This is a genomic window from Acetomicrobium thermoterrenum DSM 13490 (genome assembly GCF_900107215.1).
Classification (GTDB): domain Bacteria; phylum Synergistota; class Synergistia; order Synergistales; family Acetomicrobiaceae; genus Acetomicrobium; species Acetomicrobium thermoterrenum.
Genome location: NZ_FNPD01000010.1, coordinates 1 through 57,671 on the forward strand (window position 1 = coordinate 1; position 57,671 = coordinate 57,671).

58 protein-coding genes, 3 tRNA genes and 1 pseudogene (1 of these 62 running past the window's edge) are annotated in these 57,671 nt (G+C 48.2%); 54 read left to right on the forward strand and 8 right to left on the reverse strand.

Features of this window, described 5'->3' with window-relative positions; genetic code table 11:
* From BLU12_RS08100 to BLU12_RS08195, 21 genes and pseudogenes are all read left to right on the forward strand, one after another.
* A partial coding sequence (locus BLU12_RS08100; protein WP_143270391.1) for a transposase occupies positions 1-291 on the forward strand: 291 nt, incomplete at its 5' end.
* A gap of 90 nt (positions 292-381) precedes the next feature.
* Positions 382-457, forward strand: a tRNA-Lys gene (locus tag BLU12_RS08105).
* A 28-nt stretch (positions 458-485) separates the two neighbouring features.
* Positions 486-561 (forward strand) — tRNA-Glu (locus tag BLU12_RS08110).
* A 14-nt stretch (positions 562-575) separates the two neighbouring features.
* Positions 576-651, forward strand: a tRNA-Thr gene (locus BLU12_RS08115).
* A 44-nt stretch (positions 652-695) separates the two neighbouring features.
* The gene (locus BLU12_RS09985; RefSeq protein ID WP_159428520.1) at positions 696-836 is read left to right on the forward strand and encodes a hypothetical protein; all 141 of its coding nucleotides are present in this window, start codon (positions 696-698) and stop codon (positions 834-836) included.
* Positions 837-848: 12 nt separating this feature from the next.
* Positions 849-1,187, forward strand: a pseudogene (fliW, locus tag BLU12_RS10225) (flagellar assembly protein FliW); the annotation flags it as partial.
* A gap of 126 nt (positions 1,188-1,313) precedes the next feature.
* Complete coding sequence (locus BLU12_RS08125) at positions 1,314-1,961, forward strand: histidine phosphatase family protein (protein WP_091461921.1); 648 nt, start codon at positions 1,314-1,316, stop codon at positions 1,959-1,961.
* Positions 1,962-1,983: 22 nt separating this feature from the next.
* The gene (locus BLU12_RS08130) at positions 1,984-2,553 is read left to right on the forward strand and encodes a sigma-70 family RNA polymerase sigma factor (RefSeq protein ID WP_091461924.1); all 570 of its coding nucleotides are present in this window, start codon (positions 1,984-1,986) and stop codon (positions 2,551-2,553) included.
* A 32-nt stretch (positions 2,554-2,585) separates the two neighbouring features.
* Positions 2,586-3,236 (forward strand): hypothetical protein, encoded by a 651-nt coding sequence (locus BLU12_RS08135; RefSeq protein WP_091461926.1) that lies wholly within the window; start codon positions 2,586-2,588, stop codon positions 3,234-3,236.
* 16 nt (positions 3,237-3,252) lie between these two features.
* Positions 3,253-5,127: a BamA/OMP85 family outer membrane protein gene (locus BLU12_RS08140; protein ID WP_091461929.1), complete on the forward strand. Its 1,875-nt coding sequence runs from the start codon at positions 3,253-3,255 to the stop codon at positions 5,125-5,127.
* A gap of 93 nt (positions 5,128-5,220) precedes the next feature.
* Positions 5,221-6,384: a hypothetical protein gene (locus BLU12_RS08145; RefSeq protein WP_234945570.1), complete on the forward strand. Its 1,164-nt coding sequence runs from the start codon at positions 5,221-5,223 to the stop codon at positions 6,382-6,384.
* A 22-nt stretch (positions 6,385-6,406) separates the two neighbouring features.
* The gene (gene lpxD, locus BLU12_RS08150; RefSeq protein WP_091461934.1) at positions 6,407-7,474 is read left to right on the forward strand and encodes a UDP-3-O-(3-hydroxymyristoyl)glucosamine N-acyltransferase; all 1,068 of its coding nucleotides are present in this window, start codon (positions 6,407-6,409) and stop codon (positions 7,472-7,474) included.
* Positions 7,434-8,285, forward strand: a complete 852-nt coding sequence (lpxC, locus tag BLU12_RS08155; protein WP_091461936.1) for a UDP-3-O-acyl-N-acetylglucosamine deacetylase — start codon at positions 7,434-7,436, stop codon at positions 8,283-8,285. The genes lpxD and lpxC overlap by 41 nt, the downstream gene beginning before the upstream one ends.
* Positions 8,282-8,749: a 3-hydroxyacyl-ACP dehydratase FabZ gene (fabZ, locus tag BLU12_RS08160; protein WP_091461937.1), complete on the forward strand. Its 468-nt coding sequence runs from the start codon at positions 8,282-8,284 to the stop codon at positions 8,747-8,749. The genes lpxC and fabZ overlap by 4 nt, the downstream gene beginning before the upstream one ends.
* 2 nt (positions 8,750-8,751) lie before the next feature.
* Positions 8,752-9,570, forward strand: a complete 819-nt coding sequence (lpxA, locus tag BLU12_RS08165; RefSeq protein WP_091461940.1) for an acyl-ACP--UDP-N-acetylglucosamine O-acyltransferase — start codon at positions 8,752-8,754, stop codon at positions 9,568-9,570.
* Positions 9,563-10,027 carry a KdsC family phosphatase gene (locus BLU12_RS08170; RefSeq protein WP_091461941.1) on the forward strand — a complete coding sequence of 155 codons (465 nt, stop codon included), beginning with the start codon at positions 9,563-9,565 and terminating at the stop codon, positions 10,025-10,027. Before lpxA ends, BLU12_RS08170 begins: the two co-directional genes overlap by 8 nt.
* 9 nt (positions 10,028-10,036) lie before the next feature.
* Positions 10,037-11,146 carry an LPS export ABC transporter permease LptG gene (lptG, locus tag BLU12_RS08175; protein ID WP_091461944.1) on the forward strand — a complete coding sequence of 370 codons (1,110 nt, stop codon included), beginning with the start codon at positions 10,037-10,039 and terminating at the stop codon, positions 11,144-11,146.
* Positions 11,147-11,151: 5 nt separating this feature from the next.
* Positions 11,152-11,958, forward strand: a complete 807-nt coding sequence (locus BLU12_RS08180) for an LpxI family protein (RefSeq protein WP_200778744.1) — start codon at positions 11,152-11,154, stop codon at positions 11,956-11,958.
* Entirely contained in the window at positions 11,955-13,058 is a 1,104-nt protein-coding gene (locus BLU12_RS08185; protein ID WP_091461948.1) for a lipid-A-disaccharide synthase, read from the forward strand. Before BLU12_RS08180 ends, BLU12_RS08185 begins: the two co-directional genes overlap by 4 nt.
* Entirely contained in the window at positions 13,055-14,161 is a 1,107-nt protein-coding gene (locus tag BLU12_RS08190; protein ID WP_091461951.1) for a glycosyltransferase family protein, read from the forward strand. The genes BLU12_RS08185 and BLU12_RS08190 overlap by 4 nt, the downstream gene beginning before the upstream one ends.
* Positions 14,149-15,921 (forward strand): ABC transporter ATP-binding protein, encoded by a 1,773-nt coding sequence (locus BLU12_RS08195; protein WP_091461952.1) that lies wholly within the window; start codon positions 14,149-14,151, stop codon positions 15,919-15,921. Before BLU12_RS08190 ends, BLU12_RS08195 begins: the two co-directional genes overlap by 13 nt.
* A gap of 7 nt (positions 15,922-15,928) precedes the next feature.
* Here BLU12_RS08195 and BLU12_RS08200 read toward each other — a convergent pair whose 3' ends face one another.
* The gene (locus BLU12_RS08200; RefSeq protein WP_091461954.1) at positions 15,929-17,527 is read right to left on the reverse strand and encodes a Na/Pi cotransporter family protein; all 1,599 of its coding nucleotides are present in this window, start codon (positions 17,525-17,527) and stop codon (positions 15,929-15,931) included.
* 168 nt (positions 17,528-17,695) lie between these two features.
* On the opposite strand from BLU12_RS08200, the gene lpxK reads away from it, so the two are divergent.
* The 7 genes from lpxK to BLU12_RS08235 are packed head-to-tail and all read left to right on the forward strand — an operon-like array spanning position 17,696 to position 26,223.
* Complete coding sequence (lpxK, locus tag BLU12_RS08205; RefSeq protein ID WP_234945571.1) at positions 17,696-19,972, forward strand: tetraacyldisaccharide 4'-kinase; 2,277 nt, start codon at positions 17,696-17,698, stop codon at positions 19,970-19,972.
* Positions 19,965-20,717, forward strand: a complete 753-nt coding sequence (kdsB, locus tag BLU12_RS08210; RefSeq protein ID WP_091461956.1) for a 3-deoxy-manno-octulosonate cytidylyltransferase — start codon at positions 19,965-19,967, stop codon at positions 20,715-20,717. The genes lpxK and kdsB overlap by 8 nt, the downstream gene beginning before the upstream one ends.
* Positions 20,702-21,550, forward strand: a complete 849-nt coding sequence (kdsA, locus tag BLU12_RS08215) for a 3-deoxy-8-phosphooctulonate synthase (protein WP_200778741.1) — start codon at positions 20,702-20,704, stop codon at positions 21,548-21,550. Before kdsB ends, kdsA begins: the two co-directional genes overlap by 16 nt.
* 5 nt (positions 21,551-21,555) lie before the next feature.
* A complete protein-coding gene (locus BLU12_RS08220; RefSeq protein WP_091461958.1) occupies positions 21,556-22,575 on the forward strand; it encodes a KpsF/GutQ family sugar-phosphate isomerase in 1,020 nt (339 codons plus the stop codon).
* Between the two features lie 21 nt (positions 22,576-22,596).
* Positions 22,597-23,832 (forward strand): 3-deoxy-D-manno-octulosonic acid transferase, encoded by a 1,236-nt coding sequence (locus BLU12_RS08225; protein WP_234945572.1) that lies wholly within the window; start codon positions 22,597-22,599, stop codon positions 23,830-23,832.
* A 22-nt stretch (positions 23,833-23,854) separates the two neighbouring features.
* Entirely contained in the window at positions 23,855-25,018 is a 1,164-nt protein-coding gene (locus tag BLU12_RS08230) for an iron-containing alcohol dehydrogenase family protein (protein ID WP_234945573.1), read from the forward strand.
* Entirely contained in the window at positions 25,018-26,223 is a 1,206-nt protein-coding gene (locus BLU12_RS08235) for a DegT/DnrJ/EryC1/StrS family aminotransferase (protein ID WP_091461960.1), read from the forward strand. The genes BLU12_RS08230 and BLU12_RS08235 overlap by 1 nt, the downstream gene beginning before the upstream one ends.
* Before the next feature lie 59 nt (positions 26,224-26,282).
* Here the strand turns inward: BLU12_RS08235 and rimI are convergent, their stop codons facing one another.
* Complete coding sequence (gene rimI, locus BLU12_RS08240) at positions 26,283-26,768, reverse strand: ribosomal protein S18-alanine N-acetyltransferase (protein ID WP_091461961.1); 486 nt, start codon at positions 26,766-26,768, stop codon at positions 26,283-26,285.
* Positions 26,769-26,972: 204 nt separating this feature from the next.
* On the opposite strand from rimI, the gene BLU12_RS08245 reads away from it, so the two are divergent.
* The 4 genes from BLU12_RS08245 to BLU12_RS08260 all read left to right on the forward strand — a co-directional run bounded on the left by BLU12_RS08245 (position 26,973) and on the right by BLU12_RS08260 (position 30,518).
* Positions 26,973-27,506 carry a hypothetical protein gene (locus BLU12_RS08245; protein WP_234945574.1) on the forward strand — a complete coding sequence of 178 codons (534 nt, stop codon included), beginning with the start codon at positions 26,973-26,975 and terminating at the stop codon, positions 27,504-27,506.
* 6 nt (positions 27,507-27,512) lie between these two features.
* Positions 27,513-29,153, forward strand: coding sequence for a carbon starvation CstA family protein (locus tag BLU12_RS08250; protein WP_091461963.1), 1,641 nt, complete (start codon positions 27,513-27,515; stop codon positions 29,151-29,153).
* 96 nt (positions 29,154-29,249) lie between these two features.
* A complete protein-coding gene (locus BLU12_RS08255; RefSeq protein ID WP_009201624.1) occupies positions 29,250-29,525 on the forward strand; it encodes a hypothetical protein in 276 nt (91 codons plus the stop codon).
* A gap of 72 nt (positions 29,526-29,597) precedes the next feature.
* Positions 29,598-30,518, forward strand: a complete 921-nt coding sequence (locus BLU12_RS08260) for an ArsA family ATPase (protein ID WP_091462052.1) — start codon at positions 29,598-29,600, stop codon at positions 30,516-30,518.
* Between the two features lie 74 nt (positions 30,519-30,592).
* On the opposite strand, the gene BLU12_RS08265 is transcribed toward BLU12_RS08260, so the two are convergent.
* The 6 genes from BLU12_RS08265 to BLU12_RS08290 form a co-directional block, all read right to left on the reverse strand.
* Positions 30,593-30,754 carry a hydrogenase expression protein HypA/HybF gene (locus BLU12_RS08265; RefSeq protein ID WP_040348203.1) on the reverse strand — a complete coding sequence of 54 codons (162 nt, stop codon included), beginning with the start codon at positions 30,752-30,754 and terminating at the stop codon, positions 30,593-30,595.
* A gap of 58 nt (positions 30,755-30,812) precedes the next feature.
* Positions 30,813-31,529, reverse strand: coding sequence for a DUF554 domain-containing protein (locus BLU12_RS08270; protein WP_009201621.1), 717 nt, complete (start codon positions 31,527-31,529; stop codon positions 30,813-30,815).
* A 208-nt stretch (positions 31,530-31,737) separates the two neighbouring features.
* Positions 31,738-32,439, reverse strand: a complete 702-nt coding sequence (locus tag BLU12_RS08275; RefSeq protein ID WP_091461965.1) for a hypothetical protein — start codon at positions 32,437-32,439, stop codon at positions 31,738-31,740.
* 20 nt (positions 32,440-32,459) lie between these two features.
* Entirely contained in the window at positions 32,460-32,945 is a 486-nt protein-coding gene (gene folK, locus BLU12_RS08280) for a 2-amino-4-hydroxy-6-hydroxymethyldihydropteridine diphosphokinase (protein ID WP_234945575.1), read from the reverse strand.
* Positions 32,946-32,950: 5 nt separating this feature from the next.
* Entirely contained in the window at positions 32,951-33,799 is an 849-nt protein-coding gene (gene folP / locus BLU12_RS08285; protein WP_234945576.1) for a dihydropteroate synthase, read from the reverse strand.
* A 38-nt stretch (positions 33,800-33,837) separates the two neighbouring features.
* Positions 33,838-34,491 (reverse strand): histidine phosphatase family protein, encoded by a 654-nt coding sequence (locus tag BLU12_RS08290; protein ID WP_091461969.1) that lies wholly within the window; start codon positions 34,489-34,491, stop codon positions 33,838-33,840.
* Positions 34,492-34,724: 233 nt separating this feature from the next.
* On the opposite strand from BLU12_RS08290, the gene hrcA reads away from it, so the two are divergent.
* The 22 genes from hrcA to secA form a co-directional block, all read left to right on the forward strand.
* The gene (gene hrcA, locus BLU12_RS08295) at positions 34,725-35,732 is read left to right on the forward strand and encodes a heat-inducible transcriptional repressor HrcA (RefSeq protein ID WP_234945577.1); all 1,008 of its coding nucleotides are present in this window, start codon (positions 34,725-34,727) and stop codon (positions 35,730-35,732) included.
* Positions 35,733-35,757: 25 nt separating this feature from the next.
* Complete coding sequence (locus BLU12_RS08300; protein WP_091461973.1) at positions 35,758-36,399, forward strand: nucleotide exchange factor GrpE; 642 nt, start codon at positions 35,758-35,760, stop codon at positions 36,397-36,399.
* Positions 36,392-38,227, forward strand: a complete 1,836-nt coding sequence (gene dnaK / locus BLU12_RS08305) for a molecular chaperone DnaK (protein WP_091461975.1) — start codon at positions 36,392-36,394, stop codon at positions 38,225-38,227. Before BLU12_RS08300 ends, dnaK begins: the two co-directional genes overlap by 8 nt.
* A gap of 13 nt (positions 38,228-38,240) precedes the next feature.
* The gene (gene dnaJ / locus BLU12_RS08310) at positions 38,241-39,374 is read left to right on the forward strand and encodes a molecular chaperone DnaJ (protein ID WP_091461979.1); all 1,134 of its coding nucleotides are present in this window, start codon (positions 38,241-38,243) and stop codon (positions 39,372-39,374) included.
* A 106-nt stretch (positions 39,375-39,480) separates the two neighbouring features.
* Entirely contained in the window at positions 39,481-40,347 is an 867-nt protein-coding gene (locus BLU12_RS08315) for a 50S ribosomal protein L11 methyltransferase (protein ID WP_234945578.1), read from the forward strand.
* Positions 40,319-41,047 carry an RsmE family RNA methyltransferase gene (locus BLU12_RS08320; RefSeq protein WP_234945579.1) on the forward strand — a complete coding sequence of 243 codons (729 nt, stop codon included), beginning with the start codon at positions 40,319-40,321 and terminating at the stop codon, positions 41,045-41,047. Before BLU12_RS08315 ends, BLU12_RS08320 begins: the two co-directional genes overlap by 29 nt.
* A complete protein-coding gene (gene mtaB, locus BLU12_RS08325; RefSeq protein ID WP_091461983.1) occupies positions 41,040-42,431 on the forward strand; it encodes a tRNA (N(6)-L-threonylcarbamoyladenosine(37)-C(2))-methylthiotransferase MtaB in 1,392 nt (463 codons plus the stop codon). Before BLU12_RS08320 ends, mtaB begins: the two co-directional genes overlap by 8 nt.
* On the forward strand, positions 42,424-43,476 hold the full coding sequence (locus BLU12_RS08330) for a bis-aminopropyl spermidine synthase family protein (protein ID WP_091461985.1): 1,053 nt from the start codon (positions 42,424-42,426) through the stop codon (positions 43,474-43,476). Before mtaB ends, BLU12_RS08330 begins: the two co-directional genes overlap by 8 nt.
* 193 nt (positions 43,477-43,669) lie before the next feature.
* Positions 43,670-44,011, forward strand: a complete 342-nt coding sequence (locus BLU12_RS08335) for a histidine triad nucleotide-binding protein (protein WP_091461988.1) — start codon at positions 43,670-43,672, stop codon at positions 44,009-44,011.
* A 31-nt stretch (positions 44,012-44,042) separates the two neighbouring features.
* Positions 44,043-44,216, forward strand: coding sequence for a 30S ribosomal protein S21 (gene rpsU, locus BLU12_RS08340; protein WP_091461990.1), 174 nt, complete (start codon positions 44,043-44,045; stop codon positions 44,214-44,216).
* A 234-nt stretch (positions 44,217-44,450) separates the two neighbouring features.
* On the forward strand, positions 44,451-44,930 hold the full coding sequence (gene nrdR / locus BLU12_RS08345; protein ID WP_091461992.1) for a transcriptional regulator NrdR: 480 nt from the start codon (positions 44,451-44,453) through the stop codon (positions 44,928-44,930).
* A complete protein-coding gene (gene nrdD / locus BLU12_RS08350; RefSeq protein WP_091461996.1) occupies positions 44,927-47,050 on the forward strand; it encodes an anaerobic ribonucleoside-triphosphate reductase in 2,124 nt (707 codons plus the stop codon). The genes nrdR and nrdD overlap by 4 nt, the downstream gene beginning before the upstream one ends.
* A complete protein-coding gene (locus BLU12_RS08355) occupies positions 47,038-47,715 on the forward strand; it encodes an anaerobic ribonucleoside-triphosphate reductase activating protein (RefSeq protein WP_091461998.1) in 678 nt (225 codons plus the stop codon). Before nrdD ends, BLU12_RS08355 begins: the two co-directional genes overlap by 13 nt.
* A gap of 32 nt (positions 47,716-47,747) precedes the next feature.
* Positions 47,748-48,938 carry a glycine C-acetyltransferase gene (locus tag BLU12_RS08360; RefSeq protein ID WP_091462000.1) on the forward strand — a complete coding sequence of 397 codons (1,191 nt, stop codon included), beginning with the start codon at positions 47,748-47,750 and terminating at the stop codon, positions 48,936-48,938.
* A gap of 186 nt (positions 48,939-49,124) precedes the next feature.
* Positions 49,125-50,267: an ABC transporter substrate-binding protein gene (locus BLU12_RS08365; protein ID WP_091462002.1), complete on the forward strand. Its 1,143-nt coding sequence runs from the start codon at positions 49,125-49,127 to the stop codon at positions 50,265-50,267.
* A 98-nt stretch (positions 50,268-50,365) separates the two neighbouring features.
* Complete coding sequence (locus BLU12_RS08370; protein WP_009201599.1) at positions 50,366-51,259, forward strand: branched-chain amino acid ABC transporter permease; 894 nt, start codon at positions 50,366-50,368, stop codon at positions 51,257-51,259.
* Positions 51,256-52,302 carry a branched-chain amino acid ABC transporter permease gene (locus tag BLU12_RS08375; RefSeq protein ID WP_200778742.1) on the forward strand — a complete coding sequence of 349 codons (1,047 nt, stop codon included), beginning with the start codon at positions 51,256-51,258 and terminating at the stop codon, positions 52,300-52,302. The genes BLU12_RS08370 and BLU12_RS08375 overlap by 4 nt, the downstream gene beginning before the upstream one ends.
* Positions 52,295-53,083, forward strand: a complete 789-nt coding sequence (locus BLU12_RS08380; RefSeq protein WP_091462005.1) for an ABC transporter ATP-binding protein — start codon at positions 52,295-52,297, stop codon at positions 53,081-53,083. The genes BLU12_RS08375 and BLU12_RS08380 overlap by 8 nt, the downstream gene beginning before the upstream one ends.
* Positions 53,070-53,774 (forward strand): ABC transporter ATP-binding protein, encoded by a 705-nt coding sequence (locus BLU12_RS08385; protein ID WP_091462006.1) that lies wholly within the window; start codon positions 53,070-53,072, stop codon positions 53,772-53,774. Before BLU12_RS08380 ends, BLU12_RS08385 begins: the two co-directional genes overlap by 14 nt.
* A gap of 43 nt (positions 53,775-53,817) precedes the next feature.
* Positions 53,818-54,339, forward strand: a complete 522-nt coding sequence (gene pgsA, locus BLU12_RS08390; protein ID WP_040348572.1) for a CDP-diacylglycerol--glycerol-3-phosphate 3-phosphatidyltransferase — start codon at positions 53,818-53,820, stop codon at positions 54,337-54,339.
* Positions 54,340-54,366: 27 nt separating this feature from the next.
* Positions 54,367-55,578, forward strand: a complete 1,212-nt coding sequence (locus BLU12_RS08395; RefSeq protein ID WP_091462009.1) for a M20 family metallo-hydrolase — start codon at positions 54,367-54,369, stop codon at positions 55,576-55,578.
* 157 nt (positions 55,579-55,735) lie between these two features.
* Positions 55,736-57,671: the 5' portion of a preprotein translocase subunit SecA gene (gene secA, locus BLU12_RS08400; RefSeq protein ID WP_091462010.1), read on the forward strand. It continues 734 nt past the right edge of the window; the window shows 1,936 of its 2,670 coding nt (coding positions 1-1,936); it begins with the start codon at positions 55,736-55,738; the stop codon falls past the right edge of the window.

The window sequence follows — 57,671 nt, forward strand, 5'->3', positions numbered from 1 at the left end:
GTATATAGAGCGAAGGAGAAGAACGAGGCAGCCAAGCTTTTAGACCTGATCATCATGAACCTGAAGGCTTCTGACGATGCCGAGTTGTACAGGTGGGGCAATACCCTAAAACGGTGGCGACAGCCTATATTAAACTACTTCGACAACAAAACTACCAATGCCTATACCGAAGGATGTAATACGAAGGTGAAGATGCTAAAACGAATCTCCTTTGGTCTTAGAAACGTAGAGGTCTACACAAAAAAGATAATGTTGGGATTCTTACCACCGGAGTGTTTCCACACTATTTGAAATAGAGCCCGAAAAATGTTGACTATTTCTTCGACCTGTGATAATTTCCTATTGCTCGCTCGGAGCAGTCTGAGGTAATTTGAATGAGGGGGGCCGTTAGCTCAGGTGGCAGAGCACCGGACTTTTAATCCGGGTGTCGCAGGTTCGAATCCTGCACGGCTCACCATTACAAAATTTAAGCAGTTCATTGAAGCGGTCCCATCGTCTAGAGGCCTAGGACACCGCCCTTTCAAGGCGGCGGCACGGGTTCGAATCCCGTTGGGACCGCCATTGTATAGTTGTAGGCCGGTGTAGCTCAACAGGCAGAGCAGCGCACTCGTAATGCGCAGGTTGGCGGTTCAAGTCCGCCCGCCGGCTCCAGTTTTTATGTTATGTTCAATATGCCAAAATCGGAGGCATTTCTTATGACAAAGCTTCAAACCCCGAGGTTCGGGCCCCTCGAGTCTCAAGAGGGAGATGTTATCTTTTTTCCAAAAGGCATTCCCGGCTTCGAAGATCACAGGAAGTGGATATTGGTAGGGGATGATGAAAACCCTATAAAATAGCTTCAAAGCCTAGACGATGAAGACGTTGCCCTTCCCGTTTTACACCCAAGTCTGGTCAGTTCCGATTACGACCCCCAACTATTAGAAGCTGACGTGAGAGAATTGAAAGCGACTGCGAAGGATTTACACCTCTTCGTAGTGGTGTCCGTACCGGAGGATGCCCCTTGGGATGCCACGGTGAATCTGGGGGCTCCGATTCGTTTGGGCATCAGGGCGCCAAAGGATGTCTTGATTTTGCGCAAGGAGCTTGCCGAGGAGGTAGCCCTTTCAAATAAACTTTCGGCTAAAACTAAAGATCTGGGCGTTTTGGGATCTTTGATGAAAAAGTCCCACCCGAATAATGATAGTTGAAGCCTTTTTTGTAAAAGAAGTATAAAAACAGGCCTCCCGATATCGGGAGGCCTGTTTTCTTGGATGAATTTACGAAGACTTTTGACGTAAAAATCCTTATAATAACAAGCAATGAGGTGATGCATCGTGAGGCGTCTCATATTTTTGCGCCATGGCAAGACAGAGTGGAACGGGCAATTTCGATATCAGGGCAAAACCGATGTTCCTCTTAACGACGAAGGTCGCATGCAGGCCGACCGGACGGCGTTGAGATTGAATTCCCTAAAGGTTGACGTCATATATGCAAGCGTGCTTTCCCGTGCAAGAGAGACTGCCGAAAGAGTATCAAGGCATTTAGGCGCTCCTTTGGGCGGTTTGCTGGAAGAACTGGTGGAAATGGATTTTGGTAATTGGGAAGGGATGCAGGTAACAGAAGTAGAAAATGCCTACAAAGAAGTTTACGCTCAGTGGAGAAAGTTCCCCGAAAAGGTCAAAATCCCCGGCGGGGAAAGCTTCGTTGAAGTTGTAGAGCGCGTTAATCGGGGAATGAAGAAAATTTTGGACGATGGAGGCGAAAACGTCTTGGTCGTTGCCCACGGAGGTTCCATAAGGGCTGCCCTAACAGGATTTTTTGCGATGGATGCCTCTGCGGCCTGGAGGACAAGGATCGACAACTGCAGTTTGACCTCCCTTGAGCTCTGGAGGGATCGGGTAATGTTGAGCTTTACAAATGACACACTTCACCTTCTCGTCGAAGACCCCGATTTCGTTCGCAATCTTCCCGTTTTGATTTAACCTTCAAGAGGGGGATTTTACGATGGATGGTTACGAGCCAATTTATCCCGAAGGTGAAGCAACTTCCGAAGAAAAATTGTGGCAAAGGATAAAATTCGGTGACGAAAAAGCTAGGGAAGAAGTGATAATTTCTTATAGACCTATGGTTTTTTGGCTTGCCAAGAAGTTTTACGTACCTTCCGATTCCTATCAGGACTTGATACAGGAGGGAATGGTGGCACTAATCGAGGCAGTCGATAGATACGATGTCAAAAGAGGTGCTAAATTCATCACCTACGCCTATTATCGCATTAAGGGGCGTATGGTGAATTTTCTCGAAAGATCGGAAGCAAGAGCACCCGAGCCCGTCGATATCGACGACCATCTCTACGAAAGCAACATGGCCAGTTACGACGATGAGGGTTGGTTGATCGATCTTGAGGCGGCTATTCGATCTTTGAGCGAAAGAGAAGCTGAGATAGTAAAAGCCATAGACTTAAACGGGTTATCCGTAAAGGAAGTTGCCCGGAAAAAGGGTGTCGATATAAGCTACATCTACAAGTTGAGGAGAAGGGCCATAGCGAAGCTAAAAAAGGTTTTGGGAGCAACTTAAGCGGTTTTTATTTTTATTTGGGGGGACTTACCGTGGAGAGACGTCTTTTGAGGATAAGGCGTTGGATCGACAGAAGCATAGAGGCCTGCAGGCGAGGCAGGCCAAGGGATGTGTTAGTCGAACTTGAATGTGCCGAGGCGGAGATGCGAATCGCCAGGGAAGAAATTCTGACCCTCATCTCAGGTTCAAAGAGCCATCGCATCTTTTTGCCGTTGAAACAGGCCTTCGTGTCTGTACTAGTGGCAGCTGTCTTTTTAGTGGCGCTGGCTTTGCCGACCTCTATGGAGGTGATCGGAAGCAGCGGCGAAAGAGCGCAGGCTTCAAGGCCGAGAGATGTCGAATCCCTTCGTTTGAGTCTGATAACCGATGAAGAGGAAAGGCTTATCATGGCTTTGCGAAAAAGTTTAAGCGATACAAACCTGGGGCGCTTCTACGATCCGGGAGAAGCTTCCGTGGCTGAGGCGAAGTCCGGGGAAAGGGAAACCTTAAAGGGCAAAAAGGATGACCTTGGCAGAAAAGATTTTGCGAAAAACGTAAAAAATGAGTCAAAGGACTTACCCGAAGAGAAAAAGAGTGGTGTATCATTTGAGGAAGCCATGTTGGAGGATTTCTTGAGGTTGGTTCGCCTTGGAGAGAAAGCCCTCAAGGGTCAAGAGGAGGCTGCCGTAGAGTTTTCAAATTGAAGGAGTGATCTCGGGGATGAAATTTTTCATTAGAATTGTGATATTCAGCTTAGTTTTCATGCTTGTAAATTCACCCCTTGCTTTTGCCCAGACGATGCCCAACGTTGTGGCCGTAGAGGTAGAGGGCAATCGGCAGGTGGACACCAACTACATACTGTCAATAGTCGGCACAAAAGCAGGCCAACCGGCAGAGCGGGAACAGATCGATAAGGATGTAGAGGCCATATATAATTTGGGCTTTTTCTCCTATGTCGACGTCAGAGTCGAGCCTGTAGCGGATGGCATCAAGGTAGTTTACGTGGTACAGGAAAACCCTGTCGTAAAGGAAATAAGGTTTGAAGGAAACGAAGTATATAGCGAGGATGAACTTAAAGAGCTTGTCTTTACGAAGCCGGGCAACATCTTCAACTCCGTCTTCTTCAGGCACGACCTCGAGAGGATCAGAAACAAATACCAGGAAGACGGCTATGCGATGATGCGAGTGCGGGATGTGCAAATTGAAGAAGGCATCATTACGGTAAAGATACTTGAACCCAAGGTCGGAGAAATTGCCGTGCAGGGAAACGAAAAAACTAAGACTTACGTTATAGAGCGGGAGATAAAGCTAAAACCGGGAGATCATTTCAACGCCAATGTGCTGAGACACTCCCTCAACAAGCTTCAGAGGATGGGATACTTCGAGACGGTGAACGTCGGTTTCGAGCCCACTCAGGACCCCGCCTTCGTAAACATCATAGTCTCAGTGGAGGAGCAGAGAACCGGAAGGATTGGCCTTACCATAGGTCACGGCTCAAGCAGCGGATGGAGCGGTGGCTTGTCTTACGAGGACACCAACTGGAAGGGGTTGGGCCATATCGCGTCTGTCGGATTTGAGACGGGTAAACGGGACCAATATTGGATCAGCTATGAAGAGCCCTTTATGGATGTCGATTATTACTCTTGGAGAGTAAACCTCTATAGGTGGGAGTGGGACGACATAGAAAACTACATAGGTGGGGAATCGGTCTTCGAGTACGAAGAAACCAGGACCGGCATATCCGTGGGAGCGGGCAAGAAGTTCAAACGCGACCCCAGGTTTAGCTGGTATGCAACGCTTGATTGGCACGATTCGGATATATCCTACGATGATATACGCTGGTACAGTGATTTCGAGAGCGCGGCGAGGGAAGTTAGCCAGAGTGATACCACCGGGAAATATACAGACAAGAGTGTGGAAGAAATTCAAAGGATATACTTCGACGAACACATGCAATCGGGGAAGACCTTCTCCATCACGGGCAGGCTGCAACGTTCTACTTTGGACGAGTATTTGAGCTATCCAAAGGGAGATGTCGTCAGCTTAAACGTAGAACAAGCGCTGGATTTCCTGGGCAGCGACTGGGACTTCACCAAATACTGGCTCGAAGCCAGATATTACACGCCAGTAACCAGAATAGGGGAGGTCTTCGATATCGACCTTGGGACGGAAGACACGCCCGTGATTTTCGCCGCCCGCGTGAGGGCAGGCTTTTCAAGCGGCGAAATTCCATTCATGGATCAGTATTTTTTGGGTGGAGACAGGGACCTTCGTGGTTATGAAGAGGACGAGTTTTACGGTACTGAGATGTTTTTGGCCAACTTCGAGTTGAGGATACCCTTAGAGCAGGCTTTTGGGCTAGTCTTTTTCTACGACGCCGGAAACGCCTGGGGGGATAGCGATCCTTTGATAGATTATCTTTATAAGACCGTAGGCCATGGCGAAAGCCGATCTTCCAGCTTCGATATTTCGGATCTGCATGATTCTTACGGCATAGGAGTTCGCGTGAGAACACCCCTCGGCAACTTGCGCATAGATCTGGCCGAAGGAGAATACGAAACCTATACGCACTTCGGGTTCGGCGAGCTCTTTTAAAGATAGGTCATGAGGCAGCTTAGGGGGGCGACAAAAGGGATCTTTTTTCTCCTTCTTTGGGCGAGCTTTTTCTGCGGGACCGCTCATGGGGATGTGAAAGTCTCTTTGATGGGTCCTCCCGATTGGCTTGTTGCGGCAATGAGAGAAAGCGTCATTGCCGTCATGAATGAGATGCCCGACTACGAAGTGAGCCGACAGGAAAGACTTCTTCGCATGGTATCGGAGAGGATCTTCGAGGGATATGAAATAAAGCGTGTGAACATAACGGGAGAAAGAGAGGTATTTATGGACTTTGTGTCAAAGGCAAAGCCCAAATGGAAGGTTGCCATCTCCGCTCCCAGACTAAGACAACCCTGTGACGGCTGGTTTTTAAAGGATATTTCTGGGGTTGATGAAGAAGTTCTAAATATGCTGAAAGACGTTCCCGTAGAGGCTTTAAAGTGGGCTGACGAGGTGTTTTTGAGGGAAGTTAATGGGATCGTCTCCTCCCGCCTTCCCGGTTGGGAGCCCCACGTTTTGGTGAGCCGAGAGGGCGATTTTCACGTTGTTAACATATCCTTCACGGCGACTCAGGATCTGATATTGACCTTCGATGCTCACATTTTTTCCAGGTCCCTGCCCTCCTTTTGGCAGTATGACATGCGCGAGAAGATGGCCGAAGGCCTGTCCCCCTTCGTCGGGATTCCAGTTAGCTGGGCTGCCAAGCACGAGAGGGATATAGAGCTTATTGTCGAGGAAAAATTGAAAGATATGTCATTTGCCGATACAGCAAAGATAGAAGTAGACACCAAATTTATGTCCTCGAGGATTGCAAGGGTCGAAACGAACGTAGAAAGCAAAAGATATGCATTCTACGTTTGGGGGGCAGCTTACGGCGGAACGGAGGACAAATCCACTGAACTGGGATTGCACTTCGGACGTAAGGCACAACCTTTTCCATCCTGGGATGTGGAACTTTACGGAGAGGCCATCCTTTCTTTAGATGACGGAGACAGCGAAGAGAGGTTGGGGTTGAGGTGGTCTCCCTACAGAGATATTTGGGTGGGCACCGAGAGAGAGCTTGAGGAAGATAAGACTTGGTATAGACTGTGGATAGAGGGCGGCATCAAGGCCTTTTACGCTTGGTGGCGCTATTCCGAGGACAGCGAAAACAATGCTGCATTGGGCTACCGCTTTACTGAACATCTTTCCTTGGAGATCTACCTGGACGAGCGAGACGATGACGAGGTCAGCGTGCGAGCGGTAGGCAATTTTTGAGGTTTTTGAAAGGAAGAGAGCTATGAAGAATTTCGATAGGGCCTGGAGTCTTTCCAAAGTTGCGACTTATTTGGAGGGCAGGTTGGCGGGAGATCCGGAAGAAGTCGTTTTGGGGATTGCTTCCCCCGAGGAGGCCGCCCCAAATTATCTATGCGTCGTGTGGGAAAAGAAGTGGCTTCAGAAGCTGGGGGAGAGGGTTTTTGTGATAGCTCCCGTGAATTGGCTGAGTCCAGGTCAAAGGGGAGTGGAAATCGAAGATCCGAAGAAGGCTTTGATTAAGTTGCTCTCCCTTTTCGAAAGGCCGCGTTCCTCGCAAGGGGGCGTTCACCCCTCAGCCGTCGTACATGAAAGAGCTTCAGTGGATCCTTCCGCATATGTAGGTCCTTTGTGTGTTGTGGATGAGGGGGCCGTGATATCTGCTAACGCCATCCTTGAGGCACACGTTTATGTAGGAAAAAACGTCTTTATTGGCGAAGGAACTGTAATTGAACCAAATGCGAGTATATACCACGATGTAACCTTGAAAAAAAGGTGTCTCATCCATACAGGCGCTTCCCTTGGTTGCGAAGGGTTCGGATTTTACAACGACAAGGAAGGTCTTATAAAGATCCCTCAAGTGGGAGGTTTATTGGTGGAAGACGACGTCGAGATCGGTGCCCTGACGAGCATAGACAGGGGAACAATTGGGGATACCCATATAGGTCCAGGCACCAAGATAGGAGACTGCGTCCATATAGGTCATAACGCAAAAATAGGCTCAAACTGCATAATAGTAGCCATGACCGGAATCGCCGGAAGCGCGGTAATAGAAGATAACGTGATTATGGCCGCCCAAAGCGGTGTCAAGGATCACGTAAAGGTAGGGAGAGGAACGATAGTGGCGGCCAAATCGGGGGTGACCAAGGACATTCCTCCGGGAATGATGGTCTCCGGTTTTCCGGCGAGAGACCACAGGGAAGAATTAAAGATTCAGGCGTTAATGCAGAAGTTGCCCGAAATATACGAAAGGCTCGTGCATCTGGAACGAAAATTAGGAGTGAAAGATCGCGATGGCAAAAAGAACGACCCTTCGAAGAACAATAGAAGTTAAGGGCAAAGGGCTTCACAGCGGAAGGGAGAGCGCTATTGCCTTGATTCCTTCCTATCGGGAAAGTGGTATAATGATCTGCGCTTCGAAGGGGAAAAATCTTTATCCCATCGGAGATTGTGAGCTTTTCTCGCCCGGCAGGTCTACCTGTCTGGTTTTGCCCGATGGCGAGATAATTTATACCGTGGAACATCTTCTGGCATCCCTTTATGGTATGGGTGTAGATGATGCAGTTGTAGTTGTAGAGGGAGGAGAAGTCCCCATATTTGACGGCAGCGCCTTGCCATGGGCGGAGCGCATAAAAGATGTCGGTCTGGCGGAAAAGGATGACGGCGAAGAAAGGCCCATAAATTTGTCATCTCCCCTGCTTGTGGAAGACGACGAGACTGGGGCGTGGGTTGCCTGCTTTCCCTCCGATGTTCTAAAAGTGAGCTATATAATATCCTTTGATAACGACTTCATAGGGACGCAGGTCTTTTCTTCAGTCGTAACGGAGGAGACTTTCCTTAAAGATTTTGCTCCTGCCAGGACTTTCGTAAGGCTTGAAGATGTGGATGAGCTAAAAAAGCAGGGTTTGGCCTTAGGCGGTAGCCTGGACAATGCATTGGTGTTCGATGATAAGGGATTGGTAAACGATACTTTCTTGCGCTTTGAAAACGAATGCGTCAGGCACAAGGCGGTGGATCTGCTGGGGGATCTGTCTTTAGTGGGCAAGTTCCTTTGTGCTCACGTCGTTGGGTTTAAGGCTGGCCACAGGCTGCATTTGCGGATGGTGGAACGTTTAAAACGGTTGTGCAGAGGTGATATGAGTTGACGATTGACGAGGATAAAATTGTTGATATTGATATCCATAAAATAATGAAGTGCCTTCCCCATCGCTATCCCTTTTTGCTTGTAGACAGGATTTTGGAGCTCGGCGAAGGGAAAATAGTAGGGCTAAAAAATGTCACCATCAACGAGCCCTTCTTTCAGGGACATTTCCCCGATGAGCCTGTCATGCCGGGCGTGCTTGTCTTAGAGGCCATGGGTCAGGTCGCTGCCATGATGATAGTGCTCCGTCCGGACATGCAGGGGATGGTCACCTATTTGACGGGAGTGGATAAGGCCAGGTTCCGCAGGCCCGTGTGTCCTGGCGATCAGTTGATCACGGAAGCGCTGGTGTGTAAGCTAGGAGGGCGCGTTGGACAGGTTAAGGCCACGGCCAGGGTTAATGACGAAATGGCAGCCGAGGCGACGTTTAGCTTCGTGGTGGCCAAGAATTTATTACAGAAGGGGTAACTATGAGAGTGACAATACATCCAACGGCAATAGTCTCTCCCGAAGCGGAGTTGGGGGAAGGAGTGGTGATTGGGCCCTATAGCATAATAGAGCCCAAAGTTCGTATAGGGAGAAATACATACATTGGATCCTATGTCAGGATTCTAAGCAACGTCGAAATAGGTAGCGACTGCAGGATATACGAAAACACCATACTTGGCGGCGAACCTCAGGATCACTCCTTCAAAGGCGAGATGACTAAGGTCATCATCGGCGATCGAACGATTATAAGAGAGAACGTTACCGTGCATCGTGCCACGGGAAAGAGCAATGTGACACGAATAGGTGACGACGTATTTTTGATGGAAGGCGTCCATGTCGGGCATAACGTTAAAATAGGAAACTACGTTACGGTGGCAAATAAAAGCGGACTTGCAGGGCATTGCGAAGTCGAAGATAACGCCAATTTGGGCGGAATGGTAGGTGTTCATCAGTTCGTAAAGATTGGTAAGTTGTGCATGGTTGGAGGCTTGTCAAAGGTCGTGAAGGATATTCCTCCCTTTACCCTGGCAGACGGGCGCCCGGCGAGGCTTTATGGTATAAACAGGATCGGTTTGCAGAGGGCCGGTTTCAATTCGACCCAGAGGGATCACGTAAAGAAAATATATAAAAGGCTTTACCATAACGATATTCCCTTGCGGCAGGCGCTGGATTTGATTCGCAGCGAAGACGTCGAGGATCCGATAGTCAGGGAAATCGTGAGCTTTTTCGAGAGATCGCGCAGAGGATTGGCGCCCTGGCCGAGAGTGCGTCCTACGTGGGAGATGTCGAATGATGATTAAGCTTTTGGCCATGGACGTGGATGGTACCCTGACCGACGGATCGGTATATATGGACGGAGAGGGACACGAATTCAAGCGCTTCGATATCCAGGATGGAATGGGCATTGCTCTCTTAAGGCGCGAGGGCATAGAAATAGCTTTAATAAGCGGCCGTTTTTCAGCGTCGACGGATCAGCGGGCCAAGGATCTGGGGATTTCTTTGGTCTTTAACGGCGTAAGGGATAAATTAGGCACCTTGAAGTCCTTAACCGAAAAATTGGGCTTGAGAGATGAGGAGGTAGCCTATATAGGTGACGACGTAAACGACATAGACTGTATCAAGTGGGCAGGCCTTGGCATTGCCGTTGCTAACGCGAGGCCTGAAGTCCTGGAAGCGGCCGGCTATATTACCAGGTCTTCTGGCGGCATGGGAGCTGTGAGGGAAGTGGCCGATTTATTGCTGAAAGAAGGAGTGTAGTTAGAGGTTATGGCTGAATTTCGCCTGAAATTTAGGTTATTGGATAAATTCATAATAACCGAATTTTATCCTACTTTCGTTTTTGGAGTAATGGTCTTTACCGTGCTTTTGGTTGCCGGCGACTTGCTTTTTGATATCGCCGATTTGCTCATCCAAAGCAGGGTTCCCTTCAGCATAGTAACCAGGCTTTTCGTATACCGCCTGCCCGGCGTAATAGTTCTCACCTTGCCTATGGCGGCTTTGCTTGCCACGATACTGAGCTTCGGAAAGCTGGCAACGCAATCGGAGCTCACAGCCCTCAGGGCTTCGGGGATTAGTTTTTATCGCATACTGCGCCCTGTATTCCTTGCAAGTATTTTAATTGGCGGCTTTGCCCTCCTTCTCAACGAAACCTTGGTGCCTTTGGCCGATAGGGCTGCCGATAATATAATGCGATACGAAGTTGCCAGGCAGAAACCATCCCTGCTCAAGGAGCAGATGTTTTTAAAGGAGGAGAGGGATGGCGCTCTGTCGAGAGTGATCTATATAGGCAAGCTGTTTCCCCAGGAGGGCAACATGGATGACGTCCTCATCCAGGAGTTTGAGTCGGGAGAAATTACCCGCATCATGACGGCCAAAAACGGAGACTGGAAGGAGGGCCAATGGTGGCTTTACAACGGTCAGGTTTTTAATGTCACCAAGGAAGGATTCGTAGAGCCGCTCTTCAGTTTTGAAAAACAACAGCTGTCTCTGCCCCTGTCGCCTTCTCAAGTTGTAACGAGTTCGCAGGATCCGAAAAAAATGAGCGCCTTTGAACTGTATAACTATATAAAGCTCATGAATGTACAGGGTTCTGACGTGAATTCACTGTGGGTGCTGTTACACCTTAGGTTGGCCGTGCCCTGGGCAAGCGTGGTGCTGGCTTTGGTGGGAGCGTCCGTAGGAGCTGGAACAAGGAGGTCGGGCTCAGGAATGGGCATAGGGGTTTCTATCTTATTGGTTTTTGCCTACTATGTGTTCATGTCCTTCTGCCGTTCTCTGGGTCAGGGCGGTTATATTCCTCCCTTGTTGGCTGCCTGGATGCCCAACTTGATTTTCCTTGCGTGTGGCGCCTTTATGGTTAAAGGGGCTAACAGGTGAAGACGATGGACTGTAAAACTATAGCTCTTATAGCTGGAGACGGACAACTGCCATTGGAAATTGCCCGCCGCCTTACCTGCAAAGGCTGCCCCCCTGTCGTATATTCTTTTGGAGAACATGCGGGGCGTCTTTCCAAGTATGCCCTGGAGTTGGTGAGGTTATCGGGGTTAAGTCTCGGCTTTTTGTTCGACGATATGAGATCTAGGGGTATTAAAGAAATAATAATGGCCGGGGTCGTTCCCAAAACGCTGATGTACCATCAGGGGCTACAGGATTCGAAGCTAAGGCAGCTGCTTAAAAAATTGCATTCCAGGGACGATCACAATCTTTTGGCCAATATCGTCTCCGCCTTCGAGGCCAGCGGTTTTCTCGTCGTCGGGTATAGGGATCTCATATCTGACTGGTTGGCGACGGAAGGGCACATAGCAGGCAGATATGTTACGGAGGAGGAGTTGGATGACGTAGATTACGGCAGGAAAGTCGCAAAAGCGCTTCTTCCCCTGTCGTTCGGCCAAACCCTGGTGATCCACAAAAGAGCTGTTGTTGCCGTAGAGGCCATGGAAGGGACGGACGCCATGCTGCTTCGAGCCGGCAGTTTGACAAGGGGCGGAATAGTTCTTAAAATGATGCGTCCCGATCAGGACGAACGTTACGATTTGCCCACCGTGGGCATAAAAACCTTGCAGAACATGTCGAATGCCGGGCTCAAGTGTTTGGCAATCGAAGCGGACAGGACGATTATCATCGAACCCAATGAGTTCAAACGTTATGCAGAAAGCTTCGATATCGCGGTTTTGGGGGTTAGACATTGAGTCTTTTTTTAAGTTGCGGCGAAGCCTCCGGAGACCATTATGCCGGGAGGCTTATAGAGGCCATTAAAAGCAAAATTGTCCCTGTCTGGGGTATGTTCGGCCCCGAAGGAACGATGGCCGGAGGCCATGCCCTGTGGGGTCTGGAGGAACTCCAGGTAATGGGCATCTCGGAAGCCTTTAGGGAGATTCCTAGGCTCATGCGTTTAAAAAACGCAATGGCCGATAGAGTCTTGAGTGAAATGCCTTCATGCGTGGTAGTTATAGATAGCCCTGATTATCATATCCCCCTGATTAAGGCCTTGAGGAAGAGGGGGTACGCTAAGCCCGTATTTTATGTCTCGCCTCCCACTGCCTGGGCCTGGCGAAGGGGCAGAGCCTCTGCGTTGAGGGATTTAAAGGTCGTTTGTCTTCCCCTCTTCGAGATGGAACACCTTTTTTATAAACAAAGGGGCGTGGAAAGTCATTGGACAGGCCATCCCCTCCTCGACGACCTGTCGGGCTACGTTCCAAAGGAAAGGGTGTTGAAAAATACTGACGCTTCGCCCATAGCGGCACTTTTGCCGGGAAGCAGGTCAAGCGAAACGAGGCGTCTTGCTCCTGTTTTAAAGGATGCCGGTTTAATGCTTCAAGAGATGGGATATCATCCGGTAATTTCCATAGCGAAAAACCTATCTGCTCGAGACAGGGAAATGATAAAAAGCATATGCCATCCTCTGACTTTCTTTGAGGGCAAAGGGGTGGATTTAATTTCCCAATCACAAATTGTTGTCGGAGCTTGCGGCACTGCTGCGGTAGAAGCGATGATGTTCGATAAGTTCATGGTGGTCCTATATAAGGCGTCGCTTTTGAGTTATATAGTTTTTAAGGTCATGGTTAAGACAAAGTGGGTGTCCATGCCAAACGTTTTGCTCCGGCGGGAGGTATATCCAGAATTGTTGCAGGGCAAGGCAAATGTAGGTGCGATAAAAAGGGCGATATGTATGTACCTGGAAAATTCCGCAAAAATACATACGGATTTGCTAGAAGCGAAAAATAAAATGGGAAGAAGGGGAGCTTATCGGCTCTGGGCCGATGTCATTCTCGAAAGGGTAGGAAGATGAAGTACGTATATATACTCAGCAACGGACCTGGAGAGCTGTGGGATTGGGCCAGACCTGTGGCATATGAATTGGCAAAAAACGAAATTAAGCCCCTTCTTTGGTTGTTGCCCTGTCAGTACGCTTCGGGTATGGAGCGCGCTTGCGCCGAGTTAATTCCCTTTCATGACGTTATAGGTCCCTACAATTGGGCGAAGACCTTTGCCGAGATGAGGAAGGCGAAGGACGTGGGCCTGGTAATGCAGTTAGGCGGTGACCTAATGTTTGGAAGGTTTTTGTCTAAGACCTCAGGGGCCAAGCTTTTTTGTTATACCTACGGTAAGAAAAGAGGTTTGCCAAAATGTTCTAAGGTGTTCACCGCCTACCAGGTAATGGCAAGGAGCATCAAGGGCGATGGAGTATGCCCCCATGTCATCGGAGACCTGGTCGCCGATTCTTTGAAGTTAAATTCCGTGCCGTTTGGCGGGGATGAATTGTCGCCCAAGGGATCGTCATCCTCAAGAAGGGTGGCCTTTTTCCCCGGAAGCAGATTCTCCATAAGAAGGAAAGCGTTGCCTTTCCTGCATGAGGTTTGCTTGTACCTTAAGTCCGTCATGGACGTGGAAGTAGTGACGTTGCTTTCGCCCTTTTCATTGAACGATGAAGTGTATGCTTGGAAGGAAGCGGGGTTAAACCCAAGAAGACAGCCCGCATCTACAGTATTGAAAGGCGTAGATTTGGCATTGACGCAACCGGGCACTAATACTCTGGAGCTTCTTTATTTGAAAGTCCCCACATTGGTGGCCGTTCCGTACGCATTTTTGAGCGATATACCCTTTAGCGGATTTAAGGGGGCACTGCTTCGCTTGCCTTGGATCAAAGGCAGGGTTTTCGATCTTTTATCGAAAAAGAGAGGCATGCTTTCCTGGCCCAACAAGATACTGGGAAGAGAATTAATGCCCGAGCTGGTCGGAGATTTTACGCCAAAGCAGATTGCAGAGGCCATGGCTCGTTTTTTAAAGGACGACACCTGGCTTAAAGAAACTTCTGCATCTATGGACAGATTTTCGCCCGCGAGGGGGGCTTCTAAAAAATTGGTCGAGGAGATAAAACAATGTCTCGTTTGAAGGATAAATTCTTGAACGTTGCTTCTGGAAATACCTATTTGCGCTTGGTGCGATACTTAAGGCCATACCTTGGGAGACTGTTTGCTGCCATAGCGTGCATGACCTTATCTTCCATTATGGCTGTGCTGCCTCCTTGGCTGTTGAAGAACATCGTCGATGACGTCTTGATACGAAAAGACCTCTTTATGCTAAACTTTCTTGCCTTGGGGATAGTATTAATCTACCTTTGCAAGGCAGTCTTTTCTTACGGGCAGACTTATCTGATGAACTGGGTAGGGCAGAAGGTGATAATGGATATTAGGGTCCAACTTTACGACCACATGCAGAAAATGTCCTTTCGCTATCTCTACAAGTCGCGGATCGGCGATTTGATTTCCCGAATCACCAATGACGTTATGATACTCCAAAACTTGGTAACTAACGTTATTATCGATTTGGTCGTTCATAGCATAACCTTCGTTGCCGTGATAATATTTTTACTCATTTTGAACTGGCGACTTGCAGTGATTACCTTTGTAGTCCTGCCCATCACGGCCTATGTTTTAAACGTGGCCTCGAAAAAGTTGCGCGTGGTAGGTTACGAGATACAGGAAGAGCTGGGTAGAGTGGTTGCCATAGCCCAGGAAGCGCTCTCTGCGATAAGGATAGTCAGATCCTTCGCCACTGAAGACGAGGAGCTGGATAAGTTTAAGGGGCAAAATAAATCGAACTTTAGGGCGCTCATGCATGGCATGCAAATTCATGCTTTTTTGGAAGGAGCTGTCGAGGTCATATTGATAGGAGCCCTTGCCCTGATTTTATGGATCGGCGGAAGGGACGTAGTGGCGGGAAGGGCCACGCCGGGTGAGCTGATTGCCTTCATCGGTTATCTTGGCCTGTTAGTGCAGCCTGTCAGAGTGTTGAGCAAAGTGGTCTCGGGAGTGCAGAGGGGTCTGGCGGCCGCCGACAGGATATTTGAAGTTCTGAACGTTTCGACGGAGGTACGCCCCCCCAGGTCGCCTGCCGTGTTAAAGGATGTCAAGGGCATGATCGATTTTGAGGATATCTATTTTGCCTACGAGGATGAAAATTGGATTTTAAGGGGCATAAATCTTCACATCTGTCCGGGGGAAAAAGTGGCGATCGTGGGTCATACGGGGGCCGGGAAGTCCACCTTGGTCGACCTGATACCCAGGTTTTACGACCCGAATCAGGGATGCGTCAGGATAGATGGTCATGATGTAAGACAGCTCGATTTGAAGACCCTTAGAAGGCACATTGGAATAGTACCGCAAGATCCCGTTCTCCTTAAAGGTTCCATAGCCTACAACATTGCTTACGGATGCCCCTGGGCCTCCCGCGAAGACATCGTGGAGGCGGCGGACAGGGCAGGCATACTCGACTTCGTCAAGAGCTTGCCAAGGGGCTTCGATACCGAGGTCGGAGAGCGGGGGGTCACTTTAAGTGGCGGGCAACGTCAGCGCATCGCTATTGCGAGGGCCATCGTGAGAAATCCCAGAATACTCATAATGGATGAAGCGACATCTTCTTTGGATGCCGCTATGGAACAGCATATTCATGAATCCATGCAAAGGGCTATGGAGGGGAGGACTTCTCTGATCATTGCACACAGGCTCTCTACGGTCAGAAACGCCGATCGCATCATAGTGTTGGAGAAAGGCGAAATTGTCGAAGAAGGCGACCACGATACCCTGCTCAAACGGGAAGGAGTGTACGCAAATCTCTACTCTCTCCAAATGGGCGAAAAATCCAGAGCTTAATTGATCCTTAGGAAGCCATTATTTCTCCTGCAATGTTAACCGCATGGTCTCCTATTCTCTCTAGGTGGCTTAGCATGTCAAGAAATACGACGCCCGAGGCGGGATAACATATTCCTTGGTTCAATCTCTTTATGTGTCCTGCGCGGAGCGTTCGTTCCAAATCATCGAGTACGTCGTCCATGGCAATGATGCTGGCCGCCTTTTGCTTGTCGTCCTTCTCAAGGGCTTCGACCACTGTTTTCACGGATTCGACAGCTTTGTTCATCATCTCGTCTAGCTCCTCTACCGCTTGTTGCGAAAAGGGGAGGTTGTGTTTCTCGCGATAGTCGGCGAGCTCTACTATGGCTGTGGCGTGATCGCCGATCCGTTCTAGGTCGGCGGATATGCTTATTGCTGAAGTGAGGATTTTCGCTTGCGCACTGTTAACATCCTGTTGAAATATCTTCGCGACGTAGTAACTTATGGCCTCTTCGATCTCATCGATTACTTCCTCGATGTTGTTGAAGCGCTTTCGATCTGCTTTGGGATCTCCTCTAAATATGGCGATGGCCGTTTCCAGGTTATCGAGGCACAGGTTTGCCATTCTCACGACTTCTTTTTGGGTCTGTACGACAGCCATGAAGGGAACGGAGACCAGCTTCGCATCCAGATATTTTGGCCCATGCTCTATAGTCATCTCCGATCCCTTGACTAGCCTGCATACTAAGGCGATAAATCGAGGGGCAAAGGGGAGCAATACAAGAGTGGTCGTAACGTTAAATATGGTGTGAGCGTTGGCTATTTGCCTTGCAGCATCGAACCCGGAGCGTACAACTGCACTTTCAAGAGGCTTCAGAAAGGGCAGGAAAATCAGCACCCCAATGACGTTGAAGAGCAGGTGGGCGTAGGCCGTCCTTCTTGCGGCTAAGGAAGTATTGATGGATGCCAGCAGGGCAGTTGAAGTAGTGCCGATGTTAGCGCCGAGTACCATGGGCAGTGCAGCGCTTATGTCTACGACGTTTCTTGCAGCCAATGCTACCAGAAGGCCGGTCATCGCAGAGGAAGACTGTAATAGTGTTGTCAAAGCCGCCCCGGCAATTATGCCGATTAGGGGGTGGGTTTGTCCGATGCACAGAAAATTGACGAAAGGCGCGTAGGACTGGAGGGACGACATGGCATCGCCGGCGATGGAGAGGCCCAAAAATAATAGGCCGAATCCGAGAAAACAATCGGCCCATCCTTCTTTTATGCTCTTTCTCTTTCCCAAAAGCATCAGAGCCATTCCAAGAGCTATTGCAGGCAGGGCAGTTCTTTCGAGCTTAAAGGCTACCATTTGTGCTGTTACGGTGGTACCTATGTTGGCGCCCATTATAACTCCAATCGCCTGTTCGAGCCTCATTATCCCTGCGTTTACAAAACTTACACACATGACCGAAGTGGCGCTGGAGGATTGAATTATAGCGGTAACTATTATACCTACGATCACGCCCGAGAATCGATTCGATGTAAGCTTCTCGAGAAACCTTCTCAAGCGATCCGCCGCTATCTTTTGCAGCCCTTCCCCCATTTTCGACATTCCGTATAAAAACAGAGCTATACCGCCTAAAGCAACAAGTGCCGTTTCCAAATCAAAATCCCCCACTTTTGAGATTTTGTTCCCTTATGTTATAGCATAATTTTGGCCTCTTGGGTGATATAATGAACGATATCTTCCGCGTTTGGCCGAGGGTTTCATGAAAAGAAAAATTTCCTATTGCACATGGTGATTAAAATGAAAGGATTTCTCAATAAATATTTGGAGTATACGAGGGGGAGGGCCAAAAACTTCCTCTTCGGCCTTATTTTTACCCCCTTGGGATACATATACAGCCTTGGGGTGGTCTTTCGCAATTTCTCCTTTGATCATGGATTCAGAAGCTCACACGAACCGCCTCTGCCGGTTATAAGCGTCGGTAATATAACTATGGGAGGTACCAATAAGACCCCCTTCGTGGAGATGCTTGCAAGAAAATTCATGGGATTGGGGTTACGTCCAGGGATCATTACCAGAGGTTATGGCGGAAAACAAAAAGGCAAAGCTCCTGTCCTCATAATGAACGGCAAAGGGGATCGTAACGAAGTGGGCGACGAATCCCTGCTTCTTTCTTCCAGGTTGCCCGGCGTTCCCGTGTCAGTTTCGTTGGACAGGCTTGCGGCCCTGGAAAAGCTGTCATCCGAGGGTAACGTCGACATTGTTATATCCGACGATACCTTTCAACACAGGCGAATGGTGCGAGATGCGGATGTTGTTTTAGTCGATGCAACCTGTCCTTTTGGCAACGGGAAGCTCTTTCCTGCCGGTATTTTGAGGGAATCGCCGGAAAACCTAAAAAGAGCCCACATTTTAGTAATAACCAAGGCCGATCAGGTTAAGGCTGAAAAGCTGGATGCCTTGATAGAAGAGGTGCGTAAATATGTCCCGGACAAGCCGATTTTTACATCTAGGCTGGCACTTGAAAAGTGGAAACGATGGGATGGAAGCAGGCTGATCGATGCAGAACCCTTGACTTCGGGGACTCCTGTAGTAATATTTTCTGCCATCGGAAACCCGCCAAGCTTTCGCAGCTTTGTCGAAAAGATGGGGTTGGATGTCAGGGGGGAATTGCGTTACAGAGATCATCACCTGTACTCTGGGAAAGATCTAATCGACATAAAGAACTATTGTGGCGCTTTGGGAGCTAAAGCTGCCATATGCACCGAAAAGGACGTCTATAACCTTCCAGGAGGTTTCGATATGGGCTTTCCGATCCTCATTCCAAGCGTGGTGACTGCCATGGGCGAGGAGAGAAGTTTCTTTGAAAGCCTTGTAGAAACGTTACGACCTAAGATAGTGGTATCTTCCAACGGACATGGCGAAGATTCCATGGCCTGTATGTTGATCGAGCGGATCAAAAAGGACCTGCCTGAAGCGAAAATATATGCTTTTCCCCTGGTAGGCAAAGGCAAGCCTTTTCAGGATTCCGGCATAGAGATCTATCCCCCACCGCTTGATACTCCAAGCGGTGGGGTCATCAAATACAGCTTCCTCGAGCTCTTGAGGGACATAAGAGCAGGATTGCTCGGCCACGTCAAAAGACAGCTGGATGCCTGGGGCAGGCTGAGGGGGAAGATCAGGACCCCCCTCTGTGTTGGCGATGTATATCTTTTACTGCACGCTTTGTATGGCCAGGGAATTCCGCCCATGCTTTTGGCGACGGCCAAGACCGTCTATTTAAGAGGTCATTTCTTTATAGAGAAGTTGATCTTAAAAAAGAAGTCCAGGATAGTTTGGACGAGGGACGAACATACTGCCCGCGAACTGAAAAAAAGCTCCGTCAATGCCGTTTACTCGGGAAATCCAATAATGGATCTGGCAAGTGATAATAATAATTGGACCTTAGAAGATCCTTGGCCTAAGGCCGAGGGATACCGGGTGCTTCTATTGCCTGGAAGCAGACAGAACGCCTATAGAGATGTAAGGTTGTTATTAAATGCTGCAGAGTTGATAAGGGAACAAGTAAGAGCAAATTTTTTAATGGTTATAGCTCCAAGCATCGAGTGGGACAGGATGGCGTCGAGTCTTGACGGTTATTCATTGGAAAATGGATTTGTAAAAAAGGGGGAAATGGAAGTCCTCGTATCCTTTTGTCCCGTTCCGGCTGCTGCCAGAAGAGCTGACATACTGCTCGGTTTGGGCGGCACGGCCAATCAGGTGTGTGCGGGATTGGGCGTTCCCGTCGTTTCCATCGATGACAAGGGAAAAAGGGTCCAAAAAAGGCTCTTGGGAGAGGCGGAAGTCCTCCTTAAAAGGGATCCCAAAACCCTTGCTTACGAAGCAATATCGATTCTTAGGGATAGGGAAAGATACGAAGCCATGTCTTCGGCAGGAAAGTTGAGAATGGGCAAACCGGGTGCGATAGAGGAAATATCGAGATACGTCCTATTCGAGTTAGGATGGAAACATAGGCATGACCTATATTGCGCCCTGCGAAGCAGATTTCACGGTTATCATGAAACGCTCGAAAAGAAGGAGGTTAAATCAGGCGTTGAATAAAGATGTTTTAGCGGTAGTCCCAGCAAGATACGGCAGCACTCGATTGCCATGCAAGCCCCTCGTAAATATTTGCGGCAAACCTTTACTTTACTGGGTGTTAAAGGGACTGTCGGCATGTAATGTAGACGAGATAGTAGTTGCTACCGATCATAAGGAGATTGCCGATTACGCCATAGAGGAAGGCTATGAGGCGGTGATGACCCCCTTGGATCTGCCCTCTGGAAGCAACAGGACAGCCTGGGTTGCAAGAGAAAGAGATGCCGATATAGTTTTAAATGTGCAAGTAGATGACCCTATGGTAGGTCCTGATATGATCGACCCCTTGATAGCGGCACTCGGTAAATCAGAAGAAATAGATATTGCCCTCCTAGTGAAACGGATTGAGAAGGAAGAGGAAATTCCAAACCCCAATATCGTCAAGGTGGTATTCGACCAAAGGTGGCGTGCCCTTTACTTCAGTAGATCTCCCATTCCTTACGAGAGGAACAAGGGAGCGACGTATTATAAACATATTGGCCCTTATTGTTACAGGAAAAGTTTTCTGCTTGAATTCGATTCGTGGCCCCAGACTCCCCTGGAGAGGATCGAGAGCTTGGAGATGTTGCGCATTTTGGAGAGGGGCTACGATATTTTGTGCCTTGAGACCGAGAGAGACACCATAGAGATAGATACGCCCGATGATGTTTCAGCCTTCGAGAGATATTTAAGAGAACATGGAGATGATCTGCCTTGGTTAAAAAAATAACAATTGACGGCATGACAATAGGGGAGGGGCGGTTTGTTTTGGTTGCCGGCCCTTGTGTGCTGGAGAGCTTGGAGCTGGCTCTTGAAGTCGCCTGCGAAGTGAAGAAAATATGTGACGGTTTGGGCCTGGGTTATATATTCAAATCTTCTTTCGATAAGGCGAATCGCACTTCTATATATTCCTTTCGCGGTCCCGGGCTGGAGGTGGGTCTGCGGTGGTTGGAAGAGGTCAAAACTAAAGTGGGGGTTCCCGTCCTCACCGACATTCACGAGCCGAACCAGGCCGATATGGTTTCAAGCGTCGTTGACATCATTCAGATCCCCGCCTTTCTCTGCAGGCAGACCGACCTGATAATGTCGGCTGCCAAAACGGGCAAACCCCTGAACATCAAAAAGGCACAATTTTTGAGCCCCTATGATATGCGTTTTGTTCTTGAAAAGGCGAAGGAATCGGGCAACGATCAGGTTATTTTGTGCGAAAGAGGCACCACCTTCGGATATAAGCAGCTGGTAGTGGATTTTCGTTCTCTTTCCATAATGCGTTCCTTCGGTTGCCCCGTGATGTTCGATGCCACCCACAGCGTTCAGATGCCAGGCGGTCAGGGAGCCTCCAGCGGCGGGAAGAGACAGTTCGTCTTACCTCTTTCGCGTGCCGCGGTATCGGTGGGCATAGATGCTCTTTTCATGGAGGTCCATCCCGACCCCGACAACGCTAAAAGCGATGGCCCGAACATGGTGGCTCTTTCGAATTTGAGGGGGCTTCTCGAGGAATTGATTGCCCTTGACGACTTGGTCAAAAACAAGCTGGGTTGTGTCGAGATCGAGGAGGCGTAACCGATATGGAAAAGGCGATATATAAAGACAACAGAGAGCTTACCTTGTCTCGAGAGGACGAAGAGTTGCTCGAGGTCGGCAAAAGGGTATTAAAGCAGGAAGCGAAGGAATTGACCAATGCGTCATCGCGTCTCGGGAGGGAAATCATAGAGGCGGCGAAGTTGATATTTGACTGCAAGGGTCGCGTTGTGGTATGCGGCCTGGGAAAGTCGGGCATCATAGCCAAAAAGATTGCCGCCACCTTTGCATCTCTAGGTACGCCCTCCATCTTCCTTCATGCCACGGAAGGGGTGCACGGAGATCTGGGAATGGTATGCCGTGGCGATGTAGGGATTTTTTTGAGCAACAGCGGGCAAACCAACGAGGTGCTGGAAGTGGTTCCCTATTTTAAGCGATTCGGTATTCCCATAATAGCGATAACCGGCAACGTTTCATCTAGGCTGGGAAAAGAGGCGGATCTCGTTATTGATGCGAGCGTGGAAAGGGAGGCCGATCCGCTGGGATTGGCTCCTACCAGCAGCGCCGTGGTTCAGCTTGCCATCGGAGATGCTCTTGCAGTTATGGTCGCGGACTTGAGAAAGCTGAAAAGAGAGGATTTTGCGCTTTTTCATCCGGGAGGTTCCCTAGGGAAAAAACTGCTTTTAAAGGTAAGAGATGTCATGGGCAGTGAGGATAAACTTCCCTCAGTATCCCATAGGGCCACGGTGAGAGAGGCTCTCTTCGAGATAACAAGCAAAGGATATGGGGCTACGGTTGTCGTGGACGATGAGGGCAAGCTGAAGGGGATATTTACAGATGGCGACCTGCGCAGATTAATAGAGGATCGAGGAGAGGGTGGCGTCCTTTCTCTTCCCATTGCAGAGGTGATGACGAAAAATCCTAAGACCATAGACGCTGACGAGCTTGCCGCCAAAGGCGTCCTTCTAATGGAAAAACATGAAGTTAGCGTCTTGATAGTGGAAAAAGATGGATTGCCCATAGGCATGGTGCATCTACACGATATGCTCAAGGCGGGGGTGGCTTAACTGAACCTGAAGTCCTATTCTTTGTTGATCAGCCTTGCCTATTTGGGGCTTTTCCCCTATTTGAGAATACGTTATAGAGAGGGGTTTCATCAGAGAATAGGCAAGCTTGCAAAAGGGCAATTTAATAATACAAAGGACAGCCCAATTTGGGTTCACGGCGTTTCCGTAGGGGAAGTTCAGGCTGCCTTCCCTCTCATATATGAGGCCCGAAAAGGCGGCTGCTCTCTTCCTATATTCTTATCAACCGTGACTTGTACGGGAAAAAAGATGGCCGAAAAGCTGCTTTCGGAGCTCGTAGACGGGCATTTTTATTTTCCCTGGGATGTGCCTTGGATTATAAGGCGTTTTCTCGATGACCTCACTCCCAGGATTTATGTGGGGCTGGAGACGGAGATATGGCCTTGTCTGCTTCATGAGTTAAAAAAAAGGGAGATACCCTCTTTTTTGGTAAACGGCAGGTTTTCGGAGCGGTCCTTTAAGAAGGCCTGCAGATCCCGCGAGTTTTGGAAAGAGACCCTCGAGTGTTTTTCCAGGATATTGGTCCGTTCCTCCGATGACGCCGATAAACTCTACTATTTGGGCGTTAGTCCGGATAAAATAAAGATCATCGGCGACGTTAAAATTGATGCCTTGCTTTTAAGGCGTGATAGGGTCGACTCCGGCGCCTTAAGGGATAAATTGCATATAAGTGAGGAAGAACAGTGTCTGATAGCCGGTAGCACCCATAATGGGGAAGAAGCCGTTGTCCTCGAGGCTTTTGATTTGGTGAAAAAACAATTTCCAAAAGCCAAGCTGATCTTGGTGCCCAGGCACCCCGAGAGAGCTCGTGATGTATGCGCTTTGATCGGCGAAAAATTCGGAGTATCATTATATTCCGGATTGAAGGAAAATTGGGACATTTTGGTGATCGACGAAGTCGGTCTTTTGTTCGAGCTTTATTCTTTGGCCGATGCGGCCTTCGTCGGCGGGAGTTTGGTTCCTAAAGGAGGTCAAAACGTGCTCGAGCCGGCCTGTTTTGGCGTGCCCATAGCCTTTGGCCCCCACATGGAGGATTTTTCGATGCACGCCTCTGAGCTCGGCAAGATCGGTATTGCTCAAGTGGTGGAAGACAGCGCAAGTTTGGCTCGCTTATGGCTGAGTTCCCTGAAAATGAAGACCGAAAGCAGGAAAAGAGCCGTTGAATATGCGGAGAGCTTGGGCGGAGCAGCTGGACTTGCTATAAAAGAGATACTGGATTGCTTGAAAGGTAGAATTTAACGCATTAACAGGAGGGGTTACTTTGTCTTTTGAGATGTTCGTTCCGGGAAAGGCGTTTTTTGGAATCGGCAGCGTTTCTAAGGTAGGGAATTTGATGGGGGATGGCATGAAAAAGGCCATTATAGTCACGGATAAGAATTTGGCGAAGCACGGTACGGCGAAAAAGGTCGAGCAAATTCTTACAGCCAGAGGGGTAGATACGGTAATTTTCGATTCGGTGGAACCTGAGCCGTCTGTCGAAACTACCGACGAAGCTGCTTCCTTGGCCAAAAAATTTGGCGCCCAGGCTGTGGTGGGTTTGGGGGGAGGAAGCTGTTTGGACGTGGCAAAGGCCGTAAGCATCCTTTTAACGAATGAAGGGTCGGCTGCCAACTACCAGGGCTTGGGACTGGTCAAAAAGCCCGGTGTTTTAAAGGTAATGATACCTACCACTGCAGGTACTGGTTCGGAAGTGACTTTCACCGCCGTTTTGATCAGAAAAAGCGACGGTTTCAAAGGCGGCATCAACGACGAAAAATTGTTTGCCGATTACGCCATATTGGACCCCGAGCTCACGGTGACGGCACCTCCAAAAGTTACAGCCTCCTCTGGGATGGACGCCCTCATACATGCTTTGGAAGCCTATACCAGCAGGTATGCGACTTGGTTCAGCGACATGTTCGCCGAAGAAGCCCTAAGAAGAATAGGAAAATGGATCAGGGTGGCCACCTGGAATGGCAGAAACCTGGAGGCTAGAAGCCAGATGCAATACGCAGCCTATATGGCAGGATTGGCCTTGGTCCATGCGGGGGTGGGGGCCTGCCATTCCCTTTCGTATCCCTTGGGGGGGATGTTTGGGGTCGGGCATGGAGTGGCAAACGCCCTGTTAATCCCCCATGTGGTACGGGCCAATGCCTTGTGCTGTCCCGAGCGTTACACTGACGTTCTGAGATGGTTGGGATACATTGACGAAGAAGCCAATATTAATCCAAGGGATGGTGCCTTGCTTTGTGCGGAGGCCCTGGAGGAACTGCTCGAGGATTTAGAGCTGCCTACAACTTTAGAGTCTCTCGGCGTGGGCATCACAGAAAAACATTTTCCTGAGATGGCAGAAAAAGCTTTAGCAGTCAGCAGGCCAATGGAGAATAATCCAAGAGTTTTCGACAAGGATCTTTGTATCAAAATTTATGAGGAGGCGATGAAGTAATGCCGGGTTTTGAGCTGTTCGATCAGAAGGAAATAGACGCTCTGGCTGACGTAATTAAAAGAAAAGTGGTCCATAGGTATTCCTTTCAGGGCGTCAGAGAAGGGATTTACAGGGTGGCCGAATTTGAGGATGCTTTTGCTAAACGCGTTGGAGCTAAATACGCTTTGGGAGTAAGTAGCGGTTCAGCAGCTTTATATGTGGGGCTTAAGGCATTGGGGATAGGGCCGGGTGATGAAATAATAACCAGTGCCTTTACGTTCATAGCCAGCATCGAAGCCATTTTGGAGTGCGGCGCCGTCCCTGTTTTGGGCGATATAGATGAGAGCCTGAACTTGGATCCCACATCCGTGGAAAGCCTGATCACCGATAGGACTAAGGCCATAATGCCCGTACACATGTTCGGTGCGGCTGCCGATATGGATGCCTTCAGGGAAATTTGCGATCTTCACGGTCTTTACCTGATAGAAGATGCCTGTCAGGCAGTGGGGGCTAAGTATAAAGGAAAAGCCTGCGGAGGTTTGGGGATGTGGGGTGCATTCAGCTTCGATCCCTATAAGGTGATTACCGTCGGCGAAGGCGGAATGATCTTCACCGACGACGAAGAGCTTTACAAAAAGATGGAGTATTATCATGACCATGGCCACATTCATAATGCGAGCATAGAAAGGGGAGCCGAGGGGAAGGCCTGTCTCGGGTTCAACTTCAGGATGAGCGAGCTCCAGGGGGCCTTGGGATTGGTTCAGCTTTCGAAGCTCGATCTCGCCATCGAATCCCAGAAAAAGAATAAGAGAAAGATATTGGAAGCCATTGGCGACGTCGAAGGGGTTTCTTTGCGGGATCTTCCCGATCGTGACGGCGAGATCGCTTCCCATCTGGTGCTGATTTTGCCCGACGGCGATGCTGCTAAGCGGTTCAAAAAAGCCTGCATTGATGCAGGAGCGGGCTGTTCTATTTTGTCCGACAACACATGGCATTACGCCAAACATTGGGTTACTCTCAGAGAGGGCAAATATTATTCCAGGACGCGATGTCCCTTCGATTGTCCCTATGCCGAGGACATGCCTTTGTATCGTCCTATCGAGTGGACTCAAACCGAAGAAATTTTGACGCGGTCGGTTATGTTCCCCATCGATGTTGTCGTGGACGATGCCAGGATCGAAAGGCTTGTATCGGCCATTAACGCAGGAATAAAGGCGGCACTATAGGATTTTCTGTGGTCCGCTTGGGTGATCCGGCCTTTTACGGTCGGATCGCCTTTTCGCATTTATGCATCGACACTTTCCTCTGCTTTGACCCCTGGAAACGGAAGAGGTGAAGTCATTAGATAGGCGTCCTCTCCGTCTTCGTAATAACGGGAGAGGACGCGCAATTTCTTGAATCCAAATTGCTCGTAAAGCGTTATGGCCGGACGGTTGGTAACCCTCACCTCCAGGAGTACCTTTTTGCAGGCAAGCTCTAACCCTACTTCGCCCATGGCAAGTAGTAGCTGAGAGGCCACCTTGTGGCGCCTGAACTCGGGGAGGACTGCCAGGTTCATTATTTTGAGAGCCCTCCCCTCCTGGCGGCATACGCCAAAACCGCACAGTTTTCCCCTCCACCGTGCCCCAAGGTAAAAGATGCTACTGCTTCTATATTTCAAATCGGTTTCGAAGACATCGTAGGGCCAGGGGTTGATGTGTGCCTCCTTTTCTATCGAATAAATATCGTCCAGATCATGAAAATCGCAAAACTCAATATCGACTAACAACATCTCAGAAGGACTCCAATCGTTATTCTCGAAGTTTACCTCTGTTTTTAATTATAAGCGAATTGGCAAACCTTTAAATATTACGATAGATTGTCGAAGGGGTGGAGAATAGATGACCTTGCTTATATAATCTAGGTGTAGAATATATAAAAATTTATAATTGACGCCTTCGCTACCTTTCAGCGAGTTGGCAAGAGGTGTTCGGCTTTGGATAAAGTATCTTATTTAGCCATGTTGGAGCAAAGACACAGGCATTATTTCGATGTCTTCAAAGATTATAAAATAGAAAAGATGACCTTTGATCTATATGCGGAGTGCCACGTAAAGACGGAACGCACTGTCTTGGGTTTTCCTCTCGATTCCTACGAGAGTCACGATTACAGGATGGTTAAATGTTACGACAGGCCTCTTTTAAGGGAGATAGAAGGGCTGTGCAGTTGGGTTACATCGCACTATGATATTTGGGTTAATCCAAGGGACGATCATATGTGCACTTTTCTCACCTTAGTGGTAATATTAAGCGAAAAGCCTGCTAGCGATGTCATCAGCTTTTCAAAAAAAGTAAAACATAATCGTTATTTCAGATTCGGCCTCAGGGGTTGGTGCGAATTGAGGTTTTTACTGGTGGATTTGACGAGCGGCAGGATTTGGTGTAACGGCAGCGGCAAAGGAGTGAAAGAAGACTTTGAGGTTAAACCGGCATCGAGCGGTTTCCTTGAAAAAATACTGTTTTGGAGGTGAAGTAATATGAGTGGTGTTTTATTGCTTTTGGTTACCTTTGTGCTTTTTATTTTGGCTTACATATTTTACGGCGGTTGGCTAGCGAAGCAGTGGGGTTTGAACCCTCAAGGGAAGACCCCTGCCCATGAGCTTTACGACGGAGTTGATTATGTTCCCGCAAAGGCACCGGTGCTGCTGGGTCACCATTTTGCTTCGATAGCCGGAGCAGGTCCCATCAACGGTCCCGTTTTGGCCGCCGTCTTTGGATGGTTGCCGGTCACGATTTGGATAGTCATCGGCAATATATTTATGGGAGCCGTTCACGATTTTGGATCTTTAATGGCTTCCATCAGGCATAAGGGACTGTCCATTGGAGGTATCATCGATGCAAACGTTGGCAAAGGGGCCAAAAGGCTCTTTCTGCTCTTCTCCTGGCTTACCCTGGTCCTCATCATTGCTGCCTTTGCTAATATCGTGGCAGATACCTTTGTGGCCACACCGCAGACTGCTACGGCGTCGCTTTTGTTCATACCGCTGGCTATGGTATTTGGATTTTCCATATACAGGAGAAACGCTCCCCTGCTGGTGAGCACTCTTGCTGGGCTAGCAGTGTTGGCCCTTTGCATATGGCTTGGGCTTAGTTTTCCGATCAAGCTCACCAAAACGACATGGCTGGTTTTGATATCCTTCTATATCATAGGTGCTTCGGTCATGCCCGTGTGGATATTGCTTCAGCCAAGGGATTACCTCAATTCCTTCCTGCTCTATGCCATGATATTGGGAGGTTTTATAGGAGTGATTTTGTATCATCCGACCATTGCCATGCCGGCGGTAACGACCTTCAAACATCCGGCTCAGGGGTATCTTTTCCCTATGCTTTTTATAACGATAGCCTGTGGAGCCATCTCGGGGTTCCATTCGCTGGTGGCCTCAGGTACCACGGCAAAACAGCTTGATAAGGAGGGGGATGCAAAGGTTATAGGTTACGGCGGCATGCTCATCGAGGGAGCATTGGCGATTTTGGCGACACTTTCGGCCGTCTACCTCACGACGGATGGTTATGCTACGCTGTTGAAGGGCGGTCCCGTAAACGTATTTTCAACGGGCCTGGCCACTTTCATGACCAGTTTCGGCATTGAGGCTACGGCAGGAAAAACCTTCGTGGCATTGGCCGTGTCGGCCTTTGCCCTGACCACCCTGGATACCGCTGCCCGCCTCGGCAGGTTTGCCTTCCAGGAGTTTTTCCAGGAGACTACAACGGCCGAAGCCAGCAGTAGCGGCAGTTCTTCTTCCCCAATGTCCTTTTTGGCGAACAGATACGTAGCTTCCGTTATAACCATAGGCATCTCGATTTATCTTGCCTTCACAAGTTGGAGTGTTATTTGGCCCATGTTCGGATCGGCAAACCAGCTTTTAGCTGCTGTAGCCTTGCTGGCAGTAGCTACATGGCTGGCGAACAAGGGTATGAATAACAAGATGTTGATCGCCCCAATGATCTTTATGTTTATCGTTACCCTGACGGCCCTGGTCTTTTTAGTCCAATCCAACATTGCAAAGGGTAATTTCATATTAGTATTCTTCGCGGGGTTGCTTTTCGTCCTGGCAATCGTTCTGATCGTATTGAGCTATAACGTGCTTTCGAGGAAGAGAAAAAGACAGGAAGCGTAGAAAATAAAAGGCAAATGGAGGGGTCGAAGGGATGACTTCGAGGTCTTCCTTCGACCCCTCATTTATCGGCTCAGTTACTAAGGGAGGTGAAAGGTGATGTTCGAAAAAGCCTCGGCATTTTTGAAGGATTTCTTTGCCACTTTGTTGCGGCCCATCGACAGGACTCACCCTATGGTCATGAAAGAGGCATATGCAGCTAATGATGCCTTCATGCTGCTTCTATTCGGAGATCTCCTGGGTATACCCAACCCTGCATCCTATTACACCTTAGAGTTATTGCCCTATTTGGCTGACGAAATAGAGGGCTGGCAACAGCGGATGGCGATCAAAGGAACGGTGCTCGAGGAGAAGGCCGCTCAATTCGATTTCTGATGTTAATGATTCGCTCCGTGTGAGCGATATGGGTTATATTAAGCAACCGGAAGGGTGTGAATTTTATTGAATATGGCTGCCTTATTCGACAAAAAATATGTTTTCTTTGGCGGCAAGGGCGGCACTGGTAAGACTACCTGTGCCGCTGCCTTTTCTCTTAAAGCCTCGGAGATGAAAAAAAAGGTTTTGCTCGTTTCGACAGACCCGGCCCATTCCTTGTCGGACATCTACGACACATCCATCGGTCCTAAGGGAGCGCAACTTTCTGACAACTTGTTTGCCGTCGAAATAGACCCGGAAGTAGAGGCTAAAAAGTACATCGAAGGCATAAAACGACAACTTTCCGGCGTCGTAAGCAATGTTGTCATAGAGGCACTTCAAAAACAAATTGATGCTGCATACATGTCCCCAGGCTCCGAGGAGGCTGCGATTTTCGATAAATTCCTTGAGATAATGGAAAGTTCGGAGAAAAAATTCGACGTGGTGGTCTTCGATACCGCGCCGACAGGACATACTCTAAGGCTTTTGTCTTTGCCCAAGCTTTTAGGGCTATGGATCAATAGCCTGATCGAAAAGCGGAAAAATGCCGTAAAGCTTTTGGAAAAAGCCTCGGGGGTCAAAAACGATGATCCTGTTTTGCGAATACTTCAAAATAGGAAGAACATGTTTGAAAAGGCTTGGAATATTTTAAGCGATTTCCGGCAGACGGCTTTTGTGTTCGTATTGACGCCGGAGAGGTTGCCCATCTTCGAGACGGAAAGGGCCATACAATATCTAGAGCATTCAGGCATAAAAGTCGCAGGTGTTGTCGTAAATGGCGTTATACCGCAAGCGGCGGAGGGCGCCTTTATGAATAAGCGCAGGGAGGTCCAAAACAGGTATATAAGGGAAATCCACGGTAAATTTAAAGAAAAGGTATTGGCGGAAATCGATTTGCTCGATGAAGACATCTGGGGAATGGACAATCTAAGACGAATTGCCGAAATGTTGTGATAACATAAAAGCAGTAGGGGTATTAGAATACCCCTACTGCTTTTATGTTAAAACCGAATTCACTTGAAAGGGCTCTAACGTACGCTGAAGGTCTTGCTGCTCCAAGGCTTGCCTTTAAGCGGTTCCCCTTCTACCAATTCCACAAAGCGAGAGTAACATTTCGGACACTTCATTACTGGGGGGACGTCTTCTGTCTCAAATTCATGTTTACAAACGAGGCAACGAAATTTTCTCATGATGACACCTCCCATCTTACCTTTGCCTATATTATACATGACTTCGAGAATTTATGTTTTACAAAAAAAGAGAAAATATTACCACTAAGAGCAGGGAAGGTATCATATTAAATACCTTGAAATGCTTTAAATGAAGCAGGGAAAAACCTAACCCCAAAAGCAGCACCCCACCCACTGCCGTTATTTCGTCTATCAAAGCGTTGGATATGAAGCTGTTGAGATAAAAGGCGCCAAGCGTTAAACCTCCCTGATATAACAGTAGCGGTATGGCTGAAAAGAGTACTCCAATCCCTAAAGTAGATGCCAACGCTATGGAGGACACCAGGTCCATCATGGATTTTACCAAAAGCAGGTTGGGCGGTTTCCCCACGCCCTCTTCAAAGGCTCCCAAGATTGCCATCGATCCCATGCAGAAGAGCAGGAAGGCTGTTAAAAAACCTTCCACCAGATGATCTCCTCCGAATTGCCAACCCCTTTCTATCATCCTGGTCCTAAGACCCTTTAGCCCGTTTTGTAACCTATCCTCCAATTCCAAAGCCTCTCCCAGTATTGCTCCAAGAAGCAGGCTCAATATCATTATTAGGACATTTTTGCTCTGCAAAGTCATCTGAATCCCCAGGGCCAATACAGAGAGCCCGATGACTTGAAATGCTACCATTGTGATGCGCTCAGGCAACCTTTTCTTGATAATTAATCCTATTAAGCTGCCCGCAATAACGGCTAAGGCGTTTATGACAGAACCGGCCGCAGGAATGGCGCTGATGAAGTCGAACATTTAAAAGCCTCCTCTTGCTCGAAAGGTACATGCAAGAAATTTTACATGGAAGACGGAATTTATTCTATACTCAACAATAACCCCTGGTAAATCCCCTATTCAGCGATGGCAAATACGGTATCGTGAAGCGATTGAGCTTTGGTGATCACAAAGCTCAATCCTCCGATCGCAGAGGCAGAAATAGGGCTCGAAGTTTTTGAAGTTATGTTTACCACGTGATTTTGAAGTCCTTCTTCAGGCTTAAGGTTTTTGCTATATTATCGGCGTTCTCGCCTTGGGCGAGCTGCGTAAATATTCCGATCGTCCTTTGAACCTTCTCCTGTTCGAATATGTCCTTTGATTGAGCGAACGTTATGGCCAAAGGAATGATCTGTTCGTAAACTTTAGGCATAGGTGCGAAGGATAATCCCTTTTGCGATAGGATAATAGTGAAAACGCATGGCAATGCCTGTTCCCCTGCTAAGGGATCGTAGGAGGGAAACAGAAAGACGCCCTCGGGCAAAGGGAGCTTAGAGACGATCCTGGTCCAGTCGTTATTTATCGTTTTGCCGCTTGCTACCTCTATTATTTGCTCATTGGGAAGATAGGCTATCCATAGCTGCATCGTTTCATTGGAGCTGTCTCCTTTAACGAAGTGCAACCTCCATAAATATCTTGGAGATTGCCCCTTGTTTTTCAAGGTGAAAATCTCATGGCGAGATAAGAGATAGCCCTCTATAGTTTTAATTGGGTAGGAACCGGCCGGCGTGCCAAGATGAGCTTGAGCGATTACGCCGTTTTTAACGTCAGCAACTAAATAAAGAGGACACTTTTTTGCGGTCGTAACGGTAAGTGCCCAAGCACCAGTTTCGGCCAAAGGCATGAACAGGAAGAAAAAGACAACGAAAATAGAAAGAAGTGCTTTTTTCACCGGCAAAATCTCCCTTCGCATTAGAGGTTCGTTATTTTAACGATCTCGGATATATTTACGCTTCTATAAAGATCTTCTACGGTAACTCCCAGCAAAGGATGCTTCCATTTGGGACATATTTGAAATAACGGTACTATTATGAAAGGTCTTTCTTGAAGACGCGGATGGGGTATCGCCAATTCGTCGTCTCTATAGATCAAATTGTCCATAAATAAAATATCAAGATCTATTTCCCTTGGCCCCCATCGCATCCGTCGCTTCCTTCCCATCTTTAACTCTATGCTTTTAAGAAGTCGTAGAATTTTTTTTGGCTCCATGTCGCTTTCAGCCAGAAGGCATGCATTTAAAAAATATGGTTGTTCCTTTACGCCAAAAGGGGGCGTTTCGAAGACATCGCTTTGTTTTTTTACTATAAAACCAGCGTTTTTAAGCAGCTGTACCGCCGTGCGCAGGTTGTTCAAACGATCTCCCATGTTGCTGCCAAGGCCGATTCCTACCGCTTCCATGTCCATCAAGCCCTTTGAATGGCGCTTATCATGGTAACGACTTGTTTGTTTTCCAGCACATCATGAACTCTAAGAATCTCTACGCCATTTAAAGCACAATATGCTGAAATAGCCAAAGTGCCATAGAGCGCCTCCTCAGGTCCCTTGCATCCCAATACTTTACTAATGGTTCCCTTTCTCGAATGCCCTATTAAAATTGGTCTTCCCAGAGACCTGAACTCCCTGATGTTTTTCAATATGCACAGATTATCCTCGTTTCTTTTACCGAACCCCAACCCGGGATCCAGGACGATCTGTTCTCTTTTTATCCCAGATTTTGCGGCCAATGCCATCTTATCCTCAAGAAATTCCTTTATTTCTCCTATTACGTCGTCATATCTCGGGTCTTTTTGCATGTCCTTCGGCGTGCCCTTTATGTGCATTATTATTACGGGAACCCCAAGACGGGCAATTGTATCCGCCATGTTGGAATCAAAGGATAGTCCCGATATGTCGTTTATTATATCAGCTCCTGCCTCGACGGCGGCCTCGGCTACTGCAGCTTTATAGGTGTCGACGGATATTACTGCCTCGGGAAAGTTTTTTCTGAGGCATTCTACGCCGGGGATCAATCTTCTCATTTCCTCTTCGAGGGATAGAGGTTCGGCTCCAGGGCGGGTCGATTCTGCTCCGATGTCTAAAATATCTGCTCCGTCTTCTATCATTTTCTCCGCCCTTTGAAGTAGGGTCTCTTTATCGTCTCCTATCCTGCTTTGGGGGTAAAAAGAATCGAAAGTCAAATTTAAGATGCCCATAATCATGGGTCTTTCCCCCAGGTTCAACTTGCGGTTTCCCGGTAGCATTAAAGTTTCCACGATTTTGACCTCCCTGCTGTGTATTTTTTATAAAAGGTTTACACCCATTCGCTCGTGAAGTTTTCTAAATGTTTCGTTTGATTGAGCAGGGTTAAGCAATAGCCTCTAGCTTCGTCGTGTACGATTATACTGTATGAAGCTGTATCGACGTGTATCCGCCAAAAATAGGGATCGGATATTTGAATACACGCTGCTATCAAAGGTTTAAGTACGGCACGATGGCTGACGATTAATAAAGTCTTTTCTCTGTGCTTTTGTACCAAAAATTCCAAAGTGGAGAAAGCTCTCTTTTGTACGTCTGAAATGCTCTCGGCGTTTGGAAGTTTGAGGCGTTCCGGAGATTTTATCCACAGGCTCCATTCTTCTGGGTATTCCTGCATTATCTCCTTCTTTTTTCTCCCTTCCCAAGGGCCAAGAGATATATTGGTAAAGCCCTGCAGTGCCGTTACGGGTATATTACCCATTCTTTGGGAAATTATTTGAGCGGTTTCCAGGGCTCTTTTCAGGGGGCTTGTGAATATGAAGTCCACCCTTTCCAAATTTGCGATCTCCTCTGCCAAAGATTGAGCTTGTCTGACTCCATTTTTGTTTAAAGGAAAGTCGCTTCGCCCTCTGAATAAACCCTCTACATTTCCTTCACATTCTCCGTGTCGGACGAGTATAATTTTGGTTGTTTCAGCCGGATTTGCCATTCTATCATCCTCCAGGGTACGGGTCTTCGTTTAGATAATTTTACACCTAAATTCAGCCAAAACGCAGGATAGGGATGTCGTAAAACTTGCGCAATTCATCGGGGTTGCCCAAAGAGAGCTTTATTTGACCTGTCTTGACAATTGGCATATAAAGTTGCTAATCTATCTTGCGGACAATTAGCACTTAAAGGGTGTAAGTGCTAATTCGGTTCCCGGCTCCGGGGGGTGATAAGATGTTGACGGAGCGACAGTTGGAAATATTGTATTCTGTAGTTCACGAATATATACGGACAGGAGAGTCCGTAGGCTCGAGGACTATATCTAAAAAATACCTTACCAATAGAAGCGCTGCGACAATCCGCAACGAAATGGCAGATTTGGAGGAAGCGGGTTTTTTACACCAGCCTTATACATCGGCGGGACGTGTGCCGACGTCTAAGGCCTATAGGGTATATGTGGACATGATACTTCAAAGAGATTCGCTCCAGGTTCCCGCAACTGCCCGAGAGAAACTCAGTTCTTTAAAGGAAGAGAAAAGAAGCATAGAGAACATGCTATCCTATCTGACTCAACTATTGGGCAGCATTACCCATTATATATCGCTTGCAGGCATAACCGTGCTAAACGATGCAACTTTAAGCAGATTGGATCTGGTCAAAGTCGACAGTCATTACGTGCTCCTCGTTATAATACTAGAAGGCGGGCTCGTGCATCACGACATAATCAGGACGGAGCGCGATGTCTCACAGGAAGAACTAAATGACTTGACTTCCTATCTCAATGGGGTTATAGCTGGGCGTACCTGGCTTGAAGCGCGGGATCTCATTAGAGAAAGGGTTTTCAGGGAGCTGGTTCATTATGCTGAGATATGTATGCAGACCCTGGATGAGGTAGATTATGTGTTAAAAAAGTCCCGTTACAGGTTTTTTACGGGAGGAACCAGCAATATACTGTTGTTGCCCGACTTCAGGGATACGGAGAAGCTGCGCTCCCTGCTAGTCCTCCTTGAAAATGAGGAGGAATTTGCGAAGATCGTCGATGCCTGCGCTACCGATGAACCTATTTCCGTTATAATCGGGGACGAAAATCCCGTCAATGCTATGAAAGATTGCTCTCTGGTCCTGGCCAGTGCCGAAAGCGGAGTTAAAAGGACGATTATAGGAGTTATAGGGCCGGTCAGGATGGACTACGAGGGGACGATTGGAGTGCTGGAGCTTCTCTGTGAACAGCTTTTAAACTAAGATTGCAAGAAGGGGGAATTGCGAGTTGTGCTGTGAAAATTCGAAGACAAAGCCCTGCGAAGAGGTTTCGCAGGAAGAGCTTTGCTGTAAAGATCAACACGATGAAATCGAAGATATCATCGATATGGCCTACGAAGGCGACTTTAATGTAGAAGAGCTTATGAAGGAAAAGGCTGCCCTGGAAGGTGAGCTGGCCGATTTAAAGAGACAATACGAGGCCCTGTACAGCGAAGCGGCTAGAATAAAAGCCGACTTTCACAATTATAAAAGAAGGACGGAGTCCAATGTCGAAAGGCTAAGGAATTCGGCTCTAACCGAGATTATGCTTGAGCTATTGCCCGTAGTCGATAATTTCGAACGGGCATTAAACTCTGAGGAGGACAAGGATACGCCCCTTTATAAAGGCGTTTCCTTGATCTATCGACAGCTTTTGAGCGTTATTGAAAAATTTGATATGGCTCCAATTAAAAGCATCGGGGAGGCCTTTGATCCATCTTTGCACGAAGCCGTCGCCGTAGAGGAGATATCTGATACAGAACTGGACGGAAAGATCGTCAAAGAGATTCAGCGAGGATATGTCTTAAAGGGAGAAGTCATCAGACCGGCAAAGGTTATAGTTGGCAAATTGACCGATGAAACAGAAGAAGAGGTGGGTAAAGATGAGTAAAGTCGTAGGAATTGACCTGGGAACGACTAACAGCGTAGTTGCAGTTAAAGAAGGAGATAATATAACAGTTATTCCAAGTGCCGAGGGAAGTAGGCTAACGCCTTCGGTAGTAGCTTTTACCAAGGACGGAGAGCGCCTTGTTGGTCAGTTGGCCAAAAGACAGGCGGTTATAAATCCGGAACGTACTATTATGTCGATAAAACGGAAAATGGGTAGCGATTATAAAGTCAAAATTGACGACAAAGAATACACTCCACAAGAGATCTCGGCCATGATCCTTCAGAAGATGAAAAAGGACGCCGAGGATTATTTGGGCGAGGAGGTAACAAAGGCAGTCATAACGGTTCCGGCTTATTTTACCGATGCCCAAAGACAGGCAACGAAGGACGCAGGTAAGATCGCCGGTCTGGAGGTTCTTAGAATAATTAACGAACCCACGGCAGCCTGTTTGGCCTACGGTATGGATAGGGGCGGAGAGTTCAAGGTGCTAGTCTTCGACCTGGGCGGAGGTACCTTTGACGTCTCCATCCTGGACGTAGGAGAGGGAGTTTATGAGGTCATGGCCACCAGCGGCGACAACCATTTGGGTGGAGATGACTGGGATCAGCGGTTGGTGGAATGGATGATCGCCGAGTTTAAGCGTAAAGAGAGTGTCGACTTAAGCAAGGACAAGATGGCCCTTCAGAGGCTTCGTGAGGCGGCGGAAAAGGCAAAGATAGAGTTGTCTTCCATGTCGGAGACGACAATATCGCTTCCTTACATCACTGCCGATCAGAATGGACCCAAACACCTGGAGCTTGAAATAACCAGGGCTAAATTCGAGGAAATGACGGCAGACTTGCTGGAAAGGGTTGTCGGTCCGGTACAAAAGGCCCTATCCGACGCTGGCCTTACACCAGATCAGGTGGACAAAATATTGTTGGTCGGAGGTTCCACGCGCATGCCTATGGTGCAACGCAAGATAAAGGAACTTCTGGGCAAAGAGCCGACGAAGGGAATAAATCCCGACGAGTGCGTGGCCATAGGCGCGGCCATTCAAGGTGCCATATTGGCGGGCGAACATAAAGACATCGTTTTAGTGGATGTCACTCCTCTGTCCTTGGGTGTCGAAACCTTGGGAGGCGTCTTTACGAAGATCATCGAAAGAAATACGGCTATTCCCGTGTCGAAGAGCCAAATATTTACTACTGCAGTGGATAACCAGACGCAGGTAGAGATACATGTTTTGCAGGGAGAAAGGCCGATGGCAGCGGATAACGTTTCTTTGGGCAGGTTCTTCCTTGACGGCATACCTCCTGCACCTCGTGGAGTGCCTCAGATAGAAGTAACATTTAACATAGACGTCAACGGTATCCTAAATGTTACGGCAAAAGATCTCGCCACAGGAAAGGCGCAGCACATTACCATTCAGTCATCCAGGCTGTCGGAGGACGAGATAGAGCGCATGCGAAGGGAAGCGGAGGCCAACGAAGAGGCCGACAGAAGAAAAAGAGAACTTGCCGATGCGAGAAACGAAGCCGACAGTGCAGTCTATAACGCCGAAAAACTGCTCAAAGAGCTGGGAGATAAAGTAACCCAAGAAGAAAAGGACAAGGTGGGGTCCAAGATAGAAGCTGTCAGACAGGCCTTAAGCAAGGATGACGTATTAGCGATCAAGTCCGCCTGCGAGGAACTTACGAAAGATCTCAACGAGTTGGCTGTCAGGCTCTATTCCCAGGCTTCGCAGGGAAAAGCAGGAGTTGGAACAGCCGAAGAAGGCCCACAGCAGAGCGGTTCCGGTGATGGTTCGACTGTAGATGCTCAATATAAAGACCATGGGCAGGCTTAAGAGGTGACCAAAATTGGCAGGTCCCTCTAAGGGGAAGGATTATTATGAAATATTAGGCGTAGGACGGGATGCATCGCAAGAGGAGATAAAGAGGGCGTACAGAAAGCTGGTGCGTCAATACCATCCTGACGCCAATCCCGGAAATAAAGAGGCGGAGGAAAGGTTCAAGCTCATTAACGAAGCTTATGAGGTTTTGAGCGATCCGCAAAAAAAGGCCCAATATGATCAATTTGGCTTTGTGGGCGACGTGCCGCCTCAGGGCGGCGAGGGCCCCTGGGATTTTGGCGGATTTGGAGACCTTTTCGGAGACCTCTTTGGTGATTTTTTTGGAGGATTCGGGTCAAGGAGAGACGCCAGATCACCGCAAAGGGGCATGGATCTGGAGATGCCCCTTACCGTTACGTTGAGGGAGGCGGCTTTTGGTGCGTCTAAAGTGGTGTATATCCCCAGATGGGAGAACTGCAGGACCTGTGGCGGCAGTGGAGCGGCTCCCGGAACTTCTCCGGAACGTTGTCCCCACTGCGGTGGAAAGGGGCAGGTGGAGTCCAGGTCTAGGAGTCCCTTTGGAGAGTTTGTAACCGTAAGGACCTGTCCCCATTGCGGTGGTTCGGGGAAAGTCATCAAAAACCCTTGCAAGGAATGTGGTGGCCGGGGCAAGACAAGAGTCAGGCATAAAGTGGAAGTTAACATTCCCCCTGGCATCGATACTGGCATGCGCCTCAGGATAAGGGGGGAGGGCGAGGAAGGCAGAAACGGCGGACCGCCGGGAGACCTCTATTTGGTGATAGAAGTGGAGGAGGATCCCGTCTTCAAGAGGCAGGGAGACGATCTCCATGTGAGGGTGGAGGTCCCCTTTCCCATAGCGGCCTTAGGAGGTAAGATATCCGTTCCCACTCTTGAAGGAGAAGAGGAGATGGAGATAAATCCAGGCACGCAGTCGGGCTCCATTAAAAGGTTGAAGGGTCTGGGCATGCCTCGACAGAGGGGCAGCGGGAGAGGTGATCTAATAGCTCACATAAACATTGCCGTTCCCCGTAATCTCACCGACAAACAAAGGGCATTAATTGAGGCCTTGGCCATGGAGATGGACGTACCAATAAAGGCCTCAGGGCTGTTCGATAAGATTAAGGGCCTTTTTGCCCAGTAACTTCTTCAAAGTGGACGATAGATTCCGTTAAAATCGACTCAAGGGGAGCGAATGCTCCCCTTGAGTTTTCGGAAAATGCACATTGATGACTACGGAGATGATACTTATGGGTAATGAATCCTTCTGGTGGTATATTATTTTACGATCTAAATCTGATTGCGAGGAACTCTTTTACTACATCGCCCAAATATCGGATAGCATGGGGGCCGAAGTTTACGAAAAACAAAATTGTATCGAGGCTAAGATATATTATCGATCCGATATAAGCATTGAAGATTGTGTTAGAAAAGTATCGTCGTTGCTGGAAGGATTTGAAGGGGTAGATATCATTGAAGTGGGCGAAGCAAGATGGCACCCCTGGCTTAAGAAGCACTTGGAGGCCTTCCCTCCACTTCCCATCGGGAAGGGTTTGGTCGTATTGGCGCCGTGGCACAAAGAAGATGCCCCAAAGGACAGAGTTCACATTTATATAGAACCTGGAACTGCCTTTGGAACGGGTTATCACGCAAGCACCCAAATTGCTCTGGAGCTTCTTGAGAGAAACTTGAAGTCGGGATGGAAAGTTTTGGATGTGGGAACAGGTTCGGGCATACTTGCCTTAGCTGCGCTCAAACTTGGGGCCTCTGAGGTCGTGGCAAGGGATGTTGATCCGGCCGTTAGGGAGGAAGTCGAAAAGAACATGATTTTAAATGACATAACCTCCGGGCTTAAGCTTGATATTGGGGATGGAGTCAAGGGATTGAAGGAGAAAGTTGATCTTATAACGGCAAATATACTATACGAGCCCTTGGTTTCTATGTTAACTTCGTTTAGTAGGTTGATCTGCGACTATGGCCTTATAATACTATCGGGCCTGCTGTTTAAGGAACGGGACTCTTTCATCGATGAAATGGCCAAGGCAGGACTTACGATGGTTGAGGAACTTTCAAAGGAGGAATGGTGGGGTGTCGTTGCCTCGCGCCAGGTTAGATAGGGCGGAAAAGATTTCCGACAATATGTGGTCCTTGGATTTGAAGGAATCCCATCATCTCGTTCACGTAAAAAGATGTCGAATTGGTGAGGAATTCGAAGGGCTACTGGAGGGAAGGAAACTTCTTCTTAAAATAGAAGGCTACGAGCAGGGGAGGGTAATCGCCAAGGAAAGGGGCAAACTTCCGATATACGAGAGATCAAGACATATCTCTCTGTTGATAGCCCTTGTTAAAAACAATGCCTTCGAAGACATATTGAACCATGCCACGGAGTTAGGCGTTGCGGAAATTATTCCTATTCTTGCGGAACGATCCGTGGTGCAGCTTAAAGGACAATTCACGAAAAAGATGGAAAGATGGCGCAGGATAATCGCTGAGGCCACTAAAATAAGCGGTATAGGTAATCCGCCACTTTTAAACACTCCCTTGAAGGTTCAGGATTTAAGGGATGAGAGCTTACCCTCGTTGCGCCTGTTGGGCGCTTTGACCGACGATGCGAAACCGCTGGGAAGCGTCAATATCAAACAACAGGATGATGTTGTCTTTGCCGTTGGCCCTGAAGGAGACTGGACGGAAGGGGAAATGGCGTATTTTGCGAGGTTGAAATTCCTTCCCGTCTCCCTTGGTCCCAACATATTGCGTGCCAATACCGCTGCCATAGCCGGTTTGTCTTATATTATTTTATGCACAGAGGGTGTTTAGTTTGACTTCGCTGAAGGGCATCAGGGTAAAGATCAAGACGTTAGGATGCAGAACGAATATCTACGAGGCAGAGGCTATCGCCGACTCCTTTCGCAGAGAGGGAGCTGTGATATCCGAAGACCTGTTCGATGTAGGCATTTTGGTAAGTTGTGCCGTGACAAAAACTGCTGAGAAAAAATGCAGACAATTTCTTCGTCAGCTGAAGAGAGAATCGCCCAACGCCCTGATCGTTTTATGCGGTTGCTACGTGCAAGCTCTTACCGAGGAAGAGCTTGCGCCGCTGGGGGCTGATCTTTATGTGGGAAACAGGCTGAAGTCGGATCTTCCCGGGATCGTAGCCAAGAAACTTAACGATCCCATCGAGAGGCCTCTTTTTTTAAAAAAGGACGTGTTGAGCAACGACAAGTGGGATGCTTTGGAGTTATCACGGGTTACCTTTCACACCAGGTCTTTTGTGAAGGTGCAAGACGGCTGCAATCGTTTCTGTTCTTATTGCATAGTTCCCTTTTTGAGAGGTCGTCCGACGAGCCGTAGCGTGGAGGAAGTGGCGAAAGAAGTAAAGAGGTTGGTCGACCATGGCTGTAAAGAGGTAGTGCTTACGGGGATACACCTGGGATTGTATGGATATGGATGCGATTTCGACCTTGGAGACCTGATTAATGCCTTATCTAGGATCGAAGGTTTGAGAAGGCTTCGTTTTGGTTCGATAGAGCCCCATGCTTTAAGCGACAGGCTGATCGACGTTTTGGCTGAAAGTGATATCTTTTGCCGCCACCTTCATGTGCCGCTTCAAAGCGGGGACGATAGAATCTTGAGCTTGATGCAGAGGGGCTACAGGGTCGAGGATTTTATTAACATAATTCGAAAGATAAGGCGCAAACTGGGGGACGATGTTCATATAAGCACCGATATAATAGTAGGGTTTCCTGGAGAAGACGAAGATGCCTTCCAAAACACCCTAAACCTCGTTGACGCACTGGGCATTGGAAGAGTCCATGTCTTTCCTTTTTCTCCCCGCCCCGGAACGAAGGCTTACGATATGCCCGGACGACTGGAGGGACAAACGATCAAATCGAGGGTCGTAAGGGCTACTGAAAGGGGAAGGCTGTCTTTACAGCGCTATGCTCAAAGGTGGTTAAATCGTAAGGTCGACATATTGGTCGAACATAACGACGGCGAAAAAGTTAAGGGTCTTTCCAGGCATTTTTTGGAAGTAGAATCGTCGCTGGATCAGACACTGTCGCCCTCTGTCGAGGCCTTTCAAAATGGGGGAATCGGTTTTGAGTGCGAAGTTTGTGTATTAGAGGCAAAGCATGGTATCTTATACGGTGTCTCATCCGTCGAGAAAGATCTGTTATCTGAAAGGGGAGTTAATCGTGAATAAAGACGATTTAGCGAGCATCGTAACTAAAATTACGAATATTCCATGGAACGCTCGTAATGTAGAAAGAGTCCTGTCGGCTCTATTGGTGTCGAGCAACTTTTGGGATATCGTTTCCTTCAGTTTTGAACCGTTGCCCGCTGTGGCGGCTGTCTTGAGGACTTTGGCCGAGGAGGGTATCGTCTCCTTTTCCGAGCTTGGGGTTGAGCTGACCGATAGAGGGCGCAGGTTTATAGAAAGGGAAAAGATATCCCCACTTCACTCTCACGCCTGTCCCCGTTGCGAAGGAAGAACAGTTGTTATAGACGAATTCAAAGAGGCCTTTGACAAGTTCGCGAAGATTCAGCTCGACAGGCCTGAAGCGATCAGAAAGTTCGATCAGGGATACGTGACGCCTGATACTACCTTCGCCCGCATAGCCCTTGCCGACAGCAGGGGCGACTTGAGGGGCAAGAAGGCTTTGGTATTGGGCGATGACGACCTCGTTGGCATAGCCCTGGGGCTTACAGGGTTGGTTGAAGATATCGTGGTCTTGGAACTAGACGAACGCATCATAGACTTCGAACAAGGGGTGGCATCTCAATACAGTTTGCCTCTAAAGGCGTTAAAACATGACTTGAGGAAGCCTCTGCCCGAAGAGTTGTTGGGAAATTTCGACGTTTTTTTCTGCGATCCCCCAGAGACGGTAGAGGCATTGGATGCCTTTGTTGGTCGGGGCGTAGTGGGGCTTAAGGGCCTTGGTGGTGCGGGCTATTTCGGGGTCACTCATGCCGAAAGCTCTTTTTACAAATGGCGCTTGCTCGAGATGGCTTTGCTGCAGAGAGGCTTGGTGATCAGCGATATAATCACTGATTTTAACGTATACATGAACTGGGAATACGTCGACGAGATGTTGGCCTGGGATTTGGCGCCGGTCAAACAGCCTCCCCATCGTAATTGGTATAAGTCATCGATGATCAGAGTGGAGGTTGTGGAGAAGGTCGAAGTGCCCAACGAAGACCTTACTGATCGCGATATCTACAACGATCCGGAAAGTTCCACTACCTAGCAAGTTTTTCTCTGCTCGATGGAGGTGTCCCTTTGGAGGGTGCTATCTTAGGAATCGACCTTGGGACGAGGTATTCCATCATGGCCGTCGTTGACAAAACAGGCCGTCCTTAAGCGTTCGAGCCTGGGCAAATTGGGTTGTAGATAAGGGAAATGTAAGGTAAAATATATCGAAAGATGCGGAGGAATGACGGGTGGCAGGTGAATGCGTTTTTTGCAAGATAGCGAGGGGCGAGATGAAAAGCGATGTGGTTTACGAGACGGCCGATGTCATGGCGATCAGGGACATAGCACCGCAAGCGCCCCATCATTATTTGGTAATTCCTAAAATGCACATACCGACCTCTCAAGATGTCAGCGACCCTACCCTGTGGGCCAACTTAATGGATGCCATCACTTCGGTTGCATCCATGATGGGTTTGAGTGAGTTGGGGTATAGGGTTGTAATAAATTGTGGGAGCCAAGCGTGTCAGAGCATATTTCATCTTCACCTCCATCTTCTATCAGGACGTAAATTCGGATGGCCCCCCGGGTAGTTTTGTTTTGGTGGCGAAAGGGGGGATAAAGATGACTACGGTTTACAGAAGAGAAAACGAGTCCATAGATGATACTTTACGTCGCTTTAAAAAAGAAGTAAAAAAGGTTGGAGTTCTTCGAGATGCCAGGAAGCATGAGCATTATGAAAAGCCTAGCGAAATCAGGAAGAAAAAGAAGTCAAGCCCCAAGAGACGCAGGCCATAAGTTCTGATTAAGCGTTGAATAAAATCAAAAGAGGAAGGCCAATTGGCCTTCCTCTTTTGATTTTATCTCATAGAGAGCAGTGATTGCTCTCCCCTTTGTTTTTTAGAAGATGATGCAAAAAGACCAAGCCTTAGGTGCAATTTTAATCTTCCAGACCTCTTGGCTTTTTAAAAAAACCATTACACTATATATAGAGATATTCAATAACATAAACCATATAGGTAGGGTGTCTCGATGCGTTGTCCTAAATGTAACTACGAAGACAGCAGGGTCATAGAGACTCGATCGGTAGAAAATGGCGGGGTTATACGGAGAAGAAGGGAGTGTCCTGGTTGCGGGAATCGCTTTACCACTTACGAAAGACTTGAGAGGAATAAAGTGCTTCTGGTGGTGAAGAAGGACGGTCGAAGGGAGGTTTTCGACAAACAAAAGGTTTTAAGGGGCATGGTGCGCGCCTGCGAGAAACTTCCCGTTTCGCTCGAAACGCTGGAAAACGCCGCTTCGTCAATAGAAGAAGAGCTTTTCGGCATGAGCGTTGGCGAGGTGCCGAGCTCCTTGATCGGCGATATGGTTGCCAATTCTCTAAAAGAAATCGATCATGTCGCTTACGTCAGGTTTGCCTCCGTGTACCGAGAGTTTACCGATCTGCAAAATTTTATCGAGGAGATATCTAAGCTGTTGAGAAAAGAAGAAGGAGGGAAAGATAGGCAATGACTTTAACCGTTAGGTCAGATCATAGCAGGAACATAGGATATGGAAAGCAGCAATTACTCTTCGATCGGGGGGAGTCCACCGATTTAGCTTTGATGGTGGAGACTCATTCCAAGGACGAGAGATGCCCCTGGGATGCCGCCAAAATAAGGGACGCACTTATCAGGGAGGCGGGTGTAGATCCGGATACAGCTTTTTCCATAGCGGCGGAGATAGAGGAAGAGGTCTTGCGTTGCGGTAAGGATAAGCTTAATACCTCGATCATAAGGGAGATGGCAAATGTAAAGCTATTCCAAAGGGGATTGGACGTTTCCTTGGTTGATCATTCGAGGGTTGGGATACCCCTTTACGATCTGGAGGCTATGCTGTTTTCCCCAAACAAGGAAAACAGCAACACCGCCTATAACCCCGAGTCCATAAACCTGACCATTGCCGAAAGGATAATAAAGGATTATGCCCTTAGCAAGCTCTTTTCTTCGGACGTGGCGTCAGCTCATTTGGCCGGAGATATTCATATTCATGATCTTGGGATGGTGATAAGACCTTACTGTAGCGGGCAAAGTCCTGCCTACGTTGCCAAGTTCGGATTGAACCTTCCCTCCATAACGAGCGTTTCTTCGCCAGCAAAACACCCCGACGTTTTTCTGGCACATATTTTGAAAATGACGTCGGTACTGCAAAACAATTTCGCCGGTGCCATTGGCTGGGATGCCATGAATATGTTTTTCGCTCCCTATCTTGAGGGGTTGAGCGACGAGGATATACGACAGCTTGCTCAGATGTTGATATTCGAGTTTAATCAGCTGGCAGGCGGGAGGGGCGGACAGGTCGCCTTTACCGACATCAATCTGTACTACGAAATACCGAAGCACTTCCGTGATGTGCCGGCCATTGGGCCTGGGGGAGAGTATACTGGAAAGACCTATGGCGACTACGCCTCCCTTTCTAAGCGCTTTTTGAAGGCTTTATTTGAAGTTTATCTGGAAGGGGACAGTAGGGGGCAGCCTTTCTTTTTTCCAAAACCACTTCTTCACATCACGGACGCCTTTTTCGAAGAAGCCGGATGGGAGGAGATGTTGGAGCTAGCCTCTCTTGTAGCCGCGGAAAAGGGAAATACCTATTTCGTATTTGATCGGGGAGGGGTTACTAAGCTTAGCGAATGTTGTCGTTTATCCTTTGAACTTACCGAGGAGGATTTACTGGAAGCCAAGATCCCCTGGAGGATGCGATATTCGGCATTGCAGAACGTTACCATAAACCTACCCCGCATCGCCTACCGGTCTCAAGGAGACACGAGGACCTTCTTTGGTTTATTAGAGGAGTTTATGGAGCTTGCCCTAAAGGCACACGTCCAAAAGAGAAACTTCATCAAGAATTTGCTCGATTTAAAGGATAAAGGTCCTTTGTCGCTTTTGAGCGTGGCCTACGATGGCGAGAGCTATTTGAGGATGGAAAAGGCAAGCCACTTGATCGGATTGCTTGGGCTTAACGAGACGGTACAGGTCTTGGCGGGAAAACAGCTTCACGAAGGCAAGACGGCCGAAGAGCTGGGCCTTGCCATTGTTAAGTTTATGGAGCTTAAATGTCAGGAGTTGACTGAAAGGGCAGGTTTTAAGGTGGTGCTTGAGCAGACTCCGGCCGAAAGCGCGGCCCACAGACTCGCGAGGCTGGATCTCAAGGAGTTTTCGGTGGCCAGGGATGTGGTCAAAGGTAACCTGGAAACCAACGAGGTGTTTTATACCAACAGCACGCACATCCCTTATGATGCTCCTGTTGATCCCATAGACAGGGTCGTGAGGGAAGGTCGTTTCCATCCCCTGATCAAGGCCGGCGCCATAACACATGTGTGGATGGGCGAGCATAAACCACATCCTCGGGCGCTAGCGTCATTTGTGCGTAAAATTTATGAGCATTCCGAAAATGCCCAGCTGACCTTCAGCCCCGAGTTCACCATATGTAACGACTGCGGCAAAGTGGAAAGGGGCTTGCGATCATCTTGTGTCAGATGCCAGTCGTCTAACGTGGACGGCGTGACTAGGATAACGGGGTACTTTACTAAGATATCTTCCTGGAATGCCGGCAAAAGGGCCGAGCTGGCGGGGAGGAAGAGATGGGCAATATAGGTGAAATAGGGAACTATATCCCGTCATCTTTTATAGATTGGGATAGCCGCGTGTCGGCTGTCATTTTTCTGACGGGATGTAATTTCAGGTGTCCTTTTTGTCACAATGGCCTTCTGGTAAATGAGCAAGTGCCAGCTTTAAACGACATAAAAGTCATCGAGCACATAAAATCTAGGATAATTTTTTTAGATGGAGTTGTGATTAGCGGAGGCGAGCCGACTCTTGATATTAAAAGATTAGAGAAGATATTGTTTCAACTGAAAGAAGTCGGGTTGCCCGTAAAGCTAGATACCAACGGCAGTAACCCTCTTGCCTTGGAGATGCTGATATCGGAAGGGTTGATCGATGCAGTTGCCATGGACATTAAGGGGCCATGGGAAAAGTACGATATGCTGTGCGGCTGCAGCGTTGACAAAAAATCTATAAAAAGATCGATCGATCTTCTCATTTCATCTGAAATCGAAGTGGAGTTTCGCACCACCTTCGTGCCCGCTCTCATGGACTACGATGATCTTTCGAAGATAGAAAGATTCTTGGGCGGTAAGGCCCCATGGATTGTGCAATGCTTTAAATCGGAAAACGCCATGGACGAGACTTTGAGAAATACCAAGGGGCCTTCGCGTGAAATTTTGCGCGAAAAGTTTCCCGGTGCTATCATTAGATAGAAAACAACAATCTCAAGGAGGGGTTCGAAAGCATGGCTTCCAATTCAAATAAGATGAGTTTTGTGACGGAGGAGCTAAAGCGCCTTAAAAACGAAGGGCTGTATGTGAATATCAGGGTAATAGAAAGCCCTCAGGGACCTTGGGTTCAGATTGAGGGAAGACGGGTTTTAAACTTGTGTTCCAACAACTATCTGGGACTTTGCAATGACCCCAGGTTATGTGCTAAGGCGAAGGAATACATAGATAAGTGCGGAGTGGGTCCCGGAGCTGTTCGTACGATAGCAGGTACCATGTCGATACATGTAGAGCTGGAGAAAAAGCTCGCTGCCTTTAAAGGTGCAGAAGCAGCCCTTGTGGTGCAATCCGGTTTTTGTGCCAACCTTTCGGCCATTCCTCCTCTTGTGGGAAAGGGCGATTTGATCTTCAGCGATGAACTGAATCACGCCTCCATAATAGACGGTTGCAGGCTCAGCAGGGCCGAGATCATCCGATATTCTCACTGCGATGTGAGGGATCTTGAGGCGAAGTTAAAGGAGTATGCCGATAGAGATTGCCGCAAGCTGGTCGTAACCGACGGTGTCTTCTCCATGGATGGTGACATAGCTCCGCTTCCTGAGATTGTCGAGGTTGCAGAAAAATACGGAGCCATGGTAATGGTCGATGATGCTCATGGCGAAGGGGTTTTGGGGCGCGGAGGCAGAGGCATTGTAGATCATTTCGGTCTTGGCGACAGAGTTGACGTGGAAGTGGGCACACTCTCCAAGGCCTTTGGGGTCGTGGGGGGATTTGTGGCGGGAAGCAAGGAGCTTGTCGAGTATCTGCGTCAAAAAGCTCGTCCAAACCTTTTCAGCAGTGCCCTTACCGTTCCCGATGTTGCTGCCAACATTGCGGCCGTTGACATCTTGGAGAAAAGCGACGACCTGGTAAAGAAGCTTTGGGAGAATGGCGACTACCTCAAGAAGTCTTTAAAGGAAAGAGGTTTTGATGTGGGCAGATCCCAGACACCCATCACTCCTGTCATGATAGGTGATGCAAATAAGGCAAAGGAGTTCAGCCTTAGACTCTTTGATGAAGGTATCTTTATACAGTCTATTGCCTTTCCGACCGTTCCCGTCGGGACGGCGAGGCTCAGAGCTATGGTCTCTGCTGCTCATGCCAGAGAAGACTTGGATTTTGCCGTAGATAAGTTCGCGAAAGTCGGAAAGGCGCTGGGCATAATTTAAATTCCTTCAAAACCGTTTTAAACTCGTAACAAAGGGGCCTTCACATGGAAAGGGAAGGCTCCTTTTGATTTTTGCCTCCTCGAATAGCAGGGATATTACTTTCCCTGGGTTGTCTTTTTGTATATAATTATGACGATTGAGAATGTTTTTTGAGTTTACATTTTAACAGTTGGAGGAGGGGATTAGATGAAAGGCGTTGGGCGTATTTTAGTTGCAGGCTTGATTTTGCTTTTGTTGGGAACGGGTGCCTATGCTGCAGAAGACGTCATCAAAATCGGAGTATATGAGCCTTTGACGGGTCAAAATGCCTTTGGCGGTCAGCTCACTGTTGAGGGTATTCAGCTCGCCCACGAACAAGCCCCGGAGGTATTGGGCAAGAAGGTTGAGCTCGTCATCGTGGACAACAAGTCCGACAAGGTTGAAGCCGCTAATGCCGTTAAAAGGCTCATCGAGAGGGATAAGGTCGTGGCTATAATCGGTAGCTACGGTTCTTCTCTCAGTATGGCCGGAGGTGAGGTTGCCGAGCAATATGGTATACCATGTATCACCGATTCGGCTACGAATCCCTTGGTAACCCAGGGCAAGAAATATTATTTCCGCATGTGTTTTATCGATCCCTTTCAAGGGGCTGCTGCGGCTAAATACGCTTACGAGCAGCTGGGCGTCAGGAAGGCAGCCATACTAAAGGACGTTGCCCAGGACTATTGCGTTGGCCTTGCGGCCTTCTTTAGGAGGGCTTTCTTGGACCTGGGCGGCGAGGTTGTAGCCGATCTTAACTATCAATCGGGAGATCAGGACTTCACTGCCCAACTTACAGAGATAATAAGCAAAGGGCCGGAGCTTCTTTACATACCTTCCTACTTTGCCGAGGGTGCCATAATAATGAAACAGACAAGAGAACTTGGCGGAAACTTCCATATCATGGGCGGGGATGCCATGGACAACCCCGACATGATAAAGATTGGAGGAGAAGCCGTCGAGGGATTCATATATACCACCTTCCCCTATGCTCCGGAAATGCCCGATATGAATCCAATAGCCCAGGAATTTACCAAGGCCTTCAGGGAAAAATACAAAAAGGAACCAAATGCCAATGCGGCATTAGGGTATGATTGCTATATGCTGTTAATCGATTGCATACAAAGGGCCGGTAAGGCAGACCCAGATGCAATCAGAGATCAGCTCGAAAAGACCAAGGATTGGGTGGGCGTTACGGGTTCAACGACGATCGACGAAAACCACAATGCCATAAAGGCCGTCGGAATAAAGATGGTAAAGGACGGGCAGCAAGTTTACGTCGCAACAGTTCAGCCCGAAGGCAGTAAGTAAAAGGGGAAGCTCTTTTTAAAGGTGTGCTGATAATTAACCAAATCAGGGGGAGTATTGTCTCCCCCTGATTTTTAAGACCGTCGAAGAGGGGGAATTATATGTCTTATCAAATGTTTATCCAACACTTTTTGAACGCCGTTACCCTTGGAAGTCTTTATGCCTTGATAGCAATCGGTTATTCGATGGTTTATGGCATTTTGAGGCTGATAAACTTCGCTCATGGAGAAATATTCATGCTGGGAGCCTATTTCGTTTTTTGGGGAACTACCCTTCTGCACCTCCCCTGGTTGGTGGCTGTCCCTACTGCAATTGCGGTCACAGCTCTCTGCGGTGTTTTGGTGGACAGGTGCGCCTACAGACCCTTAAGGGATGCACCTAGAATTTCTGCTTTGATCAGTGCTATCGGAGTTTCCTTCTTCTTGCAAAACTTCGCAATAGTGGTCTTTTCTGCCATACCCAGACCCGTCTATCGGCCGGGATGGCTGGTAACGCCAATATTGATACAGGGAGTGCATTTTTTACCCCTCACCCTGGTAGTTCCCTTTATATCCTTTGTTTTAATGTTGGTGGTGCTTTATATCGTATATAAAACGAAGCCGGGGTTGGCGATGCGCGCCATATCCAAGGATATCGAAACGAGTCGTTTGATGGGCGTCTCAGTGGACCAGATAGTAGCCATCACCTTTATGATCGGTTCGGCTTTGGCGGCAGCATCAGGCATTATGTGGTCATTGAGGTATCCTCAAGTTCATCCGATGATGGGCATGATCCCAGGGTTTAAGGCCTTTATAGCGGCTGTGGTTGGAGGCATCGGCTCCATACAGGGGGCCGTCATCGGAGGCATGTTGCTTGGATTTATAGAAATAATGATAGTTGCCTTTTTCCCCAACCTATCGGGTTTTAAAGATGCCTTTGCTTTCGTGTTGCTCATATTTCTCTTACTTCTGAGGCCTACGGGCATTATGGGTGAACGACTGGAGGAAAAGGTATGATGTCTTCCAGGAGAAACTTAATTTTAAATATTTTGGCGGTCCTCTGTTTCGGCATGTTTTTGTGGTGGGCGGAAGGCCACCTAAGCGGCTATCAAATTCAAATCATGAACTTGATAGCCATAAATACCATCTTGGCGTTGGGCCTTAATTTGATCTATGGCTTTGGCGGTATGTTTTCCTTGGGACACGCGGGGTTCATGGCCATTGGCGCTTATACCTGTGCACTTTTAATATTGCCTCCCTTGCAGAAGGAAATGATTTTCATACTTCAGCCTCTGAGATGGCCCTTTTCGGTGCTTCACGCTCCCTTTTTGGTTGCCGTCGTGTTGGGTGGAGCGATGGCCGCAGTCTTTGGAATATTGGTGGGAATTCCCATTTTAAGGCTCGGCGGAGATTATCTTGGCATAGCGACTTTAGGTTTTGCCGAGATAGTGAGGGTTGTTGCCAACAACATTCCGAGCATTACCAACGGAGCTCTTGGATTGAAGGGAATTCCTCCCTATGCCAATATATGGTGGAATTACGGTTTCCTCTTAGTAGTATTATACTCTATGGTTAGGGTAGTCAACAGTAATTACGGCAATGTCTTAAAGGCCATAAGGGACGACGAGATGGCAGCGAAGGCCATGGGAATTGACGTATTCAGATACAAGATTCAGGTCTTTGCAATGGGTACTTTTCTTGCCGGCATAGGAGGGGCATTGCAGGCCAGCTTCATCACGACCATTGACCCCAGGATGTACATGTTTACGATGACATTTAACGTTCTAATGATGGTTGTGGCCGGCGGTCTCGGTTCAATAACGGGAACATGCATAGCAAGCGCAATAATAACCATATTGTTGGAGTGGTTGAGGATAGTAGAAAGCCCCATGGACTTTGGGCCCGTACATATACCGGGAATTCCGGGCATGAGGATGGTCATCTTTTCCTTGGCGCTTATATTCATAATACTCTTCAGGCGAGAAGGCATAATGGGCATGAAAGAGTTAACTTGGGATGCGATATTTGGTCGTATGGGGAGGGCAGGAAAAGATGAATGATTATATTATGAGACTGGAAGGCATGACTATGCGATTTGGCGGCTTAACGGCCGTTAAAGACCTATCACTAAATGTGCCTAAAGACTCCATCGTAGGCCTTATAGGACCTAATGGGGCTGGAAAGACTACAGTTTTTAACGTAATAACGGGATTTTACAAGCCCACGTCGGGAAAAGTCTTTTTCAAGGACAGGGACATCTCGGGGAAACAACCTCATGAGGTATGTTCCTTAGGAATCGCGCGCACTTTTCAAAACATCAGGTTATTTGGAAATGAGACTGTGCTGCAAAACGTGATGATAGCATGTAATGTTAGACTGCCGATAAGGTGGTGGGAACCTCCTTTGCTCTTGCCCTCGGTTTTTAAGAAGGAGCGCACCATCAAGGATAAGGCCATGGATTTATTGTGCAAGGTTGGGCTCGAGGACTTGGCCGACGAAGCGGCAACCTCTCTCCCCTACGGTCAGCAGAGACGATTGGAGATAGCTCGCGCTCTTGCTACGGACCCCGAGCTGCTCCTTCTTGACGAGCCGGCTGCCGGCATGAATCCTAGAGAAACGCATGCATTGATGGAGTTTATCAAAAATATCAGAGATCTCTTCGGCTTGACCATCATGTTGATAGAACATGATATGCGCGTCGTTATGGGCATTTGCGAGCATATATGGGTTTTGGACTATGGTGTTCTTATAGCGGAAGGCCCTCCCTCTTTCATCCAATCCGACAAAAAGGTCATTGAAGCTTACCTTGGAGAGGAGTATGCTCGTTATGTTAACGGTTAAGGACCTTCACGTTTACTACGGAGGAATTCATGCCATAAAGGGCATTTCCATCGAGGTCCCGCAGGGAGTTATCATTACCTTGATTGGAGCTAACGGAGCTGGCAAAAGCAGCACTTTGAGATCTATAGCGGGATTGGTAAGACAAAAGAACGGGATAATATCTTATAATGACGAGGATATCTCGAGATTATCTCCGGAAAAAATAGTTGAAAAGGGCATCGTTTTGGTTCCCGAGGGCAGAAAGATCTTTCCGAACCTGACCGTTATGGAAAATTTGATGCTGGGAGCTTATTTGAGAAAGGATGAAGAGGGAATAAAAAGGGATCTAGAGTGGGTATTTGAACTTTTCCCGAGGCTTAAAGAGAGAACTTGGCAAAAGGGAGGGACTCTATCGGGAGGGGAACAGCAGATGCTTGCCCTCGGCAGGGCGCTCATGGGCAATCCGCAACTTGTCATGATGGATGAACCTTCCTTGGGACTTGCGCCCATCTTGGTTAAGGAAGTGTTTGATATAATAAAAGAGATAAATGCTCAGGGCAAGACCATACTTCTCGTCGAGCAAAACGCCTTTGCCGCGTTAAATATAGCTCATTACGCTTACGTCTTGGAAGTGGGCCAAATAGTTCTCCAAGGTCCAGGCGAGGAGTTGATAAAAAATCCACAAGTGAGGGAGGCATATCTAGGTGTCTGAAGGGCCTGTTCGAGGTGGCAACTTAAAGGGAGGCGTTACCAAGATGGGCAGCATAAATCTTCCGAACGCGTTAAGTCTTTCGAGGGTCTTTTTGGTTCCCTTGATGCTGGTATTCTTGAGCCTGGGGATCAAGTACGGCGATATTTTGGCCGGCGTGGTGTTCATGGTGGCCGCTTTCACCGACATGGCCGATGGATATATCGCCAGAAAGCATGGCATGGTCACGAATTTGGGCAAGTTTATAGACCCTCTGGCGGATAAAATTTTGGTGATGGCAGCGTTAGTTGCCTTAGTGGAGCTTCAAAGACTGCCGGCATGGATAGTGGTGGTCATCCTGTCCAGGGAGTTCATAGTTACGGGATTAAGGATGGTCGCCGCGGCTGACGGCGAAGTCATTGCTGCTTCTAAGGGCGGCAAAGCCAAGACTGTGAGTCAGATCATAGCAATATTTATGATCATGTTCGGTTTGCCAGGCGGCATGATCATGATGTGGGTGGCGATGATACTGACAATCTGGTCAGGGATGGATTACTTAATTAAAGGCAGGGAATTTCTTTTTAAGTGATGCAAAAGTTAAGGAGGATATGTTTTGATGAAAGACCTCTCTGATGTTTTGGATTCCATGGAGGAGGATATGACTCGCCTCCTCTGCGATTTGGTGTCTATACCCGCCGTTTCCCCGGAGAGCGGAGGTAAAGGCGAGGCCGAGAAGGCAGCCTTTTTAAGCCAGTTTATAAGAAAAATTGGATTGGGTTCTCCCGAACGTTTTGACGCGAGCGATCCCGATGCAGAGGGAGGATTAAGGCCAAATATAGTCGTCAGAATCCCAGGAACATCGAAAGAGCGCCTATGGATAGTTGCCCATATGGACGTAGTTCCCGAAGGAGACCGGTCTTTATGGGATACCGATCCCTTTGTTCCCGTCGTTAAAGACGGCAAAGTCTACGGCAGAGGGGCCAATGACAATGGTCAAGAGATCGTCGCTTCTCTCTTTGCGGCATATGCTCTAAAGAAATTGGGTTTAAAGCCAGCAAGAGAAGTGTGTCTCTGTTATGTGGCCGATGAGGAGTTGGGAAGTAAGCACGGCATTCAATACTTGCTCAATAATGACCTCTTTTTGCCCGAGGATATGGTAGTCGTCCCCGATGGGGGAACTGAACGTGGGGATTTTATAGAAATAGCCGAGAAGTCGATACTGTGGTTCGAGGTTAAGGTCCTGGGCAAACAAGTTCATGCAAGCAAACCCCATGAGGGATTGAACGCTTGCAGGATAGCCAATGAGCTGGCCGTGGAATTGGATAGAGCTTTGCATTCTGCTTTCCCGGAACAGGATGACATTTTCGCCCCACCAATTTCCACCTTTGAACCTACGAAAAGGGATGCAAATGTAGCTAACGTCAATACCGTGCCCGGAAGGGAAACCTTTGCCTTCGATTGCAGGATCTTGCCTGACACTTCTTTGGACGATGTCTTGAAGGTCATAGATGAGGTATGCAGGCGAAAATCCGGCGTAAGCGGAGCTGTAATAGAATATCGAATTCTCCAAAGAAACGATGCCGCCCCTCCGACGGATGCCGAAGCTCCCGTAGTGCAGCTGTTGAAAAGAGCTGTCAATGATGTCTTGGGGGTAGATCCTGTCGTCGGAGGAATTGGAGGCGGTACCTGCGCAGCCTTTTTCAGGTCTCAAGGTATTCCTGCAGCCGTATGGGCCCAGGAGGTCGATACAGCCCATATGCCAAACGAATATGCTGTAATAGAACACATGGTAAACGAAGCGAAGGTCTTCGCTCATCTGATGCTTTAAGCTCTTTGATCGACCCGTTACCGGTCGCATATAAGCCATATCATGATGCAGGGGATTTTGCTGCTTAAGTCGAAAGGCGGATCCCCTTATTTGCGTTTCCGGGTTATAAAAGTGATATTATTCTACGAATTTCAGGTTCTTTATGAGGTGAATAGGTATGTTAAACGGTTTAAAAAAGATTTTGGGATTGGACGCCAACGACAGGGCGTTGAAAAGATATTCCCAAACAGTAAATGAGATAAATGCTCTTGAAGAAGAAGTTGCTGTTTTAAGCGACGATGACCTCGCGAGGGAAATTGCGGAGATGCGCCGAAGGGTTGTCGAGGGAGGGCAACCTCTCGACGAAGTGATGTGCCGAGTATTTGCAATAGTCAGAGAAGCTGCGAAGAGGACTTTAGGGATGAGGCATTTCGACGTGCAGGTCACGGGAGCGATTGCCTTGCACGAGGGAAAGATAGCGGAGATGAAGACAGGCGAAGGAAAGACGTTAGTTGCCACAATGCCCGTCGTATTGAACGCTTTGAAGGGCAAAGGCGTTCATGTCGTGACGGTAAATGATTACTTGGCTAAACGTGATGCCGAGTGGATGGGCAAAGTATATCGTTTCCTCGGGTTGTCTGTCGGGGTAATTTACCCCTTTATGAGCATTGAAGAGAGAAGAGAAGCCTACGAAGCGGATATCACTTATGGTACCAACAGCGAATTCGGCTTCGATTATTTGAGGGACAATATGGCAATTTCGCCCTCTCAGTTGGTGCAAAGGGGACATCACTATGCAATAGTGGACGAGGTCGATTCCATTTTGATAGATGAGGCTAGAACTCCTCTTATAATATCAGGCCCATCAGAGGAGTCTGTTGAACCCTACAAAGTTGCCGACAGGATAGCGAAGTCCTTGACCGTTAACGAGGATTTCGAGATAGATGAAAAGGAAAAGAATGTGGCTTTGACCGAGGTAGGAATTAAGCGATGCGAAAAAATTCTGGGCATCGAAGATATATATGCTGAGGTGGAAACCTCGGAATTGCTTCATAAGATTGTGCAGGCCCTTAAGGCCAGATATCTTTTTAAGCGCGACGTCCATTACGTCATAAAGGACGGAGAAGTTGTGATCGTCGACGAGTTTACGGGGAGGTTGATGTACGGGCGGCGCTATTCCGATGGCCTTCATCAAGCAATCGAAGCCAAGGAGGGCGTCCGAATAGGAAGGGAAAATCAAACCCTTGCGACCATTACACTGCAAAACTACTTCAGGATGTATGAAAAATTGGCTGGCATGACAGGGACTGCCGCCACCGAGGCCGAGGAGTTTAATGAGATTTATGGCCTGGAAGTCGTCGTAATCCCAACCCATAAGCCGATGATCCGCCGCGATTTCCCCGATATCATTTACAGAAGCAAACGGGAAAAATTCGCAGCTGTCGCTGATGAGATCAAAGAATGCTACGAAAGGCGTCAGCCCGTGTTGATCGGCACAACATCGATAGAGAATTCAGAAAAACTAAGTAAATTGCTTTCAGCGCGCCACGTCCCTCATCAGGTCTTGAACGCAAAATATCATGAAAAGGAAGCAAAGATCATTGCCCAAGCCGGCCGTGTGGGTGCTGTCACGGTTGCCACAAATATGGCCGGGAGGGGGACGGATATCCTTCTCGGCGGCAATCCAGAGTTTCTTGCTCTGGAAGAGGCGGAAAAGAGGGGCGTAGATGTGGAAGGCGACAGGAAAGCCTATGAGGCCATATTAGAAGAATATAAAAGTCTATGCGACGAGGAGCACAAAAAAGTTGTATCCCTGGGAGGACTGCACGTCATTGGTACTGAGCGGCACGAATCTAGAAGGATAGATAATCAGTTGAGAGGGCGAAGCGGCCGCCAAGGCGACCCAGGATCATCGAGGTTTTATCTTTCCCTGGAGGATGATTTGCTTCGTCTCTTTGGATCGGACAGGATACAGGGCATAATGGAAAAGCTGGGCATGCAGGAAGGCGAGGCCATCGATCACCCTCTTTTGAGCAGGGCCATAGAGTCGGCCCAGAAAAAGGTAGAACAATATCACTTCGACATCAGGAAACAATTATTACAATATGATAGCG

Bases quoted from the DNA above. Each gene is read 5' to 3' on its own strand.
- BLU12_RS08355 (WP_091461998.1), top strand. From the start codon at position 47,038: ATGGGCAATATAGGTGAAATAGGGAACTATATCCCGTCATCTTTTATA.
- BLU12_RS08235 (WP_091461960.1), top strand. From the start codon at position 25,018: ATGCCGGGTTTTGAGCTGTTCGATCAGAAGGAAATAGACGCTCTGGCT.
- BLU12_RS08270 (WP_009201621.1), bottom strand. From the start codon at position 31,529: ATGTTCGACTTCATCAGCGCCATTCCTGCGGCCGGTTCTGTCATAAAC.
- BLU12_RS08370 (WP_009201599.1), top strand. From the start codon at position 50,366: ATGTCTTATCAAATGTTTATCCAACACTTTTTGAACGCCGTTACCCTT.
- BLU12_RS08380 (WP_091462005.1), top strand. From the start codon at position 52,295: ATGAATGATTATATTATGAGACTGGAAGGCATGACTATGCGATTTGGC.
- BLU12_RS08360 (WP_091462000.1), top strand. From the start codon at position 47,748: ATGGCTTCCAATTCAAATAAGATGAGTTTTGTGACGGAGGAGCTAAAG.
- rpsU (WP_091461990.1), top strand. From the start codon at position 44,043: ATGACTACGGTTTACAGAAGAGAAAACGAGTCCATAGATGATACTTTA.
- BLU12_RS08180 (WP_200778744.1), top strand. From the start codon at position 11,152: ATGGACTGTAAAACTATAGCTCTTATAGCTGGAGACGGACAACTGCCA.
- dnaK (WP_091461975.1), top strand. From the start codon at position 36,392: ATGAGTAAAGTCGTAGGAATTGACCTGGGAACGACTAACAGCGTAGTT.
- BLU12_RS08195 (WP_091461952.1), top strand. From the start codon at position 14,149: ATGTCTCGTTTGAAGGATAAATTCTTGAACGTTGCTTCTGGAAATACC.
- folK (WP_234945575.1), bottom strand. From the start codon at position 32,945: ATGGAAGCGGTAGGAATCGGCCTTGGCAGCAACATGGGAGATCGTTTG.
- BLU12_RS08255 (WP_009201624.1), top strand. From the start codon at position 29,250: ATGTTCGAAAAAGCCTCGGCATTTTTGAAGGATTTCTTTGCCACTTTG.
- BLU12_RS08170 (WP_091461941.1), top strand. From the start codon at position 9,563: ATGATTAAGCTTTTGGCCATGGACGTGGATGGTACCCTGACCGACGGA.
- BLU12_RS08220 (WP_091461958.1), top strand. From the start codon at position 21,556: ATGGAAAAGGCGATATATAAAGACAACAGAGAGCTTACCTTGTCTCGA.
- pgsA (WP_040348572.1), top strand. From the start codon at position 53,818: ATGGGCAGCATAAATCTTCCGAACGCGTTAAGTCTTTCGAGGGTCTTT.
- rimI (WP_091461961.1), bottom strand. From the start codon at position 26,768: ATGTTGTTAGTCGATATTGAGTTTTGCGATTTTCATGATCTGGACGAT.
- BLU12_RS08385 (WP_091462006.1), top strand. From the start codon at position 53,070: ATGTTAACGGTTAAGGACCTTCACGTTTACTACGGAGGAATTCATGCC.
- BLU12_RS08190 (WP_091461951.1), top strand. From the start codon at position 13,055: ATGAAGTACGTATATATACTCAGCAACGGACCTGGAGAGCTGTGGGAT.
- BLU12_RS08250 (WP_091461963.1), top strand. From the start codon at position 27,513: ATGAGTGGTGTTTTATTGCTTTTGGTTACCTTTGTGCTTTTTATTTTG.
- BLU12_RS09985 (WP_159428520.1), top strand. From the start codon at position 696: ATGACAAAGCTTCAAACCCCGAGGTTCGGGCCCCTCGAGTCTCAAGAG.
- nrdR (WP_091461992.1), top strand. From the start codon at position 44,451: ATGCGTTGTCCTAAATGTAACTACGAAGACAGCAGGGTCATAGAGACT.
- lpxC (WP_091461936.1), top strand. From the start codon at position 7,434: ATGGCAAAAAGAACGACCCTTCGAAGAACAATAGAAGTTAAGGGCAAA.
- hrcA (WP_234945577.1), top strand. From the start codon at position 34,725: ATGTTGACGGAGCGACAGTTGGAAATATTGTATTCTGTAGTTCACGAA.
- BLU12_RS08365 (WP_091462002.1), top strand. From the start codon at position 49,125: ATGAAAGGCGTTGGGCGTATTTTAGTTGCAGGCTTGATTTTGCTTTTG.
- lpxA (WP_091461940.1), top strand. From the start codon at position 8,752: ATGAGAGTGACAATACATCCAACGGCAATAGTCTCTCCCGAAGCGGAG.
- BLU12_RS08130 (WP_091461924.1), top strand. From the start codon at position 1,984: ATGGATGGTTACGAGCCAATTTATCCCGAAGGTGAAGCAACTTCCGAA.
- nrdD (WP_091461996.1), top strand. From the start codon at position 44,927: ATGACTTTAACCGTTAGGTCAGATCATAGCAGGAACATAGGATATGGA.
- BLU12_RS08265 (WP_040348203.1), bottom strand. From the start codon at position 30,754: ATGAGAAAATTTCGTTGCCTCGTTTGTAAACATGAATTTGAGACAGAA.
- BLU12_RS08395 (WP_091462009.1), top strand. From the start codon at position 54,367: ATGAAAGACCTCTCTGATGTTTTGGATTCCATGGAGGAGGATATGACT.
- lptG (WP_091461944.1), top strand. From the start codon at position 10,037: ATGGCTGAATTTCGCCTGAAATTTAGGTTATTGGATAAATTCATAATA.
- lpxD (WP_091461934.1), top strand. From the start codon at position 6,407: ATGAAGAATTTCGATAGGGCCTGGAGTCTTTCCAAAGTTGCGACTTAT.
- BLU12_RS08140 (WP_091461929.1), top strand. From the start codon at position 3,253: ATGAAATTTTTCATTAGAATTGTGATATTCAGCTTAGTTTTCATGCTT.
- BLU12_RS08260 (WP_091462052.1), top strand. From the start codon at position 29,598: ATGGCTGCCTTATTCGACAAAAAATATGTTTTCTTTGGCGGCAAGGGC.
- BLU12_RS08290 (WP_091461969.1), bottom strand. From the start codon at position 34,491: ATGGCAAATCCGGCTGAAACAACCAAAATTATACTCGTCCGACACGGA.
- BLU12_RS08375 (WP_200778742.1), top strand. From the start codon at position 51,256: ATGATGTCTTCCAGGAGAAACTTAATTTTAAATATTTTGGCGGTCCTC.
- BLU12_RS08315 (WP_234945578.1), top strand. From the start codon at position 39,481: ATGGGTAATGAATCCTTCTGGTGGTATATTATTTTACGATCTAAATCT.